At 45.9% G+C, this 54,144-nt stretch carries 48 protein-coding genes (1 of these 48 running past the window's edge); 6 read left to right on the top strand and 42 right to left on the bottom strand.

Annotation, left to right across the window (positions count from 1 at the left end; translation table 11 throughout):
* The 8 genes from IT774_RS01890 to IT774_RS01855 all read right to left on the bottom strand — a co-directional run.
* Positions 1–583 carry the 5' portion of a YkgJ family cysteine cluster protein gene (locus IT774_RS01890; protein ID WP_195811111.1) on the bottom strand. Its footprint begins 23 nt before the window's first position, so only the first 583 of its 606 coding nucleotides appear in the window; it begins with the start codon at positions 581–583; the stop codon falls past the left edge of the window.
* A 210-nt stretch (positions 584–793) separates the two neighbouring features.
* Positions 794–1,876 carry a dTDP-glucose 4,6-dehydratase gene (rfbB, locus tag IT774_RS01885; RefSeq protein ID WP_195811110.1) on the bottom strand — a complete coding sequence of 361 codons (1,083 nt, stop codon included), beginning with the start codon at positions 1,874–1,876 and terminating at the stop codon, positions 794–796.
* Between the two features lie 15 nt (positions 1,877–1,891).
* Positions 1,892–2,746 carry a dTDP-4-dehydrorhamnose reductase gene (gene rfbD / locus IT774_RS01880; RefSeq protein ID WP_195811109.1) on the bottom strand — a complete coding sequence of 285 codons (855 nt, stop codon included), beginning with the start codon at positions 2,744–2,746 and terminating at the stop codon, positions 1,892–1,894.
* Positions 2,747–2,755: 9 nt separating this feature from the next.
* Positions 2,756–3,301 (bottom strand): dTDP-4-dehydrorhamnose 3,5-epimerase, encoded by a 546-nt coding sequence (gene rfbC / locus IT774_RS01875; protein ID WP_195811108.1) that lies wholly within the window; start codon positions 3,299–3,301, stop codon positions 2,756–2,758.
* Between the two features lie 23 nt (positions 3,302–3,324).
* On the bottom strand, positions 3,325–4,203 hold the full coding sequence (gene rfbA, locus IT774_RS01870) for a glucose-1-phosphate thymidylyltransferase RfbA (RefSeq protein WP_195811107.1): 879 nt from the start codon (positions 4,201–4,203) through the stop codon (positions 3,325–3,327).
* Between the two features lie 209 nt (positions 4,204–4,412).
* Positions 4,413–6,092 (bottom strand): glycosyltransferase family 2 protein, encoded by a 1,680-nt coding sequence (locus IT774_RS01865; RefSeq protein ID WP_195811106.1) that lies wholly within the window; start codon positions 6,090–6,092, stop codon positions 4,413–4,415.
* A gap of 208 nt (positions 6,093–6,300) precedes the next feature.
* Positions 6,301–7,611 (bottom strand): hypothetical protein, encoded by a 1,311-nt coding sequence (locus IT774_RS01860; protein ID WP_195811105.1) that lies wholly within the window; start codon positions 7,609–7,611, stop codon positions 6,301–6,303.
* Between the two features lie 28 nt (positions 7,612–7,639).
* On the bottom strand, positions 7,640–8,359 hold the full coding sequence (locus IT774_RS01855; RefSeq protein WP_195811104.1) for a sulfotransferase family 2 domain-containing protein: 720 nt from the start codon (positions 8,357–8,359) through the stop codon (positions 7,640–7,642).
* Positions 8,360–8,498: 139 nt separating this feature from the next.
* Between IT774_RS01855 and IT774_RS01850 the strand changes: the two genes are divergently transcribed.
* Complete coding sequence (locus IT774_RS01850) at positions 8,499–11,288, top strand: glycosyltransferase (protein ID WP_195811103.1); 2,790 nt, start codon at positions 8,499–8,501, stop codon at positions 11,286–11,288.
* Between the two features lie 412 nt (positions 11,289–11,700).
* Here IT774_RS01850 and fcl read toward each other — a convergent pair whose 3' ends face one another.
* The 11 genes from fcl to IT774_RS01795 all read right to left on the bottom strand — a co-directional run bounded on the left by fcl (position 11,701) and on the right by IT774_RS01795 (position 29,594).
* Entirely contained in the window at positions 11,701–12,660 is a 960-nt protein-coding gene (gene fcl, locus IT774_RS01845; RefSeq protein WP_195811102.1) for a GDP-L-fucose synthase, read from the bottom strand.
* 3 nt (positions 12,661–12,663) lie between these two features.
* Positions 12,664–13,779, bottom strand: a complete 1,116-nt coding sequence (gene gmd / locus IT774_RS01840) for a GDP-mannose 4,6-dehydratase (protein WP_195811101.1) — start codon at positions 13,777–13,779, stop codon at positions 12,664–12,666.
* A 96-nt stretch (positions 13,780–13,875) separates the two neighbouring features.
* Positions 13,876–16,632, bottom strand: a complete 2,757-nt coding sequence (locus IT774_RS01835; RefSeq protein WP_195811100.1) for a glycosyltransferase — start codon at positions 16,630–16,632, stop codon at positions 13,876–13,878.
* A gap of 312 nt (positions 16,633–16,944) precedes the next feature.
* Positions 16,945–17,757 (bottom strand): glycosyltransferase, encoded by an 813-nt coding sequence (locus IT774_RS01830; protein ID WP_195811099.1) that lies wholly within the window; start codon positions 17,755–17,757, stop codon positions 16,945–16,947.
* Between the two features lie 1,190 nt (positions 17,758–18,947).
* A complete protein-coding gene (locus tag IT774_RS01825) occupies positions 18,948–19,946 on the bottom strand; it encodes a hypothetical protein (protein ID WP_195811098.1) in 999 nt (332 codons plus the stop codon).
* Positions 19,947–20,045: 99 nt separating this feature from the next.
* Entirely contained in the window at positions 20,046–24,011 is a 3,966-nt protein-coding gene (locus tag IT774_RS01820) for a glycosyltransferase (protein ID WP_195811097.1), read from the bottom strand.
* Between the two features lie 95 nt (positions 24,012–24,106).
* Positions 24,107–25,318, bottom strand: coding sequence for a UDP-N-acetyl-D-mannosamine dehydrogenase (gene wecC, locus IT774_RS01815; protein WP_195812176.1), 1,212 nt, complete (start codon positions 25,316–25,318; stop codon positions 24,107–24,109).
* A complete protein-coding gene (wecB, locus tag IT774_RS01810) occupies positions 25,314–26,444 on the bottom strand; it encodes a non-hydrolyzing UDP-N-acetylglucosamine 2-epimerase (protein WP_195811096.1) in 1,131 nt (376 codons plus the stop codon). The genes wecC and wecB overlap by 5 nt, the downstream gene beginning before the upstream one ends.
* Positions 26,441–26,770: a hypothetical protein gene (locus IT774_RS01805; protein ID WP_195811095.1), complete on the bottom strand. Its 330-nt coding sequence runs from the start codon at positions 26,768–26,770 to the stop codon at positions 26,441–26,443. The genes wecB and IT774_RS01805 overlap by 4 nt, the downstream gene beginning before the upstream one ends.
* Positions 26,771–26,867: 97 nt before the next feature.
* Positions 26,868–28,403 (bottom strand): hypothetical protein, encoded by a 1,536-nt coding sequence (locus IT774_RS01800; RefSeq protein ID WP_195811094.1) that lies wholly within the window; start codon positions 28,401–28,403, stop codon positions 26,868–26,870.
* A gap of 15 nt (positions 28,404–28,418) precedes the next feature.
* Positions 28,419–29,594 carry a hypothetical protein gene (locus IT774_RS01795; RefSeq protein WP_195811093.1) on the bottom strand — a complete coding sequence of 392 codons (1,176 nt, stop codon included), beginning with the start codon at positions 29,592–29,594 and terminating at the stop codon, positions 28,419–28,421.
* Between the two features lie 483 nt (positions 29,595–30,077).
* Here IT774_RS01795 and IT774_RS01790 point away from each other — a divergent pair, with 483 nt between their 5' ends.
* Positions 30,078–31,103 carry a hypothetical protein gene (locus IT774_RS01790; protein ID WP_195811092.1) on the top strand — a complete coding sequence of 342 codons (1,026 nt, stop codon included), beginning with the start codon at positions 30,078–30,080 and terminating at the stop codon, positions 31,101–31,103.
* A gap of 64 nt (positions 31,104–31,167) precedes the next feature.
* On the opposite strand, the gene rplQ is transcribed toward IT774_RS01790, so the two are convergent.
* The 23 genes from rplQ to IT774_RS01675 form a co-directional block, all read right to left on the bottom strand.
* Complete coding sequence (rplQ, locus tag IT774_RS01785; protein ID WP_195811091.1) at positions 31,168–31,566, bottom strand: 50S ribosomal protein L17; 399 nt, start codon at positions 31,564–31,566, stop codon at positions 31,168–31,170.
* 41 nt (positions 31,567–31,607) lie between these two features.
* The gene (locus tag IT774_RS01780; protein WP_195812175.1) at positions 31,608–32,597 is read right to left on the bottom strand and encodes a DNA-directed RNA polymerase subunit alpha; all 990 of its coding nucleotides are present in this window, start codon (positions 32,595–32,597) and stop codon (positions 31,608–31,610) included.
* 19 nt (positions 32,598–32,616) lie between these two features.
* Positions 32,617–33,237, bottom strand: coding sequence for a 30S ribosomal protein S4 (gene rpsD, locus IT774_RS01775; protein WP_195811090.1), 621 nt, complete (start codon positions 33,235–33,237; stop codon positions 32,617–32,619).
* 24 nt (positions 33,238–33,261) lie between these two features.
* Positions 33,262–33,654, bottom strand: a complete 393-nt coding sequence (rpsK, locus tag IT774_RS01770; protein WP_195811089.1) for a 30S ribosomal protein S11 — start codon at positions 33,652–33,654, stop codon at positions 33,262–33,264.
* Positions 33,655–33,670: 16 nt separating this feature from the next.
* Positions 33,671–34,027, bottom strand: coding sequence for a 30S ribosomal protein S13 (gene rpsM / locus IT774_RS01765; protein ID WP_195811088.1), 357 nt, complete (start codon positions 34,025–34,027; stop codon positions 33,671–33,673).
* 163 nt (positions 34,028–34,190) lie between these two features.
* Positions 34,191–34,304, bottom strand: a complete 114-nt coding sequence (gene rpmJ / locus IT774_RS01760) for a 50S ribosomal protein L36 (protein WP_195811087.1) — start codon at positions 34,302–34,304, stop codon at positions 34,191–34,193.
* 25 nt (positions 34,305–34,329) lie between these two features.
* Positions 34,330–35,649 (bottom strand): preprotein translocase subunit SecY, encoded by a 1,320-nt coding sequence (gene secY, locus IT774_RS01755; protein ID WP_195811086.1) that lies wholly within the window; start codon positions 35,647–35,649, stop codon positions 34,330–34,332.
* A gap of 5 nt (positions 35,650–35,654) precedes the next feature.
* Complete coding sequence (gene rplO / locus IT774_RS01750; RefSeq protein ID WP_195811085.1) at positions 35,655–36,089, bottom strand: 50S ribosomal protein L15; 435 nt, start codon at positions 36,087–36,089, stop codon at positions 35,655–35,657.
* Between the two features lie 3 nt (positions 36,090–36,092).
* Positions 36,093–36,272, bottom strand: a complete 180-nt coding sequence (rpmD, locus tag IT774_RS01745; protein WP_195811084.1) for a 50S ribosomal protein L30 — start codon at positions 36,270–36,272, stop codon at positions 36,093–36,095.
* Positions 36,273–36,278: 6 nt separating this feature from the next.
* Positions 36,279–36,779 carry a 30S ribosomal protein S5 gene (gene rpsE, locus IT774_RS01740; protein WP_195811083.1) on the bottom strand — a complete coding sequence of 167 codons (501 nt, stop codon included), beginning with the start codon at positions 36,777–36,779 and terminating at the stop codon, positions 36,279–36,281.
* Positions 36,780–36,788: 9 nt separating this feature from the next.
* Complete coding sequence (gene rplR / locus IT774_RS01735) at positions 36,789–37,142, bottom strand: 50S ribosomal protein L18 (RefSeq protein WP_195811082.1); 354 nt, start codon at positions 37,140–37,142, stop codon at positions 36,789–36,791.
* Between the two features lie 12 nt (positions 37,143–37,154).
* A complete protein-coding gene (rplF, locus tag IT774_RS01730; RefSeq protein WP_195811081.1) occupies positions 37,155–37,688 on the bottom strand; it encodes a 50S ribosomal protein L6 in 534 nt (177 codons plus the stop codon).
* A 14-nt stretch (positions 37,689–37,702) separates the two neighbouring features.
* Positions 37,703–38,095 carry a 30S ribosomal protein S8 gene (gene rpsH, locus IT774_RS01725; protein ID WP_195811080.1) on the bottom strand — a complete coding sequence of 131 codons (393 nt, stop codon included), beginning with the start codon at positions 38,093–38,095 and terminating at the stop codon, positions 37,703–37,705.
* A gap of 13 nt (positions 38,096–38,108) precedes the next feature.
* A complete protein-coding gene (rpsN, locus tag IT774_RS01720) occupies positions 38,109–38,414 on the bottom strand; it encodes a 30S ribosomal protein S14 (RefSeq protein WP_195811079.1) in 306 nt (101 codons plus the stop codon).
* Between the two features lie 13 nt (positions 38,415–38,427).
* Positions 38,428–38,967, bottom strand: a complete 540-nt coding sequence (gene rplE / locus IT774_RS01715; RefSeq protein WP_195811078.1) for a 50S ribosomal protein L5 — start codon at positions 38,965–38,967, stop codon at positions 38,428–38,430.
* A gap of 16 nt (positions 38,968–38,983) precedes the next feature.
* On the bottom strand, positions 38,984–39,298 hold the full coding sequence (gene rplX, locus IT774_RS01710; RefSeq protein ID WP_195811077.1) for a 50S ribosomal protein L24: 315 nt from the start codon (positions 39,296–39,298) through the stop codon (positions 38,984–38,986).
* A gap of 12 nt (positions 39,299–39,310) precedes the next feature.
* Entirely contained in the window at positions 39,311–39,679 is a 369-nt protein-coding gene (gene rplN, locus IT774_RS01705) for a 50S ribosomal protein L14 (RefSeq protein WP_108568760.1), read from the bottom strand.
* 195 nt (positions 39,680–39,874) lie between these two features.
* Entirely contained in the window at positions 39,875–41,971 is a 2,097-nt protein-coding gene (locus tag IT774_RS01700; protein ID WP_195811076.1) for a GAF domain-containing hybrid sensor histidine kinase/response regulator, read from the bottom strand.
* Positions 41,972–42,271: 300 nt separating this feature from the next.
* A complete protein-coding gene (locus tag IT774_RS01695) occupies positions 42,272–43,933 on the bottom strand; it encodes a S8 family serine peptidase (protein ID WP_195811075.1) in 1,662 nt (553 codons plus the stop codon).
* A 485-nt stretch (positions 43,934–44,418) separates the two neighbouring features.
* Positions 44,419–45,159 carry a 23S rRNA (guanosine(2251)-2'-O)-methyltransferase RlmB gene (gene rlmB / locus IT774_RS01690; RefSeq protein WP_195811074.1) on the bottom strand — a complete coding sequence of 247 codons (741 nt, stop codon included), beginning with the start codon at positions 45,157–45,159 and terminating at the stop codon, positions 44,419–44,421.
* Positions 45,160–47,484: a ribonuclease R gene (gene rnr / locus IT774_RS01685; RefSeq protein ID WP_195811073.1), complete on the bottom strand. Its 2,325-nt coding sequence runs from the start codon at positions 47,482–47,484 to the stop codon at positions 45,160–45,162. It abuts the gene before it with no gap.
* 189 nt (positions 47,485–47,673) lie between these two features.
* Complete coding sequence (locus IT774_RS01680) at positions 47,674–48,288, bottom strand: tetratricopeptide repeat protein (RefSeq protein WP_195811072.1); 615 nt, start codon at positions 48,286–48,288, stop codon at positions 47,674–47,676.
* Between the two features lie 121 nt (positions 48,289–48,409).
* On the bottom strand, positions 48,410–48,655 hold the full coding sequence (locus tag IT774_RS01675) for a TIGR02647 family protein (RefSeq protein ID WP_195811071.1): 246 nt from the start codon (positions 48,653–48,655) through the stop codon (positions 48,410–48,412).
* A 208-nt stretch (positions 48,656–48,863) separates the two neighbouring features.
* Between IT774_RS01675 and ubiD the strand changes: the two genes are divergently transcribed.
* From ubiD to IT774_RS01655, 4 genes are all read left to right on the top strand, one after another.
* Positions 48,864–50,333: a 4-hydroxy-3-polyprenylbenzoate decarboxylase gene (gene ubiD / locus IT774_RS01670; protein WP_195811070.1), complete on the top strand. Its 1,470-nt coding sequence runs from the start codon at positions 48,864–48,866 to the stop codon at positions 50,331–50,333.
* Positions 50,334–50,372: 39 nt separating this feature from the next.
* Positions 50,373–51,068, top strand: coding sequence for an NAD(P)H-flavin reductase (fre, locus tag IT774_RS01665; protein ID WP_195811069.1), 696 nt, complete (start codon positions 50,373–50,375; stop codon positions 51,066–51,068).
* 60 nt (positions 51,069–51,128) lie between these two features.
* Complete coding sequence (locus tag IT774_RS01660; RefSeq protein ID WP_195811068.1) at positions 51,129–52,487, top strand: M28 family metallopeptidase; 1,359 nt, start codon at positions 51,129–51,131, stop codon at positions 52,485–52,487.
* Between the two features lie 266 nt (positions 52,488–52,753).
* Positions 52,754–53,740, top strand: coding sequence for a substrate-binding periplasmic protein (locus IT774_RS01655; protein WP_232365072.1), 987 nt, complete (start codon positions 52,754–52,756; stop codon positions 53,738–53,740).
* The last annotated feature ends 404 nt before the right edge of the window (positions 53,741–54,144 follow it).

The raw sequence follows: 54,144 nt of genomic DNA, 5'->3' as shown, positions 1-54,144 counted from the left end.
TTTCAAGATCAGAATAATAGCCAGCTGTTAAAACATGCTCCAATGCTTTAGCTACGGCTAGGTTTATTGGTAAACGCTTAGTGCCCATGCGAAAATCCAGTTGCGTTAACCGAGACTGCCACTCAGCCATCATTGGTGGCCTTTGCTGAGTTGTAAAAATTAACGCTTCGGCATACTGCGTAGGCATCATCTCTTTGAGCCGGCTACAAATCGACAATGTTGCCATTCCGGTTTTAGTTGTATACCCCCCGACCCCAAACATACGACAAACGCCGGGGCGAAAGTCGTACACGGAACACCCGCCGCGACTTCCATCCAAAGCTGTGCGCTGAAAAAATTTGCAGGCAAAGCCTGACTCAGCTTGTAACGAAACTAATAGCTCCTCCGCATTCCCCTTATCGAATAAATGAAGCGCCAGTGGCAACATTTCTAATACCGTCACTTCTATATCTGGTTTATTACAACACGCGCCGCACTCCGCCGGACATGGCAACTGGCGTTCATTCTGAAACTTCGAAAATTGCTTGGAAATTGCACCGAAAACAACCTGGACTTGATTTGATAACTCACGCAACTTTTGCATGATGACTCCACAAAAGAAAAACTTTAACCAACAAAGCAAACTTCTCAGCTATCGGAAGGGACGTAAGGAACACGCAGGTAGCAATTGAATCGCGCGTATTATTCTGTTTTTTAGCGGTTAGGCAAGCTTTTAGTTCGGGGGTGTACATAATAAAAAGCCATCTTTCAAAGATGGCTTTTTAATCGGTTGAGGTTTTTCTCGTTTTGCTAGCTAATTTCCTGCCCCTAGCCTCTCCCCCTGATAGCTACCATCCTGTACCGCCTGCCACCAGCTTTCATTATTCAGATACCATTCGATGGTTTTGCGTATACCTGACTCAAAAGTTTCCTGGGGAGACCAACCAAGTTCCCGCTCAATTTTAGAAGCATCGATGGCATAGCGCATATCGTGGCCGGGCCGGTCCTGCACATAGGTGATTTGCTCGGCGTACGGTACTTCTTTGGGTTTTACTTCATCCAGAATCGAACATATGGTGTTCACAACTTCCAGATTCTGCTTTTCATTGTGCCCGCCGATATTATAGGTTTCGCCGATTTTGCCTTTTAAAGCCACCAGCACCAGGGCCCGGGCGTGATCTTCTACATATAACCAATCCCGGATCTGGTTGCCTTTACCGTACACGGGTAAGGGTTTGCCGGCCAATGCATTAAGAATCACCAAGGGAATCAGCTTTTCCGGAAAATGATAAGGTCCATAGTTGTTCGAGCAATTGGTGACAAGCGTAGGCAAATTATAGGTTCGCAACCATGAGCGCACCAATTGATCTGAAGACGCCTTAGAAGCTGAGTACGGCGAGCTTGGCGCATACGGGGTTGTTTCAGTAAACAGCGGTAATTCGGTACCTGAGTCCACTTCATCAGGATGGGGTAAATCACCATACACTTCGTCGGTGGAAATATGATGAAACTTAAAACTCTCACGTTTCTGGCCCGTTAGCCCACTCCAGTAAGCTCGTGCCTGTTCAAGTAATGTATAGGTACCCACCACATTGGTCTGAATAAACTCACCCGGACCATCGATTGAACGATCTACATGAGACTCTGCCGCCAGGTGCATAATAATATCAGGCTGGTATTGCTCTAAAACCGAACGAACGCCCTCGGCGTCACAAATGTCAATCTGCTCAAAGTGGTAACGGCTATCCGAATCCACACTATGCAACGACTCAAGATTGCCCGCATACGTTAGCTTATCAAGGTTAATAACGGTATGTGTGGTGTCATTAATAAGATGGCGCACCACTGCTGAGCCGATAAAGCCCGCGCCGCCAGTTACAAGAATGGTTTTGTTCATTAACTTTCTCGGTTGTTAAAGTGCATCAAGCATTTCGGCCAGTTGCGTTCGCCAATGACGCGGCGTAATTGCACTAAACGTTGCTCGGGTAGCGGTCTTGTCCAGCACACTATAATGAGGACGTTTGGCCGGCGTGGGATATTGCGAAGAGGGAATAGGCTTTATGGGGATAGCTGTTTCCAGCAACCCCTTTTGCACCGCGAGTTCCTGTATGGCGTGAGCAAAATCGTACCAACTGGCTACCCCTTCATCGGTCCAGTGGTAAACCCCCTGGGTCCGGTTCTGTGCAGCAAATACACAGGCTTCGGCCAGGCCGCGGGCCCATGTCGGCGTACCTATCTGATCATCGATAACCCCCAGTTGGGGTTTTGTGTCCATTAAGGTGAGCATGGTTTTTACAAAATTATTGCCATGTACCGAATAAACCCAGGCGGTACGTAGTAAACAGCTTTGTTGCGGTAAAAGTTCTAACAATGCTTTTTCCCCATCAGCCTTGGTTTTTCCGTAAACCCCCTGCGGCTCAATAGCGTCATCAGGGGTATAAGGTACACCTTTATGCCCATTGAACACATAGTCAGTGGATACGTGCACCATAAAAGCATCGGCGGCTTTACAGTAACGAGCCAGATTTTCGACCCCTTGTGTATTTATCAGGCGCGCGGCTTTGGGTTCGGACTCTGCTTTGTCTACCGCCGTATAGGCTGAGGCGTTAATAATCACCTGCGGGGCCAATGTATCGAGGGTAGATGACAGGCGATCATAATCGGTAAGATCGATATCTTTGCGACCTAAAAAAGACGCCGATTCAGGCAAAAGGTGCTGTAATTCTTGTGCCAGTTGGCCAGACTTTCCTATGACGACAATCTTCACACTTTCACCTTAAAACGTCGGGGCGTCGATGAAAGCCAGACCGGCTTCATCTTTTGCAGATAACGAAGGGGCTTTACCATCGACCAAAGGCCATTTGATCCCCAGCGCTGGATCATCATACTTCACTGAAATTTCAGACTCGGGGTGGTAATAGTCTGTACACTTGTACACAAACTCTGCTGAATCGCTGGTAACATAGAAGCCATGGGCAAATCCGGCGGGTACCCAAAGTTGCCGGTTATTTTCTGCTGAAAGCATCACCCCAACCCACTGACCGAACGTTGCCGATTGTTTACGCATGTCCACCGCCACATCAAATACTTCACCACTGGTGACGCGCACTAATTTGCCCTGTGTGTGTTCCAGCTGATAATGCAGGCCACGCAAAATTCCCTGGCGCGACTTAGAGTGATTGTCCTGTACAAATTCGACTTCGGCGCATTCCTTTTGAAACCAATCGGTGCGAAAGGTTTCCATGAAGAAACCACGCTCATCGCCAAAGACCTTTGGCTGGATGATTTTTACATCCGGAATGTCTGTTTTGATTACTTGCATACTTTACTACTAACCTGAATATATTATTTAACGCGATCGTTGATGACCTTAAGCAGATAGTCGCCATACCCGCTTTTTATTAAGGGGGCAGCGAGCTTTTCTAATTGGGCGGCATCGATATAGCCCATACGGTACGCCACCTCTTCGGGGCAACAAACTTTGAGTCCCTGGCGTTTTTCTATAGCAGCCACAAAGTTGGCCGCATCTAGCAGACTATCCAGGGTACCGGTATCCAGCCAGGCCGATCCGCGTCCCATCAACTCTACTTTCAAGGAGCCATCCTGCAGATACAGATTGTTCAGGTCGGTAATTTCCAGCTCGCCGCGGGAGGAGGGTTTTACTTCTTTGGCAAAATCGACGACCCGGTTGTCGTAATAATAAAGACCCGTGACGGCATAGTTAGATTTTGCTTTTTGAGGCTTTTCTTCAATCGACAGCGCATTCCAGTTATCATCAAAATCCACCACACCATAGCGCTCCGGATCATTGACGTGATAGCCGAAAACCGTCGCCCCATACTCCTGCTTAAACGCACTTTGTAACGACAGTTTAAGGTCATGCCCATAATAGATGTTGTCGCCCAGCACCAGCGTACAGCTGGCATTGCCGATAAACTCTTCGCCAATTAGAAATGCCTGCGCGAGTCCATCGGGGCTTTCTTGTACCGCATACTGAATATTCATCCCCAGCGCGGACCCATCTCCAATCAGTTCAATAAACCTGGATTGCTCTTGCGGAGTGGTGATGATCAGAATATCGCGAATACCTGACATCATCAGCGTGGATAAGGGGTAAAAGATCATCGGTTTGTCGTAAACCGGCATAAGCTGTTTGCTGACTACCGTAGTAAGAGGATGCAATCGCGTGCCAGAACCGCCTGCGAGGATTATTCCTTTTCTCATAGCTAAAGCTGAGCCTTCATAATTATCAATTGAAATAGAACATCTGCTTGTATGAAAAAGGCAATCAGACCTGACAAACAGCATTTAATAAGCTGGTAATGGTAAGCCTGCGCGTAGCGATACTCAATGCCTGGTTTGTGTTTTATCCACTGCATCCACCTGTCCGGTGTACAAACCAGGATACATTTAACAATTCATTGGCGTAGCCGCTAATATTCCTCTTTTGCTTTTATGGCAAAATTCTCCCGCTTTAGCGTCAGATTTGGATTGTAAGCCGGGTCGTGATCGATATAGTGACCCCAGGTGGTTTTTAGATAATTCAGCTCTTTATTAAAGCGTGCCGCCTTTTCAGGGGTGATATCCAAACCACGGGACACCGATTCATGATGAAACAGTTCAGCTTCGGCGCAGTAAAGATTACGCACCCCGGACTGCGCCACCCGCAGACAAAAATCCACATCATTAAAGGCGACGTGCAACTCTTTTTCGTTTAAGCCACCCACTTCTTCATACTTTGATTTTTTCACCAATAAGCAGGCAGCGGTAACCGCACTGTAATTTTGAGTCGCAAGCAATCGATTCATGTAGCCCGGATGGTAGCGAGGAAAATACTTATGCGCGTGCCCCGCCCCGCCGCCATAGCCTAAAACGACCCCGGCGTGTTGAATCCGGCCATCGGTATACAATAACTTAGCACCGACACAGCCAATGTCTTCACGTACCGCATGGGCTGCCATATATTCAAGCCAGTGAGGCGAGATAACTTCAATATCGTTATTCACCAGACCAACGATTTCGCCTTTGGCCTGTTTTACGGCAAAATTATTGATGGCTGAGTAGTTAAAAGGGTGCGGGTACTTCAGTAGTCTGATGCGGGGGTGCTGATTTAGCTGCTCAAAAAACTCCAGACTTGCAGGCTCGTCTGAATTGTTATCTACCAGCAGAATTTCGTAGTTCTGGTAAGTGGTTTTTTCTAAGATTGAATCAATACAGGCTTTAACCAACGCCTTGCCATTGTAGGTAGGGATAACCAGAGACACCAGTGGCCTGGATAACAGCGGCCACTGCACCGCCAACACTTTTCCGGTCAGATTTTCAGCCTGTAAGTGATGGCGGTCAATGGCGCTTTTCAGGTTATCAAGATTCGCTTTTCGTGTATGGCTATACGTAAAGGACAGTGGCTCATGGTTCACTGTAAAATCCGTACCGGACAAATAGGCATCCGCCAGGGCAGACTCAATATGATTTTCCTTAACAAAAAAAGTATTAAGCGTTGAATCTGACTTTAACAGTACTGCCGAAGCGATGTATCCGGTGGCGAGCAACAGATCGGGGTTCCAGTCTGGCAAAAACTCGTACGTTTGCAGCTTATTCTGATCATTTACCGTAAAGGCATCAAAATAGGTAATATCAGCGGCTGCGGTATTATTTAATGATGCTGTTAGCACGTCTTCGTAAATCATTACCCCGGCTTGCAGCACCAGTAAGGGGTAAGTCCCCATATCTATCGCGCTTCGCGACTCCACCGGCAACGCGGTATGTAACCCTTCCCGACAAACCGCGTGGTCGATATACACTGTATTGATATTGGTGTTTAAGCGGTTTAGCGACTTCACCGTCTCGGCATAGCCCTTATCACCAATCACCAATACATTAATCGTTTGCTGGCCGCTACCAGGTGAAGCAAGTCGCTCTTTTTGAGATAACAGATGAAGCTGATGCAGCCGGCGGATTTTTCTTAGCGGTGGAACTTCATAGGCAATACTGGACTGCCGAAGCTTATTGCCATACCACTCGCGAAGGTTGTGATAACGCCGTAACCTGGTTTTCGACTTTTCAGGCAACAGGCCGTAAGCACCTTTTACCGCTTTTAATAAGGAATCCTTCATATCACAATCTCTTAGAGCTTTTTACGCGTTAATTTTGCTTTTATACCCGCCATCAATTTAACCCAGGTCGGAATCACCTTTTTAAAAAAAATCTCGACCCGTGCCGGTTGAAGAAGGTATTGCTGCAGTGATTTTTCGAATGCTTTATCGCTGAGTATCGAACAAGGTTGGGATTGCCACTTGCCCAGAGCCGCTTCTAACCCGAGCATCATAAAGAATTGAAGTAATGGATATACTGCTTACATCTGAACGGCAACGAGTCTGCTAATTCCACCGCTTTATTACCATGTCCGCTTGCCCGTTTCTTAGCTATGTATACCAATACAGAATCGTTAAATTTAGGAGATTTCACTACAAACCTTGCATTGGTTTGTAAACACATGCAGTCAGGCTTTACTTGCTCGATAATACTGTTGTCGATGTTTCCGGCTGTGTGCACAAAGACCACTGTAGAATATAGCCGGCAAATATAATGAAACATTGTGTAAGACGAAGACGAGCCAAAAAGTAATAGAGTTTCGTCTAACACTGCCTCAGTATTGACCATAACAATGATTCGTCCAAAATTGTCGATGTTGTTGTCATAGACCACAGTTTTTTTATAGTTAAAGTTGCACAGAGAATCTTCTACATGTCGTTGCGGAGGAAAAAGCTTTGAGCCAAGGTCCCCACTCAGCCTTTTCTGTTGATAGCGATCTTTTTCGAACACCTCAAAGTGAGCAACTTGTTTTCCTGAAAGTTTACTGGCCACCAACTGAGAGGCACATCGAGCGCCGTGGAATGTCCAGTGAGTATCACACACTCTGAAAGATCTTTGTGGCAGAGACTTCAGCTCTTTTACTGGAAAAATAAAATCTAAAGAAGCGGGGACAAGCCGAACCAGATCATAAATCGGGGCCTTCGGTGACTCTTTATGAGGATAATACTCACTGAAGACCATCTCTTTAGAGGGCGCCACAAGCATGCATACAGGCAAGCTTGTTTGCGAAGAGTACTGCACTATTGAGGAGAAGTACGACTTCCATTCTGAACGTGCCGTCCTGGACAACCTTTTTTTCCCGGTGAATTGATCTACACTTTTATTGGAGTCATTATCCAGAAAAAGCCAGTTTTCCGACCCTTTGAGGACTTGAAACTTTCCCGCCACTGAGCCTTTTAGTAGCTCGGTAAACTTTCCGTTAGCTATCACACCAACCGAAAAGGCCGCATGGCTCAACTTGACTCGTTTGGAGAAGCCACATAAGAGTTGAGGGTGAGCGTCTGGTTCGTCACCCAGCACTTTACGAATAACATCAGGCCGTTGCTGAGTTAATGGAAGCGAAGAAATATTGTTTCCGTTTAATATAACCAAGGTGAGGTCTGCATAAGCTTCGCTCAGAAGCCAGCCCTGCAATAGTAAACCATCACGACGGAGTTCAGTGAGATCCACCGACATATCTTTTACAGGAAAATCCAGATGCCAGCGCCTGCCGTCGCAAAAATGCTCCACCCTTTCAGTCGTTATAGTGTAAACAGCCACTAAAAATCCTTATTGCTTATCAGCGACATCATAAATAATCGCCTACTATTTCGTATTCTTTAGGAAGATACGTTTCGAGGCGCCGGATTTTAGCAGGTATTGGCTGCGATTGGTCACTTCGTCTATTTATACGCAGCATCTTTAAATTAACTCCGACCATATCGGACAAGCGGTTTAAATCTTCTTCAAACGAGTGCTTTGAACCGACAAAAGAAAAGGTTTCGATCGGCACCGCAGAAAAATAACTTGAATATGTCCTGGTGAATTCGTTCAACACATTGGTTGTTATCATTTCATGCACAATACTTTCCTGAGAATCCAAATCTGCTTTAAGCCCCGAGTTTATCATTAGGTTATAGTGGGGATGCCTTTCCTTTAAAGAAAGCAGGTGCCCCACCAATGACCAGATTCTTTCAATTGGATCTCTAACCCATACCGCTCTTAGTGCATTTGGGAACATTTCTGTATGGTTAGGATGGGGCCGAAAATGCCCATGAAGTATCGTCGCCTTGCGAGGAACCCAAATATCCTGCCCAGAAGACATTTCGGCAGCTCCCGTATTAGCATACACACCGTAGACATGTCTTCGTCCAAGTGCCCGCTCAAATGCTACACGTAATGAGCTACCTGCAGTTTTCGGTATATGATGGGACAGTAAAGTGACCTTGGGGTGGGGAAAGGTTATCGAGCGTCTTGCTGGAGACACGAGCCTCTCTAAGTGCCATAGGGGATGAATTTTATAAGCCATACGTTAAATTTTCCTGCAACAAGCCCTATTACACCATATGCGGGTTTGTATTTGAAACGAGATATTGGACTAAATCAGGTGGACTTGCCCCCCGCTTCGCGAATACCATACATCGGATATTTAAGAGTAACGATGAATTATGTCTGACGCTGTCCCTCAAGAACTTCTAAAAGCCTTTGATCCTATTTGGTATTTGGCTACCTATCCAGATGTCGAAAAAGCAGGAATAGATCCGCTTTCCCACTTTGAAAAATTCGGTTGGAAAGAGGGGCGGTGGCCTTACTATCTCGAAGCTGTAATGCTTGATGAAAAGCTGTGGGGTAATCGCAATACCGAAGATTACTGTCAGCAACTGCAACGAATTGCAGAAAATACCCATGAAGAAAATAGAGGGCTTGCTTGTTGGTTCTTATGCCGTTGGTTCGCAAGCCATGGGGAATGGGACGCCGCTAAACCTTTTGTAGAGGGCATGCTAAACGATTCATATTTACCCCTCTTTATTCGCCATGAAGGCCCATTTTTATTGGCTTTCACTGTTTGCTTAAAAGCTCTGGGTCCCGAATCCGCAAAAGCGGTTTTAAATAATAGCCGATGGGCAGCCTCAGCAAACAAAACATTAGCGTTTTCGATGCTAACTCACGGAAAAGCTAAAATTGACTCCATTAATCAGATATTCGAACAACCTGGCTTACTCAGACTTGCAGACTCTGAGACACCCACGCTTGATTCCATAACGAGTAATGTTGAACAACGGGTGGGCGGCACTAATGCATTAAGCCCCACAGTATCTGTGATTATTCCTTGTTTTAACGCAGAAAAGACCATAGCTACCGCGTTATCTAGCCTGATAAACCAGACCTACCCAAAGCTCGAAATACTTGTGGTCGACGATGCATCTACGGACCACAGCTTTAAACGTGTGCAGGAATTTGTTACTCGGGACAAGCGTGTTCGTTACCTGCGGCTTTCGCAAAACAGTGGTGCCTATGCCGCTCGAAACTTAGCGCTAAAGTCGTGTCGTGGGGCATTCATTACCACCCATGATGCAGACGACTGGTCTCATCCGCAAAAAATTGAAAAACAAGTTGAGGCGCTGCAGAAAAACAGAAGAATCAAAGCCACGGTGTCACACTGGGTAAGAACCGACGAAGCACTGAACTTTGAAAGATGGCGGATGGAAGAAGGCTGGATCTACCGTAATGTCTCAAGCCTGATGTTTCGGCGCTCTGTTTTTCGCAAGCTAGGATATTGGGATACGGTCTCGGTCAATGCTGATACAGAATATTATCATCGTATTCAAAAAAAATTCGGCCACGGTGCCATTGAAGAGGTAATGCCAGGACTTCCCCTTGCCTTTGGTAGGGTGGATGCTGGTTCATTAACTCAAACCGGTGCGACCCACCTACGCACACAGTTTAATGGGATTAGAAAAGATTATCAGGATGCTGCGGCTAAATGGCACGCTAACGCGCGCCGTTTGTATATGCCGCAGTACGGTTTAAGGTTTTTCACTGCGCCACCTCTTATTTGCCGGGGTACAGTTGAAGCCAGAAGAGATAACTTGAAACGGATTCTTCAGGAAAAGGGGCTTTTCCACAGAGACTGGTATTTAAATGCTTACCCAGATATTGCCAAAGCAGGTGTAGATCCACTCACCCACTTTATCGCCCATGGAATAGATGAAGGCAGAGACCCGAATCCTTATCTGAGCACAAGTGGACTCGCGTACACGACCTCCAGTAACCACTTTGACGCTATCTCGCGCTGGGCCTCTCAACCGATAGATCCCGCTGCCCTTGTCTCAATTTCGGGACACACCGAAACTGATAGTAAGACAGGAATTCTCATGGTCGGGCATCTTGCTGGCAACACATTATTTGGCGCAGAGCGCAGCTTTTTAGACTGTGTAAAAATGCTGGCCAGCAAGAATTCAGATATTTCGGTAGTCCTTCCAGGTGGAGTCAATCATAGTTACATCAATGATCTCCTGCCTCACGTCAAAAAGATCTATTTTACTCCACTGCCCTGGTGGCGGAACGGACGGGCTGAAATCTGTGAGGTTACAGATCAGATATCGAATATTATCCAACAAACCGACGCAACTGTTGTTTATGTGAATACTCTCACGCTTTGGGAGCCTCATATTGCTGCCAGAACCCGTAAGTGCAAGTCGGTAATGCATGTCCGAGAGCTCCCTGCGCATGATAAAGATCTGTGTGAAAGACTGAACTCAACACCAGAGCAGATTAGGCTACACATAGACAGAAATACAGATTGGGTTATAGCGAACTCGCAGGTGACCGCTGATTATGTTGCCTTAGAAAACAAAGCCACTGTAATTTATAACTCTGTCGAGCGTAATAAGATTGAATCAGAAAGAGACAGCGAAACATCATTGCCTCTTTCTGTAGCAATGCTAAGCAGCAATACATTAAAAAAAGGCATTGCGGATTTATTTCATGTAGCTAAATTAGCGGCCGAGATGGACTTACCTGTCCGCTTTTCTGTGTATGGGCCTGACACGCCAGAGCTTCAAGCCAGGATGACCTCATACGCTTACAATAATCTTACTTATTGCGGCTATGTCGCCCGCCCCTATGAAGCATTAAAAAATGCAGATGTCATACTCAGTCTTTCACATTTTCAGGAATCATTTGGCCGTACGGTGGTAGAAGGCATGCTGGCAGGTTGCATCCCGGTTGGTTACGCATGGGGCGCCCTTCCTGAAGTTGTGGACTCGTCGGTTGGACATCTTGTGCCATTCGGTGACTACGAAGAAATTGTAAATACTCTGAAAAAATTGACCGAGGGTACTGACCAATTGGCCGAGTTAAAACAGTATGCAAAAAGCTTTGCTAGCGCCAGATTCAATGATAAGCAAATAGGTGATGCCCTTTACCAAACGCTTACTGAGGTAGCCAGCAAGTAAAGGGTTCCCTGGAATTAAACTCGTAACCTGGCTGTACTGTTTAATTTTCTAAACGTCGAGTATGAGCGCTGACTCTAACTCAGCGATTACGTTCCTGTGTGCAGGTTCAACAGCGGTGCGGTCCTTGAGCATGTATTGTCGACTTTTAACCGGCCTGACAACAGCAACTTCTACCTGACAACTTCTAGAATAGACAGGTGCCAGAATGAGCCATGAAAGATATTGCTAGTAAGGCCTTACCACACGGTCGAGCGACTGGAGCCAATAGACAGCTCCTGAAGCACATCAATACCGGCATGGTTAGCTAAATAAACGGCATATCACCCATTTATAATGCCATTGGACATATCAAGTATCCTAACTTTTATCTTATTCATATTTTTCAAAATGCCCAGTGAGAATACGTCAGCATTTAGCCTCTGAAACTATCCAGATTGTTAAGAAACCATTGGTAGGTGTGAGCCAGGCCCTGCTCCAAAGAAACAGAGTGCTGCCAGCCCAGTTTTTTTAAGCGTGTAACATCCATAAGTTTGCGCGGAGTGCCATCGGGCTTACTGGTATCCCAGACAATCGCTCCTTCGAATCCGGTCACTGCCGCAACTGTTTCAACCAATTCTTTTATAGTGCAGTCCTTACCAGTGCCTACATTGATATGGCTTAGCATAGGGTCGGTATTAGCGTCATAGGTAGATTTATCCAACTCCATCACATGAACGCTCGCCGCCGCCATATCGTCAACATGAAGAAATTCGCGTTTGGGTGTTCCACTTCCCCAGGCCACAACTTCATTATCTTTTCGCTGTGCCGCTTCGTGGAAGCGTCTGAGCAAAGCAGGAATAACGTGTGAGTTTTCGGGGTGGAAGTTGTCATTAGGGCCGTATAAATTTGTTGGCATCACCGAACGATAATCACGTTTAAACTGCCGGTTATAACTTTCACAAAGTTTAATACCGGCAATTTTTGCTATTGCATAGGGCTCGCTGGTGGGCTCAAGTTCCCCTGTTAACAACGCCGTTTCTTTCATCGGCTGTTCAGCGAGTTTGGGATAGATACAAGAAGAACCCAGAAAAAGTAGTTTTTGAACATTATTGCTATTTGCGGCGTGAATAATGTTTGATTCAATCATCAGGTTTTCGTAAATGAAATCAGCCGGATATTCATTATTAGCATGGATACCCCCGACTTTAGCCGCCGCCAGATATACTTCATCGATGTTGGCTTGAGCAAAAAAATCACTTACTTCCTGTTGAGAAAGCAGGTTCAGCTCCTCCCGACTACGGATGATAAGCTCTATGTCATCACGAGCAGTAAGCGCGCGAACGATGGCTGAGCCCACCATACCTTTATGGCCTGCTATATATACTCGTTTCACATTTTACTCCTTGGCGACCGCAACGCTATAACCATGATGTTTTAGTAATGCGTGACGCTTAGCTTTATCAAGATCTGAAGCCACCATTTCTGTACACATCTCTTCTACGGTTATCTCTGGTACCCAGCCAAGCTTTTCTTTCGCTTTTGTCGGGTCGCCCAGTAATGTTTCCACCTCGGCGGGTCTGAAGTAGCGGGGATCGACTTTCACAATCACATCACCCACCTGAACACCGGATGCGTCATTTCCCTCTATAGCGGTGACCCTCGCCTGTTCCTTGACCCCTTCGCCAATAAACTCCAGGGTAATGCCGGCTTCTTTTGCTGACATTGTTACAAACTCGCGGACAGATATTTGTTTGCTGGTGGCAATTACAAAATCTTCCGGATTCTCTTGTTGTAACATCATCCATTGCATACGCACATAGTCTTTAGCATGTCCCCAATCGCGCAGCACATCAAGGTTACCTAAAAACAGACAGCTCTCCAGCCCCTGAGCGATATTTGCAATGGCACGGGTAATTTTGCGTGTCACAAAGGTTTCGCCTCGACGGGGCGACTCATGATTAAAAAGAATACCGTTGCAGGCGTACATTCCATAAGACTCACGGTAGTTGATCGTGATCCAGTATGCGTACATCTTCGCTACCGCATACGGAGAACGTGGATAGAATGGCGTAGTTTCTTTTTGTGGCGTTTCCTGTACTAAACCATAAAGCTCCGAGGTAGACGCTTGATAGAACCTGGTTTTCTTTTCCAGCCCTAAAAAGCGAATAGCTTCAAGCATACGTAATGTTCCCATGGCATCTACATCTGCAGTGTACTCTGGGGCTTCAAATGATACCGCAACATGAGATTGGGCGCCCAGATTATAGACCTCATCGGGCTGTACTTCAGAAATAATCCGGGTGAGGTTGGACGAATCGGTAAGATCGCCATAATGCAAAAAGAATTTGGGATTTTCGTTGTGTGGATCTTCGTAAATATGATCAATACGCTCAGTATTGAACAGGGAGGCCCGCCGTTTGATACCGTGGACCTCGTAACCTTTTTCTAACAGAAACTCCGCCAGATAAGAGCCATCCTGGCCAGTAACGCCGGTGATAAGTGCCTTTTTCATTAACTTCGATCCACTATGTCGCTAAACTAATGTCAGAAAAAACGTGCTCACAAAAACAAATTTGAAGATTGGGTAAGTAACCTTTCGCTAGCCTACCTATAATCTTGAGATATGTGCGTTATAACTAAATTCTTCCCGTACCAAACGTAGCCCTTTTTCGACATAATTTTGATAAAGTTCTGTATCGCCGACGAGCCGATGAATTTGCTTTTCGACTTCAGTTACCTCAGCGTAAATAGCTGCGTCACCAAATAAAGGCCGGTACAAGCCGGGTAAGATAACCGGAACGCCTACAGCCATTGCTTCTAGTACCACACGGCCAAACGACTCAACCCAATCGGCGTGAGTATAATAGACAAACACGTCCAATTTGGATAAGAAGGCCTGAGGGGTAAGCTCACCAAATTCGTGCACCTGCCAGTTCTCGGGTATGTAGCCCACTACGCTTTGGACCGCACTCGCCCCACCCAAAACCGCTACCGTGACATTGTTACTTTCAGGATAAATTTTTAGCAAAGTGTCTCTATCGCCCGGCCATTTGTGCAGGCTATCTCGTGAGTGGCGACCGATAACAATATTTTGCTTTGCCGGGCTATGCTCACTGCGCGACCAGTCTTCCACATCAATCACATTAGGCCAGTCTTGTTGGCTCAGTGTAATCTGGCTAAGCTCCGCACTATGATGTGTTTCAAGTGCATTTCTTACTGCAGGCCCAATGGTGTACCAGGTTGGAGGGATATCAAACCATTTTTCTACATGCTGATTGGCTTTGGCTAACTCATAACGAAGCACCGCATTTTCACCGTAATCACTCATCGGTGGCTGGTTTATAATAACCGAGGTTTTTTGCGTGATGATTTCTGGAATGTATTTTTGTTTATGCTGCAATACCGGCGGGTAACGCACAATAAGGTGATTGCACTTTGCTTTCTCGCCAAAAACAATCATTTCTACTGATTTGCCATCCAGAAGCTCCCTCACCCTGGGGTTAATCTTTTTCCTGGGGTTGTAGTCATAACGGTATAGCTGAACCAGCCCTGTTCTTAATCCGGCGTTCTGGTGAGCCTTAATCTCTTCAATGCTGGAAAGCGTCGAGCCACCGTCCAACCGAAAATCGGAGGCAATAATGACATCAAAGCAACGATACCCATTACTGTCTTTCGTTTCTCTATCAGGGCGCATGGGTTCAGGTATAGCAAAGAACCGCTGTTCCTGTGGAAACGGGTAAAACACTGCACTGTCAGGCTGCTTATGATACTCAAGATACGTTTCGAAATAGTCTTTGCGCGCCCCCATGAAAAAGCCATGATAGCCGAATGCGGAGCTGCCTGTTAACGAATCGCTGGATTGCCGCTGAAACGAAAACGGTGGTGTGTCGAGATTTACCACACTTTCTGCACCAAAACATTTTTTTATTCTGCGGATAAATTCCGAGTCAGCACCAAAACGAACACTATCCCATGAGCCAAGACGCGCCAGCACAGGTTCCCGGCGGAACATAAATGAGGACATGTTATTAAAAATGTAATGTCCGAAATTACCCCGGCGATAAAATGTCATGTCAGGATTAGAGCGTGCCTGCAGACTGATATTCCCCATTACCTCTTCATGCTCGATAAGGTGGCGGGCCTGAACCTCCAATTTTTGACTATGCGACCAGTCGTCTGCATCGTTACACGTAACAAATTCCCCCTTTGCTTCACGCAATGCATAATTTCTCGCTACATACGGGCCCCCATTACGTGGCACCTTTACCAGTTTTATTCTTGAGTCCTGCTCGGCAAATTCAGCTACTACTGCTCGAGTGTCGTCGGTACTACAGTCGTCGGCTACCAACACCTCTATATTCTGCCAGCTTTGTTGAAGCAAAGAGCTCAGCGCCACACCGATAGTCCCCTGAGCATTGTATGCAGGCACAATTACTGTGATAAGGGGTTGCTGGGAAATCGGGATTTTGGCTGCAGTAGCGCTGTGAGTATAAAGACCAACGTAGGGTTCTTCGCCATTTTTACACTCAATACCTATCGGAGCTAAACCAGCAGCTTTGTATATCTGATTAACATGCGCTAATTTGTCAGATAGCGAGCCAGAGACGTTAGCCCATGCCAGTGCTATGTCGGGGTTAGTAATATCTTTTACGGGGCGACTTTCCAAAAGGGCCTTAGCTTCCTCTACCTGACCCAGGTTTAGCAGCGCTTCAATGCGCATAATCAAATAGGCATCGTCAGATTTTAACTCGTATACATCTGACGCCTCGCAGTAATCAAGATAAACAAGTGCTTCACGGGTAGATTCCGCTGTTCCCTGATTTAAGAAGTACAGTGTCAGTTCCTGGGCTGCGAGCAAAGAGCGCAACTTCGTGCCCTCTTTAAAAAGCGTTTTTAGTTCTGCAAGACCAGACTCTTCAAACCCATTGTTTAGTATGTTTCTTCTAATGAGATCGACTGTTCTGTTCGCAGATTTAATTCCTGTGAGAGGATTTTCTGATGAGAATGCTTGCCCTGACAATGAATTTCGGCCTTGAGTCAACCGCCCTTCCCTTTCACCGTGTAAGATGTAATGAAGCAACGGGTTCATGCTAATCTCACTCACATCATCATGTTCTTCAAGATACCAGCGAGTGTTAAAAATTTCGGATGGATTTCTGCCTTCTGAAGCACCGTGAACCACGTAGTGTTTCTCGGGATGCTTTCGCCACTGAGAGTGACCGGCTATATCCGGGTATTGTGTAAGGTACCACCGCTTATCAAACTTCCCGCTGCTTTTAATAGTCTTGACTATTGCATTAAGCGAGGCATTTTCTGGGCTGGAAACGACGTTACGAAGTCTTTTGCCTAACTTTTTGATTAACATTGAAACTTACCGATATTTTGATTAGCGAACCGAATATAGCACGCGGAAAGGATGAGTAAAAATTGATGGGCTACACCCGGGCCGCATAATACATTAATCCACTTAACCTAGCCAGAAGTACAAACGTAGCCGTTAGATTATCATCCAAAATTAATTTATGAATAAATACAGACGTTTACATTGAATTATAGGACAGTTAAGTAACCATACAGCCTCTTCAACAGATACAACTGAACCCTTCTGCGGTAATGTATAGCGGATATTATAATACAATTAATTAGGTGGCGGAGGATTATGCTTCTGAAGCAAATTTCATTTATCTAATAATTCAAAATCAAAGTGCTTACCAACCTCTTCCGGCGTAGCTGCTTCCATCTTCGCTATTTTTCTGTCATGAACGCCTACGGTATCAGCTGAAGAATGAATAAGTCTTATAAAAGAAGGGGACCTGGAATCCAATAATGTTACAGATTTTTGATCAACTATTGTATGACGACCATCAGCATAAATAGACCCTGAAGAAAAGGCTTTATTTCTCTTATCGTAGTAGCTTATTTTAGCTAATCCAATAGCAATTTTTGGGTAATAGTAGCGCTTAAATTCAGAAAAACGCTTTTCACTATCAGAGTAAATACCTGCATATCCCAGACCGAGAGATATAATTCTATCGATATTTTCCTTTTCCAGGTAACCACTCAAACGAATAAAAAAATCACTAGCAAGTGCGTCGTCGTCGTCCAGGCGTACAGACGCATATAAAACATCATCGTTCAGCGCTTTCACTTCACGCCTTATACACTTTTCGTAATTTTTTTCATCCTCATTGAGTTCAACCACCTTGACCCAGGGCCGACTGTCACAAAAGCTATCCAACGCGCGCTTTTCTTCTTCAGGAAGCTCATCCGATGTCATTATAACAACCGTCACATTGTTCATGCTTTGCTGGCGGTCCAAGCTTGAAAGTGTGACTGTCTCAAACAGCTTACGCCTCGCCCTTAACCTTTCCGGCTTGAATACACTCTTTTTATAACCTTCAAAATCATCTTCCCGACCGACAATCCAGTTATTTTTACGCGACTTCAGGACAACACTATAACGGATAAATACAAATATATGCTTTCTCACTCTCAATACACCTCGTTTAAACCTGTTGATGCTTGGATATAAAAAATAATCATTGAACGAAAAACTAAAATAATATCTTAGTGAATATAAGGTCGCTCGAAAGATTTCTAGGTGCCAAATGATAACAGAATAAATTTTCTTTCTGTACTTTTCAAACTATCTAATGAATATCCTATTGCAGTGATATCGTGGTCATACCTCTACATTGGATAAGCGCTATTCCTTATATGAGGTTATTCACCATATATTGACCCTTTTTCGTACTTAGCTGGTGACATATAATTCAAAAAGCTATGTAGTCAGACGCGGTTGATTTTTACATCAAAAACTCACTCTCACAGACTATACCGAAGTACTAAACTACTTGTTAGACCAAACAGTACCTTCCGATATTGTGCATTTGAATAAAGAATATCAGGAAGCGGCTGGAATCCAATAGCGCGGGGATGTAATTTACCGTCGACATAGAATGACAAGACAAGCCTTGTTCGATAAGTCAGCGTCACTGGCAATGGTGGAAGCTATCATAGCTTAGCATAAGAGAAGTCGCATTATTGCTTTTAGCACACCAGCCGGCGAAACTCTGGACGAGCTCAGATACGTATCAAAGAAATACTGTACCGTAGAGCTTACTGTCGATATTTTCGGTCGGCAAAGAGGCGGCGTTATCAAAGAATGTTTTTTAATGAATTACTGCTCCTGCTTAAACTCCGACGCAGGAACAGGGGACTTACGCCTAGCAAAAAATCAACAGAAATCTTAAAATCATTAAATTTGTTGATTATTTCAGTAAAAAAGATTTGCTTCATATTCTGTAAAAGGGCGAAGACGACAAAAAATATACCGATCTGTAAACAGGTAACAGCACACTAAAAGCTATGTTGATAAAAAGTGCTAGAAGGAAAATATGACTAAGCTGATCATATTACAAGAACCACATAATAAATGTAGGTTACCTTTGCTGACGTTAAATATTAGATTCTACATCAACCAATAGCTAGCATGCCCTGAAGTTTATACTATTTCTAAGTCATATTTAATTTTAAAATAAACCCAAAAAGCACTAATTCATGTAGGTTAGGTTTCATACAATAGTTAGAACATTTTTACCTTTCCACACCTTAACATAGACAAAGTTTCAGCAACTTACAAGTTGACAAAATCTAAAAAAACATATTAATTTATTAAACTTATCCTTTTAGGCTATTTTTATTACTGAAGTCTAGTGATTTAGTTAAATCGGAATCGAAGTCAAAACCTGTAGAACTGTTTAACGGACTATCTAATTTTCCAGTAGATGGTTCTGAAGATAATTTAGGATTATCAACAGGGATGCCAATACCTAAAGAGTTTTGAATGCCTTCTAATTTAGCAATTAATTTTTCGCTGTCGGACTTCGACGCTAAATTTTTAAGACTAACCGATAGCTTTCTTAGCTCATTGAATAAAATATCTGTTTGTTCGTCATTTAGCATCTGCTTTTGAACTAGTTTTTTTAGTATAAAAGCAGCTCGACTATTGTTCAATCCTTTTATTTTTTCAGTATCTAAGGCGTTTTTTTTGTAGACATAAAAATCAGCGAAAGAGCTTTCGTTTGGAAGCGAAGGGTTAAATGGATAAAAGTTGGGCTCAATATGAACAAGTGTCCAATCGGGAAAGCGCTCTTTGATATCATCTTCAAATTTTCTAAACCGCACATACTCAGCATCTTCATTCACTCCGCGCATATAATTAGATTGTGAATTACTGTAGATAACCACATACCGAGAGGATAGATTGAAAAGATGATTTAAATAAAGTGAATAGATCTTGTCATTTGAGAGATGGTAAATGACATCGAGAGATAAAGCTAATTCAGAAACTTGGAAAGCTTTAGGGTCAAAAAGACTAGGCTCGTAATAGAAAAACGACTTAGAATTGTCCCCATCAAACTTCTTGATACAATTATTTATTGTCGTTCTACTTATATCGAAACCTATATAAGATGGATAATCTATTAGACTTAATTGAGCGCCGTCACCACAGCCTAATTCACAAGCAGTGTCGATTGACTTTTCTTTCAACAAAGTATTTATAAAGTCAGCCTTGAATTTCGCTAAACGATTATAGGAGCCTGAACCACTATTATGACCAGAACTGTAACGTCTTTCCCAATAGCTAGCTACATCAAAGTTATACTTATCAGACATTTTATCTCTCTTAGAAAACTATTATTTATAAACTCAAAAGAGGCATTAATTTAAACAGGTCAGCGCAAAATCACAAACGTATTTTAATAGAGAAAACGATTAAAAAATGTGTTTATTAAATTCTAAAAATACTGTTTCTTCATAATAAGAGTCCGTTATAAAAGACCTTGCTTTTATACGATAATCCCTCAAGTCAGCCGGTGACATAAGAAGAAAGCTTTCTACTTTTTCAACAGCTTCTTCAATGTCTTCAATTACCCATTCTTTTTTATATGTTGCTTCCGCACCCTCCCAGGGCCAGATAATAGGAATACAACCCGCCATTACCCCATCAGCTAGAGCATAGTGAAAAGATTCATTATCACTAGGCGAAAGTATAAAACTTATTTTCCGATACCAAATTTCTACGTCATTACCCCACTCATCGAAAAATACATGCCCTTTTAAATTAGGATTTTCATCAATCCTTTTATAGTTTTCCTGATAATACTCCAATTCATGTTTGCGTCCTGGAGCGCTCATAAATGGAAGATCTTCTGGTCTGTGACCTTTACAGTAAAGATCAACTTTCAATCCTTTTGAATTAAGTGCTGAAACCAAATCGAGAGCCCTATCGAAACGCTTCGAGGTAGGCACGATTCCAACCATACCGAGCCGCGTCCTCACTTCGCTTTTAGAATCAAAGAATCTATTCTCTCCAACCCAATTTGGTACATAGTGTACTTTTTTTCGATCCAATCCAAACATTTGAATTGCCTTATTGAGAATCACCGGCGATACAAATATCCAACTATCCACATTATCAGCTTTTACTGCATAACCAAATTGAGCTGCTTTTCTTCTAATCTCTTGAGCATGCAAACGAGCTATTAATTTTTTGCCTGATTTTTTATTATCAGCATGCCAAACTAGGTTAGCTAACCCCCACTCGCAAAGTATAACTTCAGCCCAGTCAGAATAATACTCACTGATATCTAGATTCACGCCGCGCCCCCATTCCCAGGGATCAATACATACTTCAGCGCCTTGGGTCCTTAAGTATGATATATAGGAATAAATAAACTTAAGGTCGTGGCCCGATACAGCTATCTTCTTTCTAACTCGGGGACTATCGCTGACGACTTCTAATTCATCGCGAAGTTTACGCTGTAATGCAGTGAACGTATAAGATTCACTAATTTTATAAGAAAGTTTATTAAGGGATTCCAATGATTCTTTTTTTAGAGACTCAAATGACTCTAGTAGATATGTTAAATCACTGAGACTATCTATCAAGAAGGGGTAGTCTTGGCCTAGAAATTGTTTATTTATATTTGATCGATATGCGATACATGGCTTACCTAAAGCTGCTGTCTCCACAAGCTTTGTTGATAACTCGAGTGTTGAATCTTCTAAGATCGGATCTCTATAGCACCAAACCAGATCCATTCTACTCATAAGTTCGACAGCCCCTTCTCTTGATAGGCTATCATATAAAGTTATGTAATCTTGCTGTAGAAGTTGTTTTACCTTTTGGACGAAAAGGCTTCCTATCTCGCCTTTTCCAAAAATTTTACCGGTCGCTATATGTAGCCTGATATGCCTACCTTTTTTAATCTGACGCTCTATTTCCTCGATTAACTCTATTACACCCCATCTTAGCTGAACTTTTCCTGCATATCCGATATTAATTACTTTATTATTAGCTATATTATTATTTTTAAATTTTATAAACTCATCAGGTATAGAGGGAGGAAGGATGAAGCCATCAGCTTTATAACCTAAGATTTCTTCAATTTTTCTTTTTATATCAGGAGTCTGATATAAAACTTTCCGCGCATTCAAAACAATCTCTTTAACTTTAGCTACTTTTTCGTCTACCAAAGAAAAACCTGAATCATTAATTTCATAAAAATCAGTAAGATAAGGGTAGTGCATACCTGTAAAATCTTTTCTTTTTGAAATTTCAAAACTAAAATCAACCCCACGGGTTATTAATGCTGTTAACTTAGGTAGATGAGCATTGAGCAACGATAGTGCCTCAGTCGCAGAATAAATATCAAAAGGGGCAATACAACCTATATCTTTAGGTTGAATTATAGTTAGTTGATTTAAACGCTTGATATTTGATACCACTTTTTCATTTTTGATATTATCTTTTAAAAGAAGTATCGCGGGGCTATTAGAAGATACTATATTCGTTATTGAAGTTAACCAAATTGAGGATCCGTCGAGTACATTCGGACTAATATCGCCATATATGATGACTCTAGATTTTAAAGTTTTATCGTTTTTAATTTTATTTTTATGAATAAAGTCAAAAACTTTTTGATGTTGGATGTTTAAATCTGTGTTTAATTTTTTATCTCTACATTCTTTGACGATATCAGCTTTATATATTTCTACTTTTTCATTATTTATATTCAAAAAAGAAAATACTACGCTTTCAACGTCATTCGAAAGATTGAAAGTGACTAAGCCTTTGCGATTATTGATTTCAGGAAGATACCTAAAATAACCGTGCTTCTTCGATAGGTAAGAATCTCTATCTTTAGGAGCAAATTCTTTTCCATTTTTATCAAGATAGCGAATTATTAGAATAACTGATTTTTCTGTTATGGCTTTTTTTGGATAAATAACAACGGAAATAGCTTTTGTGGACTTAACTTTCACCCGTGACCATTGGGTCCTTCGAACACCAGAAAAGCATGTTTCAAAATTTACGTTAAGGGTTTTTGAGTAAGGCAGATTTTGATACTCAAAACTTTGTTCACTAGGCTCTACACTCCGGTCAGTATATTTTACTAGAAAGTTGCTGTTGTTATTTTTTTTAAGCTCATAAACTAGCGTTCCAATTTTACTCGAGAAAAGCAACTCTGACTTTTCGTATTGGGGATTTATAGTTAAAGTATATTCAATCGTCTCCTTTAATCTAATAGCGTCACCCGCTTGGAAACATTGAGCGTCGTCATAGTTTTCAGTACATTCAAGTAACGGCGGGAGATTTGATACGACTAATCGCTGGTTAAATGAGAGCGCTTCAGCAATTTTTAGTGGTGGAACAACTTCACACACCCGCAATTTCTTGCGCGGAATAACTATCGTATCAACTAGAGAGTAGTAATCGCCTACTTTTTCGTGAGGAACCCGTCCCACTTGAATCAACCAGGGAAGATTACTACTGATATTACTGGTATATTTATCACCCAGAACGCTGTTTAACGGCTGACTATCACCAACTAGCAGCAATTTTATTTTGTTGCCGTGATCAATTAGCTGCTGGCAGGCTGCAATCAAAGTATCCAGACCTTCATAAGCATTTATGCTGCCGATAAATCCGATCACCTTTTCATCTGGCTGTATGCCAAGGCTAGCTTTAAGTGCTGTATTAACCCCATTCAACACAGGTAATTTACTTACACCGTTTGGCAGTAAGTAAACCTTTTGTTTATCTACACCACGCTTGGCAAGCTCAGTTCTCATGGTCTCGCTAAGGGTGAAAACTGCATTCGCCTGCTGCGCTACAAAGGTATCCCGTTCAATTTGTCGTTTATAGCTGTTAGTTCCCTCATATTCGGGTTCTCGCGCAATACGAGACATTTCCCAGAACCCCCGAACTTCATTGAAAAACGGTATGCCCAGTTGTTTTGCTGCGATAAGTGCAGGCAGACCTATTTTGAAATCACTGGCAGCGATGACGAACTCAGGTCGATATACATAAAATAACTCTTTAAAATATTCGGCCGATTTTTTTAAATGCGCTTCTGCTTTCGTCGCGATAAAATCTTTGTCATTACCGGAGTGGATATACCTTACGCCATCAACAATTTCTTCAGCGCCGATAGTCGTGTCTTTATCCAGCTCCCATGGCCGGCCCGGCCTGACCATGCATAGCGTTTCGTAACCATGTTCATTCAGCGCTTTTGCGACGCCTTGAGTGCGCACCGCATAGCCATTACTGGCATAGCTGGCACCATGGCTTACGATGTAGGCAATCCGGTTCTTGATGCCACGAGTGACCGGTTTTTCTAGCACGCTGGAAAGCTCTTTTGTTAATTTCACTAAAGCGTCTTGTTTAATAGCCATAACTTTTACAAATATTCAGAAAGATTGAGGGCGGGATGAGGTACATTGCAATGGTAATAAAACAAGCCCTGCCGTATGACAGGGCTGATGGTTGTTTATTTAAACAGACCGGCAAAATCAATGGTTTTGTTACTAACCGCGTGTGATTTGAATTCTTTATGAGCGACCAGATAAACCAGTAAATCTGCATTATCGGCTTCTTCTTCTGAAACGCACTTCAGGCCTTTAAATGCCTCGATATTAGGTTCTACAGCCACTACATTGCCGTATTCATTCAACTGCTGGGTGATATAAAGAGCCGGTGATTCGCGTAAATCGTCAATGTCAGGCTTAAACGCTAAGCCCATACAAGCAATCAAGGGTGCCCTTCCCTGCTCATTTTTAAATTGCAGAGCCGCGTTTTTGACCTTTTCAATGACCCATTCTGATTTGTAATCATTGGTACGACGGGCCTGCTCCACCATTTTTGCTTTGCCATTGGCAGAGTTCACAATAAACCAGGGATCTACAGAGATGCAATGACCGCCCACACCACAACCTGGCTGCAACACATTCACCCGGGGATGGTGGTTAGCCAGCTTTATTAGCTCATAAACATCGATGCCTTCGTCATCGCACAACATTGATAATTCATTGGCAAAAGCGATATTTACATCACGAAATGCATTTTCTGTCAGCTTTGCCATTTCAGCTGTTTTGGAGGTGGTTTCCAGCACTTCACCATCAACAAAGGTGCGATAGAAATCAGCCGCAGCTCTTGTTGATTTATCATCAATACCACCGACTACGCGGTCGTTTTCGATAAGCTCGCGCATGATATGACCGGGCAATACACGCTCTGGTGAATGTGCGACATGAATTTCAGATAAGTCGACACCTGCCGCTTTTAATTCTTCGGCCATCATTACTGTGGTTCCCACCGGCGAGGTAGACTCAAGCAGAACCAAATTTCCGGGCTTAACATAAGGGGCAATAGCCTTTGTAGCACTTTTCACATAATCAAGATTAGGTACCGGCGAGTTAGTCACCGGGTTAAGCTGATCGTGATGAAAAGGCGTGGGTACCGCTACCAAAAAAACGTCTGCTTCAGTAGGCTCAAGGTGAGCTGATAGCATGCCGCTGTTGACCGCCGAGTGAACAAAGGTATCCAGTTCAGGTTCTACAATATGGATTTTGCCTTGATTGATTGTGTCAATTGCGCTCTTGTTTACATCTACACCATGCACGCGAAAACCACGGTTTGCCAGCAATGCTGCGGTCGGTAAACCGATATAGCCCATACCGACCACACAGACTGTTTTATTAATTTCCACTTGAATTCTCCATTAGAACATCAATAATTCTTTTGCATGCTTTGCCGTCGCCGTACGGATTGTGGGCAAAACTCATTTCTTTATAAGCAGAATCATCAGTGAGTAGTGTTGCCAGGTTTTGAGTGATTACATCCACATTGGTACCAACCAGCTTAACAGTTCCTGCATCAACCGCTTCCGGGCGTTCTGTTGTGTCCCGCATCACCAGTACCGGTTTGCCCAAAGAGGGGGCTTCTTCCTGAATCCCCCCGGAGTCGGTAAGTATGATGTAGGCTCTGTTCATCAGATAGACAAAGGGAAGATAATCCTGTGGCTCGATAAGGGTTATGTTGTCAATGCCTTTAAGTAATCGATTTACCGGCTCCTGGACATTTGGATTCAAATGGACTGGGTATACAATCTGACAATCGGGAAATTGCTCTGCTGTATTGGCCAAGGCCTGGCAAATACGCTCGAAGCCTCCTCCAAAACTTTCCCGGCGGTGCCCGGTAACCAAAATAAGTTTATTGTCCGGCTGAATGAAGCTGAATCGGTCTGCCATTTCTGCATTCACTGCCTCATCACTTTCGAACCTGGCGCTTACCTTTAATAAGGCATCAATAACCGTATTACCGGTTACCGTGATATTAGCCTCTGGCACCGCTTCATCGAGCAGATTCTGGCGGGAGGTATCTGTAGGCGCAAAATGGTAGGTGGTAATAGCACCTGTCAATTTTCGATTCGCCTCTTCTGGCCAGGGTGAATAGATATTTCCTGTTCTTAATCCAGCTTCCACATGGCCCACAGCAATTTGCTGATAGTACGCAGCCAGGCTTGTGGCAAACGTCGTGGCTGTATCACCGTGTACTAACACCACATCAGGCTGGAACTCAGCCAACACGGGTTTTATCCCCTGCAAAATGTTTGTGGTTACATCGGTAAGATCCTGACCTGGTTTCATGATATCCAGGTCATACTCAGGTTTTAAACTGAAAAGCTCCAGCACCTGATCTAACATTTCACGGTGTTGAGCTGTCACGCATACTCTGGCATCTATACCATCGGTCTTTGCCAGTTCAATCGCCAGAGGTGCCATTTTTATCGCTTCTGGCCGCGTGCCAAATACAGTTAATATTTTCATTTCTTTTCGCTATCCATTTTCTCAAAACGCAAGTTTTGCAGTTCGGTATAATACTTTTCAACCAGTGCCTGTGTTTGGGTCAGTTGCGCTTCCAATGCGCTTTTATCAATATCAGCACTTACGGGTAAAGGAGGTATCATTTGTGCCTGTTCGGTTTCATTATTTGTTTCAGCCTGACGTTTTTCACACAACCAAATGCTCGCCTTTACCAGGTGCATTCCTAATTTAACACCCGCATGCTCGTAGGCGGCTTGCGCTTCTTCATATTTGCCACTGGCAAATAATTTGTTAGCACGTTTCGTATAAGATTCTGAGCTTGTATTCATAATAATTCCTGGCTACCGGCCGTTTAGATGTTCGGAGTGCTGGCTTGAGTACACTGATGCGCAGCGTTTTTAAACCTAACTCTTGTGTTCAGTACCATTATCTCGCTACCTTCACTATGGCTGCCCCTCTGCCCGTATGAAACTCTTTGTGTTCAACGTGTATTTTGCGACGTGCAGCCTCTTCCTTCCAACCGGCTAATACTTCTTGCTCACTATTTCGTTTGCTGTCGTCAAGGAAAAAAGTCAGTGTGTGATTTTTAAAGCAATCCAGTAACAGCGGAAATGCCGCATAGCGAACATCTGCGTCAGAAGGGGCCACATCCGGTCCATCAACAATCACAAGAATATCTAGCACTTTGTCTGTGAGACTTTGGCTAAGTTCGTTCAGCTTTTGCCTGCAGTCATAAAATGTACCTGAAGATGCTTCACACAGACGATATTCGGTTGTAGCAAGTGGCGTACAGTAAAGCTCTACGTACTCATCAAGGTTATTACTGCCTAACAAACTGTGCGTTTTATTCAAAATAGCTTCAGACTGTTCAAAAGCAACGATTTTGCTTGTTGAATGACTCTTCGCCTTTACTGTCCCAGCAGCTACCAAAGTGCTAATACCGCTGCCGAATTCAATAATCAGATCAAAATTTTCGTCATGCATCAATGACGCGAGCTGTAACAGATTACCTGCGCTCATTGTATAGGGAGAATGCGGCAACAGTGAATCGCTGAGACCAGTGAGCTTCTGCAGCTCAATCGCAGCGAGTGATGTTTCTTCGATGTCACGGGTGCACTTGGTCACATGTTGCCCAAGTGCATTGGCGATTTCCACACTTTCCGACCTTTGTTTTTGCAGCAATGACGATAGTTTTGCTTCAATTTGAAACAATGACGCTTGTTCGCTTAATGCGCTTTTGAGTTCACTGTTTTCTGCTGTCAGTGAGCTAACCTTGGATTCAAGTTCCTGTGCTTGTTTCTTACGACTGGCAAACCAGGAATACACTTCTTTATATTTGTTTTGTTGTTCTTCAACCTGGCTTTGCAAATCAATGATCAGGGCTTTATCTGCACTATATGTAAATCTCAGCAACGGAATGTCCGGATCATTGTTAACCGTTTCGGTTAAAACAAATGCGAATTGCTCTAGCTTATCGATAAGTAGGGACGCCGGAGTAGCATCTTCATATAAAGGTTTTACCCCAAGACGAAGATAAATCTCACTGAAGCAGTTTAACTGATTTTTCTTTTGTAGCTTTTCGACTACCTCTCCTGCAATACAGGGCAAATCGATAATGAGCACGTTGCCACGACCGTCAAGCCTGGCAGCATCTAAAACATCCTCGACACTGACAACATCAATATCCCGCGCCTCTTCTGTTTCGATACCGGGAAATATATCGTTAAGGCCGGTAGGTTGTTTTATCGAAGAAAAATCACCAAAGCTTTGCTGAAGCAATGGCTGCTGCTTCCCATCCAGGGTTATTAATTTTTTAATTACCTGTAGGTTGTCAAAAGCATGCCATTTAGCTGTGTTTATGATCTCTGACCGCGCTTCCACTAAAATAACGTCGTTAAATTTGGCAAAGTCAACCGCAGGCTCGAGCAGTTCACCCGCCCCTAGCCATAATAACTTGTTCATTGCTAATGTTTCCATTTATGAGTGGGCGACAGGAGCAGATGAAATCGTGCGACCTTCTTTTCTGCCAAACTTGATGTAATGAATAAGTGGATTAATATTTTCTTTTGCCACATCAGAATAACGCTTCAGATAGTCACGTCCATTGAAGCGCTGGGATGGGTAACGTCCCTCTTCAGCACCACTCGTTAAATAGTGTTCAGCAGGGTCGAGCCCAGCCTCAGCGACATCTGTATAGGTCTTCAGATACCAGTCTGCATCAAATAAATCACTGGTTTTTAGCAAATTAAGATCTAATAAATATTCCTGCTTTTTAGAAGATTTGCTACCGAATGACTTGAGAAGCTTGTCTATCTTTACAGACAGCTTTATAAGGCTGGACTGTTTTAGCACACGAGCCTGTGCTAACTCCGTTCTTATCTCATTAGCTGAGTTTTGATTTTCGGTTAGTTTTCTTTTCGCCTGTTTAAGCTCATTTTTTAATGACTTGATCGATGTCTTTTTTTCGTTATTCCATTGCTGCAATGAGGTATGTTTGTCATACAGCTTCTCATACGCCTCCAGCACACCTTGTAGTTGTGCAGTAACAACTTGGTTTTCTTCAGAAAGGTGGGATATATCAGTTTCGGTCTGGCTGTACTGATCCAGAATAATGCTGGCATCGATGGCGAATACGCTTTTATCTTCAGGAATTGAAAATGAGGCAACCAATTGTTGGTTGAGCTTAGAAAGCGAAGAAGAGCTTTCTATCATATGCAAAGCTACAACGCGCTCAAGCCTGCTACAATGGTTCTCATCTGAAATACTTTGCAATGATATCAAATTAGCATTGAACTCTTTCTTTAACTGCCCTGTATAGATAGATGAGTCAGCGACCAACTTTATCTGCTGGCGTTTTTGCGTCTGGACCCTAAGTAAACCTTCAACAGTTTGTTTAATAACGTCAAGCGCATTAGAAGGTTCTGAATGGAGCAATGTTGCTAATTGGCGCTCCATTGAGCTTACAACTACAATAACTTTTGCATTTGGGTATTGATCACAAAAAGATAGTAGTGCTTCCGGGGATACCGGTATACTGACATGAGCAGTATTTTTTCCGGCAGCTTCTTCCAGGGTTTCCACCCAGGCAACCGAAGACTGCTCTTTAAATGACTGCCAGTACTTCGACTCGTCCACTGAACATACTACTAACATTTTCAACTCCACTAATTACGCGTTAGCCCCAGCCAATGCCAGGAGGGGGATCCTACCAGAAAATAGAAGCGACTATAATAACCCTTCGCTGAAGTATAAAGAATGCTAGCTTTAATACCTCAGATGTGAAAAAAGATAAGACGCCAAGCGCAAACCACTACTTCGGTGATTTAGGTTGCAGTACTATAGCTTTGCGTTAAATGGTTTCAAAGCGAGGGTTATCTGAATAGTGCTAAATTTTATGCGATTTTTAACAACATGAAAAGCGCTCCATATCACTAATATCGGGAACCTATATAACTGATCTGCGGTACTAACTCAGTTCCTGGTAACTTCCTACCCAAAAAATAGAGCCTCTTTAGCGTCTGGCGCACACTCCATCAAACGCTGCCTGGATGAGTAAAACAAAGCAAAGCGTGCCTACTTAAATTCCTTAAAATTTTGTACAATCAATTCATTTAGTTATTTGCTTGAGTTGTCAAAATGAAAAAAGTTCTTTTACACATAGGGACAGGGAAGACGGGTAGCAGTTCAATACAAAAAACCTTATCACGCAATCGCGCTACATTGAAAAGTTTGGGTATCAGTTACCCTAAGTATGGGCATCCCACTAACCATGAAGAGCTCAATATTCCCATAAAAGGCGATAAAGGGCCCCGCGCCATCAGAGAACGGTTCAAGCGAGAAGAAGAAGATTTTGAGTCATATCGACAACGATTGCTCGAGGAGTTTCTCGGCCACCTGAATAGTAACCCTGACTCTATTATTTCTGCAGAACACCTGTACACGTTGAATCAGGAGCGTATTAACTTTCTCAAGCAGCAATTTGAAAGATGTGGGATAGAACGCGTGAAGGTAGTTATCTATTTGCGCGAGCCCGTTTCACTTTACAAGTCGCAGCTTCAACAAAAACTTAAAGCCTCATCGCAGACTATCACTCCCGGTAAATGGAAATATCGATTCTCTGCAGTAATAGAACGCTGGATGAATAGTTTTGAAGATGTAGAGGTGAGGGAGTTTGATCGGGGTGAACTTTTTAACCAGGATGTAATGGATGACTTTCTTCAGATAAGCGCTCGCTTCTTCGAGCAGCCAACACTTGCTAATATTAAAAAAAGTAAGTCGACCAATGAATCTTATTCTTTAGAACAGATGTATCTTCTCCAACAATTTAGGAAGACCCTATTGTCAGACAAAGAAGATGTCTTTATGGCATCTTCAGGTGCGCTTATGCGCAACTTCCATACAATGGGAGATGAATCATTGACTCCTGCCGTATTAAAGGATGAAGTTGCTGAGGTGATCCGCTACCAAACAACTGGTGAAGTTACCAGACTTCGTGAAATGCTGGGAAACCAGTTATTCAAAAATTTTGAACCTGTAACAGCAAAACCCAAATATAATTTTGAGAATGTAAGCAGCGTACTCGATCTTTTCCAAACAACCGAAAATACCGAATACGAAACTCTTCAGTTGGCGATAAAAATAATCGAACGGAACCTGAATTAATATTCTACAAAACAAAAAAACCCGGCCGAAGCCGGGTTTCTTATAAGAATTTGCTTAATTAAGCTTATTCTTCTGTCGCGTCTGCTTCTTCAGAAACTTCTTCAACAGGGCGGTCTACTAGCTCAACAAACGCCATTGGGGCGCTGTCGCCTGCACGGTAACCACATTTAAGAATGCGTGTGTAACCGCCTGGGCGGGCCTCATAACGAGGACCTAAGTCATTGAACAGTTTACCTACCACTTCTTTATCACCAGTGCGTGCAAAGGCCAGACGGCGGTTTGCTACACTGTCTTGCTTAGCAAGTGTGATTAGTGGCTCAATTACGCGACGTAATTCTTTCGCTTTGGGTAACGTCGTTTTGATCACTTCGTGCTTGACCAAAGAGCCGGCCATGTTTTTGAACATGGCTTGACGATGGCTGCTGTTGCGATTCAACTGACGACCACTCTTACGATGGCGCATAGTTTTATCCTTCTCTACAAATCAGTTTGATAAAAACCTGATTAATCTTTGTCAGCGATGCTCTCTGGTGGCCAGTTTTCAAGGCGCATGCCCAGAGATAGACCACGAGAGGCTAACACGTCTTTGATTTCAGTTAGCGATTTCTTACCAAGGTTTGGCGTTTTCAGAAGCTCAACCTCAGTACGCTGAACCAGGTCACCAATATACTGGATAGCTTCCGCTTTCAAACAGTTTGCAGAACGTACTGTCAGCTCCAGGTCATCTACAGGACGAAGTAGAATCGGATCGAACTCCGGCTTCTCTTCTTTCTGTACAGGCTCTGATACATCACGCAGGTCAACAAAGGCATCCAGTTGTTCAGCCAGAATAGTGGCAGAACGGCGGATCGCTTCTTCAGGATCCAGGGTACCGTTGGTTTCCATGTCAATGATTAGCTTGTCTAAGTCTGTGCGTTGTTCAACACGGGCAGACTCTACAGTGTATGCAATACGTTCAACTGGGCTGAATGAAGCATCGACTAACAAACGACCAATTGGACGATCATCATCTTCTGAGGAGCGACGGGTAGAAGCCGGAACATAACCACGGCCCATTTCTACTTTGATGCGCATGCTGATTTCAGCTTCGCCAGTCAAGGTACAAATGAGGTGATCAGGATTCGTAATTTCTACATCACCATCATGCTGAATATCACCAGCAACAACAGGGCCAGCGCCAGACTTCACTATGGTCAGCGTAGCTTCGTCTTTACCTTCAAGACGAACCGCTAAACCCTTCAGATTTAGCAGGATTTCGATAACGTCTTCTTGAACACCTTCTTTGGTGCTGTACTCGTGTAAAACGCCATCGATTTCTACCTCGGTAACCGCGCACCCTGGCATGGATGACAACAGGATACGACGCAGGGCGTTACCCAGAGTGTGGCCAAAGCCGCGCTCCAGCGGTTCCAAAGTTACTTTGGCACGAGTAGATGAAACGTTTTCGATCTCAACTAATCTCGGTTTTAGGAATTCAGTCACAGAACCCACAATGCTTCCTCTTTAGTTAGCTTTACTTAGAGTAAAGTTCGACGATCAACTGTTCGTTAATTTCAGCAGACAGGTCAGTTCTTTCAGGAACGCGTTTAAACGTGCCTTCCATTTTGGTGCTGTCTACTTCAATCCAGGTTGGCTTCTCACGTTGGTCAGCCAGTTCCAAAGCAGCCACGATACGTGCTTGCTTTTTAGCTTTTTCACGAACAGAAACCACGTCTTCGGCAGAAACGTTATATGATGGAATGTTCACGCAACGACCATTTACCATGATTGCTTTGTGGCTAACCAGCTGACGTGCTTCAGCACGAGTACTGGCGAATCCCATCCGGTATACTACGTTATCCAGACGCTGCTCAAGAAGTTGCAACAGGTTTTCACCGGTGTTGCCTTTGATCCGCGCAGCATCTTTGTAGTAGTTGCGGAATTGTTTTTCCAGAACGCCATACATACGACGAACTTTTTGCTTTTCACGCAGCTGTACACCGTAGTCAGACAAACGGCCACGACGGGCACCGTGCTGACCAGGCGCAGTATCGATCTTACACTTAGAATCGATTGCGCGAACGCCGCTCTTCAGGAACAGGTCAGTTCCTTCGCGACGGCTAAGTTTGAGTTTTGGACCCAAATATCTTGCCATGTTCTTTCTCCAACTGTCCGTCGATTAAACGCGACGTTTTTTCGGTGGACGACAACCGTTGTGAGGAATAGGGGTCACATCGGTAATGTTTGTGATCTTGTAACCTGTTGCGTTAAGGGCACGGATGGCAGACTCACGGCCTGGACCTGGACCTTTAACGAATACTTCTAGGTTTTTCAGACCGTATTCTTGTGCTGCAACTCCAGCACGCTCTGCCGCTACCTGTGCAGCAAATGGTGTTGATTTACGTGAACCACGGAAACCAGAACCACCTGATGTTGCCCAAGATAGTGCATTACCAGAACGGTCAGTAATAGTCACAATTGTGTTGTTGAAAGACGCATGGATATGAGCCATACCGTCTGCAACCTGACGTTTAGCGCGCTTACGCGTTGTACGATTTGGTGCTTTTGCCATAACTTATACTCCCCGCTTACTTCTTGATTGGCTTACGAGGACCTTTACGGGTGCGCGCATTAGTTTTAGTGCGCTGACCACGTAGAGGCAAGCTACGACGGTGGCGAATACCACGGAAGCAACCCAGGTCCATCAGACGTTTGATGCTCATCGATACTTCACGACGCAGATCACCTTCAACGGTGAACTTTGCCACTTCTTCACGAAGCTTCTCTACAGTCGCTTCGTCTAGTTCTTTAATCTTTGTTGATTCTGCAACACCAGCATTTTCACAAATCGCTTTAGCGCGAGTTGATCCAACACCGTAAATCGCTTGAAGCGCGATTACAGTATGCTTGTGCTCAGGAATGTTAATGCCAGCGATACGGGCCATTAACAGCACTCCTCTAGTATTTTATGTCGACAGCCTAAAAAGCCCGATAGGATACTTATCCATCGACAAAATTGCAACATAAGGTTCATTTAACCGCAATAGACTAAGCTGAACCAGATTGGTTCAGCTTAAAATCAATGGGTCAAATGTACCGCGTATTTGATTAACCCTGCCTTTGCTTATGCTTAGGCTCTGTACAAATCACCCGCACAACACTGTTGCGCTTGATGACTTTACAGTTACGGCAAATCTTCTTTACTGATGCACGAACTTTCATTACATCACTCCGTAGTTCACTAATCTTAGCGGCCGTAGCCTTTCAGATTAGCTTTCTTCAGAACAGACTCATACTGACTTGACATCAAATGGGTCTGCACCTGCGCCATAAAGTCCATGATGACTACCACAATAATCAGAAGCGACGTCCCACCGAAGTAGAACGGCACATTCCAGGCAATCAACATAAATTCAGGCACTAAACAAATAAAGGTTATGTACAGTGCGCCAGCCAGTGTCAGGCGAGTCATTACCTTATCGATATAACGTGATGTTTGTTCCCCAGGGCGAATGCCGGGGATAAACGCACCAGACTTCTTCAGGTTTTCTGCTGTATCGCGAGGGTTAAACACCAACGCGGTATAGAAGAAGCAGAAGAAGATAATTGCTGCTGCATACAACATCACATACAACGGCTGACCAGGCGAAAGCATTAATGCTACGTCCTGAAGCCAGGCAGTTGATTCATTCTGACCAAACCATCCTGCGATAGTTCCTGGAAACAGAATAATACTGGAAGCAAAGATTGGTGGGATAACCCCAGCCATATTAACCTTCAGTGGTAAATGGGTACTTTGTGCAGCAAATACCTTACGGCCTTGCTGACGTTTCGCATAGTTTACCACAATCCGACGCTGTGCGCGTTCCACGAACACCACCAGATAAATCAAGCCAATAACAATGGCGCCAATCAATAACAGGAACAACAGATTAATGTCACCCTGTCTTGCTTGTTCCGCAGTCTGACCTATCGCTGTTGGCAGACCGGCAACAATACCAGCAAATATCAATATTGAAATACCGTTACCGATACCTCGTTCAGTAATTTGCTCACCCAGCCACATCAGAAACATAGTTCCTGTGACCAAGCTCACTACCGCTGTAAAGTAGAATCCGAAGCCAGGACTTATCACCAATCCATTAATCAGGTTTGGCAGGTTGGTCGCTATTCCAATAGATTGGAAGGTAGCCAGGATCAGCGTTAGATAACGCGTATACTGACTAATTTTACGACGACCCGCCTCGCCTTCTTTTTTAAGCTCCATCATCGGTGGATGAACCACCGTGAGCAACTGCATAATAATGGATGCAGTAATGTATGGCATAATGCCCAAAGCCAGAACGGATGCACGCTCAAGAGCACCACCGGAGAACATGTTGAACATTTCAACGATGGTACCTTTTTGCTGCTCAAAAAGGTCAGCCAGAACCGCAGGATCTATTCCCGGAATAGGGACATAAGACCCTAACCGGAATACTACGATCGCACCGAGTACGAACAGCAATCTTGCCTTAAGCTCACTTAAGCCGCTTTTAGCGCCCGAATCCAATCCTGGTTTAGCCATCTAGCTTATTCCTCTACTTTACCGCCGGCAGTTTCAATCGCTTCACGCGCGCCTTTAGTAACCTTCAACCCGCTAACCGTGACAGCACGTGATACTTCACCGCTCTTGACGACTTTAACAAACTGGATGTGCTTTTTAATAAGCCCAGCAGCTTTTAATGTCTCAACAGAAGCAGTATCACCTTCTACCTTGGCGATTTCATTCAAAGTTACTTGATCAGTAACCATGCCCTTACGGGACGTGAAACCAAATTTAGGCAGACGGCGCTGAATTGGCATCTGACCACCTTCAAATCCTGGCTTCACAGAACCACCTGAACGGCTCTTCTGTCCTTTGTGACCACGGCCACCAGTTTTACCAAGACCTGAACCGATACCACGGCCAACACGCTTAGCTGTGTTTTTCGCTCCAGGTGCAGGAGAAATTTCATTCAAACGCATGTCTTACTCCTCCACAACCTCAACCATGTAATGTACACGGTTGATCATGCCACGAACAGCTGGGGTGTCTTCCAACTCGCGAACATGGTTGATTTTACGAAGACCTAGGCCTTTCAGCGTAGCTCGGTGCTTTGGCAAGCGGCCAATCGCACTTTTAGTTTGCTTTACTTTAATCGTTGCCATGTCTGCTTACCCCAAAATCTCTTCTACTGACAACCCACGCTTGGCAGCGACGCCTGCCGGAGAGTTCATCTCTGTCAGTGCGTTGATCGTTGCGCGAACAACGTTCATTGGGTTAGTCGAGCCGTAACATTTTGAAAGTACGTTTTGTACACCAGCTACTTCAAGTACTGCACGCATCGCACCACCGGCAATGATACCGGTACCTTCAGATGCTGGCTGCATGTAAACTTTCGAGCCAGAGTGACGACCTTTAATAGGGTGTTGCAACGTGTGACCTTTAAGGTCAACAGTCACCATGTTACGGCGAGCCTTTTCCATTGCTTTTTGGATAGCGGCTGGCACTTCACGTGCTTTACCGTAACCAAAACCAACGCGGCCATTGCCGTCACCCACTACCGTCAATGCAGTGAAACTGAAGATTCGACCACCTTTAACCACTTTAGATACGCGGTTTACGGCAATCAATTTTTCTAACAGTTCACCATTTTGAACATCTTGTTTAGCCATTATAAACTCCTAGAACTGAAGGCCAGCTTCGCGAGCTGCATCAGCTAATGCTTTAACACGACCGTGGTACTGGAAACCGCTGCGATCGAAAGCCACTTCTTTAATGCCTTTCTCAAGTGCGCGCTCTGCGATGACCTTACCCACAATGGCCGCTGCTTCAGCATTGCCAGTTGATTTCAGATCTTTTGCAAGATCTTGTTCAACAGTAGAAGCTGCCGCCAATACTTCAGAACCGCTAGGTGCGATTAGCTGAGCATAAATGTGGCGAGGTGTACGGTTTACAACCAAGCGATGCGCGGCCAGTTCACGAATTTTTGCGCGTGCGCGAGTAGCGCGACGCGAGCGAGCTGCTCTTTTATCCATCGTATCACCCACCTACTTTTTCTTAGCTTCTTTACGACGTACATGTTCGTCTGCATAGCGAACACCTTTACCTTTATAAGGCTCTGGTGGACGATACGCGCGAATGTTCGCCGCAACCTGTCCTACCTGCTGCTTATCGGCGCCTTTGACGACGATTTCAGTTTGGCTAGGAGTTTCAACCGTAATGCCTTCAGGCATTTCGTATACAACAGGGTGAGAGAAACCCAGAGTCAGGTTGAGTTTGCTACCTTGTGCCTGCGCACGGTAACCAACACCATTTAACTGTAGTTTTTTCTCAAAACCTTGTGTAACACCTTGAATCATAGTGTTCAGAAGCGCACGTACAGTACCTGCTTGTGCCCAGGCGTTAGCAAAACCTTCGCGAGGTAGTGCTTTCAACTGGTTGTCTTCCTGAACAACTTCAACAGCATTGTTGAAGCTATTTACCAAAGTGCCATTCTTACCTTTAATGGTAACGTCCTGACCAGAGATAGATACTTCTACACCTGATACAACGTCGACCGGGGCTTTTGCTACTCGTGACATATCAACTCCTCCGATTACGCAACATAACCGATGATCTCACCGCCCATGCCTGCTTTACGCGCAGCACGATCAGTCATCACACCTTTAGAAGTCGACACGATAGCTACGCCTAGACCACCCATTACCTTTGGCAGCTCATCTTTTTTCTTATAGATGCGCAGACCAGGACGGCTAACACGTTCAATTGTGTCAATTACTTGCTTGCCTTCGAAGTACTTTAAAGTTACTTCCAAAACAGGCTTAACGTCACCAGATGCAGCGAAGTCAGTGATATAACCTTCAGCTTTCAACACGCCACAAATAGCAACGCGTACTTTTGAAGAAGGCATAGTCACAGAAACTTTCTGTGCCATTTGGCCGTTACGGATGCGGGTAAACATATCCGCGATAGGATCTTGCATGCTCATTATCAGCTACTCCTTACCAGCTGGCTTTTTTCAAGCCAGGGACTTCACCGCGCATCGCTGCTTCACGCAGCTTGATACGGCTAAGACCGAATTTGCGTAGGTAACCATGTGGACGACCAGTGATACGACAACGGTTATGTTGACGTACTTTGGCTGAATCACGTGGCAGTTGTTGTAGCTTCAGAACAGCGTCCCAGCGCTCTTCTTCAGAAGCGTTAACATCGCTGATAGTTGCTTTAAGTGCGGCACGTTTTTCAGCGTACTTAGCTACAAGCTTAGCGCGCTTTGCTTCACGAGCCTTCATTGATTCTTTTGCCATAACCCTACACCCCTTACTTTTTGAATGGGAAGTTGAACGCGTCCAGCAGAGCACGTGCTTCTTCATTAGATTCCGCACTGGTAGTGATAGTAATGTCCATACCACGTACCTTATCAACTTTATCAAAGTCGATTTCAGGGAAAATAATTTGTTCACGCACGCCCATGCTGTAGTTACCACGACCGTCGAATGATTTAGGATTCAGACCACGGAAGTCGCGGATACGCGGGATAGCGATTGAAATCAAACGCTCTAAGAATTCCCACATACGCTCGCCACGTAGGGTTACTTTACAGCCAATCGGATAACCTTCACGGATTTTGAAGCCCGCTACTGATTTTCTGGCAACTGTGACAATAGGCTTCTGACCAGCGATAGACGCCATGTCAGACTGAGCATTCTCAAGTACCTTTTTGTCAGCAACTGCTTCACCAAGACCCATGTTCAAGGTGATTTTTTCAATCCGAGGGACTTGCATGACGCTTTTGTATCCGAACTGCTTAGCAAGTTCAGCTACTACTGTTTCTTTATAGAAATCATGCAGTTTCGCCATCGTACTCTCCAATTAATTAAACAAGTTCGCCGTTAGACTTGAAGAAACGAACTTTCTTCTCATCTTCAAAACGGAAACCAACGCGATCTGCTTTGCCCGTTGCCGGGTTAACAATCGCTACATTAGAAACGTGAATAGATGCTTCCTTTTCAATAATACCGCCAGGCTGACCCGCTTGAGGGTTAGGCTTTTGGTGTTTCTTGGTCAGGTTTACACCTTCTACAACTAAACGGTTATCAGCAATAAGCACTTTCAGGACTTTGCCTGTTTTGCCTTTGTCTTTACCCGCTAATACGACTACTTCATCATCACGACGAATTTTGTTAGCCATTATCGTGACTCCTTATAGTACCTCTGGGGCCAATGAGATGATTTTCATGAAGTTATCACTTCTCAACTCACGGGTTACCGGTCCAAAGATACGCGTACCAATTGGTTGCTTGTTGGTATTCAACAATACAGCCGCGTTATTATCGAAACGGATGGTAGAACCATCTGCACGACGAACGCCTTTTCTAGTACGCACCACCACTGCGTTCAGTACGTCACCTTTTTTTACTTTACCGCGAGGAATTGCTTCCTTGACGGTAACTTTGATGATGTCACCGATACCTGCATAACGGCGATGCGAGCCACCAAGAACCTTAATACACTGAACCCTGCGAGCGCCGCTGTTATCTGCAACGTCCAGGTTAGTTTGCATTTGGATCATGTTAGTGCTCCGCTAATAAATGAAAACTCTTTCGAGTCGATTACGCTGCTAAAAACAACAAACTTTGTTGTTTTTATGTACATACCCCCATAAAAAGGGCGCGAAATGATAACAGATAAGATAGGTCAGCGATAGGCTAAATTTGAATTATTTTTAGACGATCGTGGATGCCGCCCTTAATGGCGTTAAAGGGCATTAAACTCCGTTATCTTCAGCCTGATAGGCGCCGATAAGATAACGTCTGATACATTTTCCAAGCTGTTCTACACTCACCGGTTTGGTCAGATAGTCGTTCATCCCGGCCAGTACACATTTTTCCCGCTCGCCGGCTAAAGCATTGGCTGTCAGTGCAATAATCGGCACCGTCAGCGCATCTCCGCCCAGTTTGCGAATAGCAGCAGTTGCTTCGTAGCCGTCCATAATGGGCATCTGACAGTCCATCAGAATAAGATCATACACTTGTTCTGAGGCCTGGCTGCGGATAAATTGCTCCACGGCTTCGCTGCCATTTTGAACAAGATCGGCGCCAATGCCAAGCTCTTTCAGCTGTTCTGAGATAACTAGTTGATTTATCTCGTTATCCTCTACAACCAATAGGCGTCGTCCAGCCACCATTTCGGCGGTTAACTGATTAGCATCATCAAAATAACCATCCTGAGTGGCCGGGGTGATATCTTGAGAGGCTTGCTGCAGCTGTAAGGCCACGATAAAGGTCGCGCCCTCCCCCGGCTTGCTTTTCACCCGAATGCCGCCGCCCATGTGCTCGGCAATCTGCGCCACAATCGACAACCCTAAACCAGTGCCCCCAAAACGACGGGTGGTGGCGCTGTCGCCTTGCTGAAACGGCGAAAATATGGCGGCCTGACGTTCTGGTTCGATGCCTATGCCGGAGTCCTGCACAATCAGCTGCACCAGAAATTTACCATTGCTTTGCTCCAGCGCACGGGTTTTCACACTCACCTGGCCCTGGGCCGTGAATTTTACCGCGTTATTAATCAGGTTGGTCAGAATCTGTTTCACCCTGACCGGATCGGCCATAAACAAGTGTTCGTCGGTGGCCTGGGTGTCTACCATCAGCTCTATGCCTTTATCCAGGGCAATATGCTCAAACACCCGTTGCTGTTCATGGATCAGGGCGCTGATATCCACCGGAACCTGTTCCAGACTGATTTGGCCCGAATCGATTTTTGAGAAATCCAGAATATCGTTAATAAGCCCTAACAAGGTATTGGCACTGCTGCGCGCTACCTTGCAATATTCCTGCTGCTGGGTATCCATGGTGGTTTTAGACAAGGCATCCAGCATTCCCATCACCCCGTTAATGGGGGTGCGGATCTCATGGCTCATGTTTGCCAGAAATATACTGCGCGACTGCAGTGCCTGCTCGGCCACCCGTTTTTTTTGTTCCAGCTCTTTGGCGGCAATGACCCGATTGGTAATATCCTGGGTGGCGCCGATGACTTTATCGGCCTGGCCGTTGCGATAAGTTGCTTTACTTTGGGCCTGGACCCAGAACCGGCGGCCGGTAAAACTCTCGACCTCTATTTCAAGCGAAAATTCTTCGCCGGTTTCCATCATCTTGAAAAAGCGTTCTCTGGCTTCTTCACGTTTGTGGTCATCGACAATAAATTTAAACGCCTGATCGGTGGAAACCTTATAACCTGGTGGTAAGTCGTACATCTGGCGCAAAGGCTCTGACCAGAACATCTCATCCTGAACCACGTCATATTCCCAGGACCCCACCCCCGCCAGTTGCGCCATCTGGTCAAATAACTGACTCTGATGCGCCAGTTGTTGCTGCTGTACCTGCAAGCCATCAATAAACTGTTTGCGAGAAAATTCGGCGCCAACCCACTCGGCCAGCAGCATCATCTCATCCTGAGCTAAAAGGGAAAATGGCTGGGTGGGTGTGTGACCAAAAAATGCAATGGTGCCGTATTGCCGGGCATCCACCATCAAAGGAACCGCGATATATCGCCCAAACCCCAGCTGCTTAAAACAAGGATGCTGCGGACCCGGGTACTCCTGGGTATTGTGGTAGGCCACCACTTCGCGCCGGTTGATGGTCTCCAGACAATAGCTTTGTTCTAAGGGCAGTAAATCACCTTTGGTAAACGGGCCTCGCGGGGAAAACACCGCCAGCACCTCAAAAGCGTCGATATGTTTGCGGGTGATAACCCCCAGATCCATATCCAGTGCGTCACAGCCTATTTCTAACAACCGGTCTATTTTTTCGTCAAACGACTGTAAGACATCAGAAGATACTTCGTTTAATTTTTTTAAGATATCCATGGCGTCTCTGTATAGTGACATCAGTCGGGGCGTACTAAAGGCCCTTTGTCTGAACTGGCAAACCAGTCCTGAGTGTAGTAAATAGTTTGCCATCTCAAAATGGTACTTTGCATAACACGGTGTTGAAAAGCAATAGCATAATGAAGGCGCGCTACTGACCGCTGTCATTACTCTATTGCTTTTTTAGCGGCTTCGCTACCAAACTCTGTGTTTCTGCATTTATTATTTTATGCAGTACTGCTTGCGGTTTCCCCACAAAAAAGGCCGCATAAAGCGGCCTTACAGGTTTAGCGATTGATCTTACTCGTACGAGTAATTCATGGTCACACCAGAATAGGTGCTGTAAGCACGAATGCCGATATGCCAGGTTCCTTCAGAAGGATTGGTAAACGTACAAATCTCGCTGTTCCCATTTTTATAGGGGCGACAGTCGTAGCTAAAGGTTGAAGGCTGAGCGCCAAAGCGAACATACAAATCAGCATCGCCAGATCCACCTGAGGTCTCAATTGTCATAGAACTGACCCCGGCTGGGATATCCCAGGTGTACCGTTTCCAGTTACCGGTGGTGGCAGAAATGTTGTTCACTTCACCGGATACCGGATCCACACCGCCTGGAGGTGGTGGTGGTGGTGGTGGTGGTGTACCGCCACTACAGCCATTAGCATTCAGGTAATCTACCGCATCCGATACCTTAACAATACCGTGTCCGTAATAGTTATCACGGCCCGCAGCACCCCGATCCTGTGCTGTCGCATTTAGCGCTGAACGAATCTCTGTATTGCTACATTGCGGGAAATAACTCCACACCAGCGCGGCTGCACCTGCCACATGGGGAGTGGCCATTGACGTGCCGCTCAACGTCGCATAAGTATTGGTTGGGTAGGTAGAGTAAACTGACGAGCCAGGGGCCGCAATTTCTACCTGAGAGTTATATTGTGAATAGCTGGCATGGTTTGAATTGGAGTCAACCGCTGCCACCGATACCACGGCATCATACGAAGCCGGATAGGATTTCACACTATTGCCGTCGTTACCGGCAGCGGCCACCAGTAAGATTCCATCATCTTCGAAGCCCTGCATAGCAGCTGCTTCTGCGGACGAAGAGCCACCGCCACCCAGGCTCATATTCACAACATTTGAACCCGCATCTTTACACTGCTGAATGCCATCAATGATGTCAGAGGCATAGGTCCAGTTACCATTGTCGTCAAAGATTTTCACAATGTGCATATCTACGCCAGGATAAACCCCAACTACACCCTGGGTATTATCGTAGGCTGCAATCGTACCTGCAACGTGGGTGCCGTGGCCGTTACCATCGTTATACCAGTTTCCTACTGAGCCATTATTCGCTACGCCAGACACACCGCCATTGCTGTCGGGCAAGTCCGGATGTCCAAGATTGTAACCAGTATCAATAATACAAACGGTGCGGGCACCGGTATCACTTTGGGCAAACTGACTGGCCTGAACCATATCAATACCGTATGGCGTCGTTTGGGCCATCAGACGGCGACGTGGATCGGCAGAGATGCTCGCGATGTTAGGGTTTTTACGCAGCTTATTAAGCTGCCCCTTGTTCATGGAAGCGGCCACCATTTTGTGCTTACCTAAAACTTTATGAGTTTTGGCACCCACTGAGCGAAGGATGTTTTTTGCAGCAATAGCATCAAAAGCCTGGTCCGCAGCATTACCATTGGGACCCTTATTTTGCTTTTGCTGGCCTTTTAAGGCCGCAGGACCGGTGTTTTTGAAGGTAACGATGTAACGGTCTTCATCATTTGCCAGTACCAGGCGATCGCTTAATACATTTTTTAGCAGTCCGGCCGGAGCCGACTGTTGTGTTTCCTTGGTGACCTCTACCGGGCCATTTGTCATTGCGGCACTTACTGACATGCTTAGTGTTGTTATTGATGCTAATAGTGCTGCTTTACCGCAAAATGTGCGTTGTTTCTTCAACATTTGTTATTTCCTGTCTTCGTTGTGTTTTATCGGCTTCCTTTCTCCCTCGCTCTTCATTGTAGCGTTACTGTCGGGGTTACTATTAAGATAAGCAGCGCAGTTTGTTTTTCGTTATTCGGGAAAAGAGGCGCTTTCCTTATCCTCTACCCGCGAGACTAAAAACCATCTACTGAATATCTGATACGGGCAAAAAACCCGAATGCCTCATACTACAAACTCACTTACATGAGTCTGTATGAGTTGCTATTCCATGTTATCTAAATTGATACCTAAAATAACTGGATGAGCCAGGGTTCATCAACTATTTCCGGCACCTAACTAGATAACACGCTTATCAACTCACGCTGAATTATTGAATTGTCACTCACATCAAAATATCAGCGTTGTACTAACCTAATGAGATTTGTACAGAAATAAAACAATTTGAAAAGATTAAGATAGGAGGCCTCTGTCAACATTTGTTCACTAACAGAGGCAATAGCAGATTATTGCTGGCGTTGACGGACCACTTCGTATAAACAAACGCCCGTCGCCACAGAAACATTCAGGCTGGAAACAGAGCCGGCCATGGGTAATTTAACCAGCTCATCGCAGGTTTCCCGGGTGAGGCGACGCATACCCTTGCCTTCAGCCCCCATTACCAGTGCCATAGGACCATCCAGGCGGGTATCATACAAGGTTTGGGTCGTTTCCCCGGCCGTGCCGATAATCCACACGCCGGCTTCCTGCAATGTTTTTAAGGTTCTGGCCAGATTGGTGACCTGTACCAACGGCATGGTTTCGGCAGCGCCACAGGCAACCTTGCTGACCGTGCCACTTAAGCTGGCAGATTTGTCTTTGGGTACTATTACCGCATCCACCCCGGCCGCATCGGCCGTACGCAAACACGCACCAAGATTGTGCGGATCGGTAACGCCATCCAGCACCAGCAAAAACGGCTTATCGGCGCGTTCCACGATTACCGCCAGATCATTTTCGTCCAGCGCGCGGGCCGGTTTCGCCCTGGCTACCACACCCTGATGCTGACTGCCGCCCACTTTTTCGTCCAGAACTTTACGATGACAAAACTGAACGCTGACACCAAAGCGACGCGCCTGATTAATAATCTCGCCGAGCCGCTCATCGGTCCGGCCCTTTAACACCATCAGTTCCAGTATGCGTTCTGGTTCACGTTCTAATACCGCCTGCAAGGCATGCAGGCCAAATAACCATTCTTGCTGGGCCATTTATTTTTTCTTACCTCTTGCTGGTGCCGGTTTACCGGTTTTTTTACTATCTGTTCGTGACCTGCCTTTGGGCTTGTCTTTTGGCTTGTCTTTGCGTGACCCACGGCCGGATTCCCGAACCTTTACCTTTTTACCGCTACGATTACGCAGCATGGCAGCATCCAGTACCAAATCAATTTTACGCTCATCCAGATTAACCGCCGCGACTTTTACCATTATGGTATCGCCCAAACGGAACTGACGAGCGCCGGTTTCGCCAATCAGCATTTGTTTGACATCATCATAGCGATAGTAGTCGTCTTCAAGCGAGGTAATGTGCACCAGGCCATCGATGTGGTATTCGGTCAGGCGCACAAACAAGCCAAAGTTGGTGACAGAGCTCACCACACCTTCGAACGTATCGCCGACATGATCCTGCATAAACTCACATTTTAACCAGTCGGCCACATCCCGGGTGGCATCATCGGCGCGGCGTTCCGTCATGGAACACTGCTCACCCAGCTGCGACACCTCTTCTTCGGTGTAGCTTTTTGCCCCCGACACTTTTTCGCGGTACGGCGCTTTGGCCAGAATACCTTTAATCGCGCGATGCACGACTAAGTCTGGATAGCGACGAATGGGCGAGGTGAAATGCGCATACTGCCCCAAGGCCAGACCAAAGTGGCCGATATTTTCGCCATCGTAAATTGCCTGCTTCATCGAGCGCAGCAACATGGTCTGAATCAGTTCCTGGTCGGGCCGATTGCGGGTTTTTAATACCACATCGGTAAAGTCAGCCGGGGTGGCATCTTCGGTAATGCGATGGGGCACACCCACTTCGCTCAGGTAAGAGGTAAAGGAGGTAAGGCGGTCGGCATCAGGCTTATCATGTACCCTGAATAAGGTAGACGCATCATGCTCTTCGAGCATCTGGGCAGCACTGACGTTGGCCATGATCATGCACTCTTCGATCATTTTGTGGGCATCATTACGCACCACCGGCACAATATTTTCAATTTTGCGCTGGGCATTGAAAACAAATTTGCTTTCCTGAGTTTCAAACTCAATGGCGCCGCGTCCGGCCCGGGCTTTTTTCAGTGTCCGGTACAGGGCATGTAGATTGCGCAGATGCGGAACCTGCTCTTCATAGCGCTGATTCAGATCTTTATCACCCTGAAGAATTTTCCAAACCTTGTTGTAGGTCAGACGGGCATGGGAATTCATCACCGCTTCGTAAAACTGAAAGCTATCCAGTTTACCTTCTGCCGTGATAGTCATCTCACACACCATGCACAGCCGATCAACCTGCGGATTCAGCGAGCACAGGCCATTGGATAGCGCTTCGGGAAGCATCGGGATAACCTGTTCAGGGAAATATACTGAGTTGCCCCGGTTTATCGCTTCGCTGTCCAGGGCCGTACCCGGACGGACATAATGACTGACATCGGCAATGGCGACCCACAACTGAAAACCACCCTCTTCGAGCGGTTCACAGAATACCGCATCATCAAAATCACGGGCATCTTCACCATCGATGGTTACCAGCGGCAGCTGACGTAAATCTATGCGATCGTGCTTGGCGTCTTCGGGCACCGCTTCGGTTAACCGGCTAATGGAGCGATCGACCCCTTCAGGCCACTGGTGGGGAATATCGAACGAGCGCAGCGCCATTTCAATTTCCATGCCCGGGGCCATATGCTCGCCCAGAATTTCGGTGATTTTGCCTACCGGACTTACCCGGCGACGGGGGCGTTGGGTGAGTTCAACCACTACCACCTGCCCCATCCGGGCACCATTAACCTGCTCTGGCGGAATCACAATTTCATGATTGATGCGGCTGTCATCCGGCACCACTACAGCCATATTCTGTTCGGTGAAAAAGCGCCCGACAATGGGCTCCGAGCGCGGCTCAACCACCGCGACTATGTAGGCTTCTTTGCGACCTTTACGATCGGTACCACTGACCCGGGCATCGACAACGTCATCATGCAAAAATAATTGCATCTGGCCGCCACTGATATACATATCGCCACTGCGATCTTCAGGCCGGAAAAAACCAAAGCCATCCCGGTGGCCAATGATTTTACCACGGATAAGGTCTGCCTTATCCATGATGGCGTAGCGCTTATTTTTGGTAAATTGCAGTTGACCTTCACGCTCCATGGCTCGTAAACGGCGCTGGATGCCGATACGGTTATCTTCTTCCGTGGCGTCCACTGCTGCGCATACTTCCAGAAAAGACATTGGTTTACCATGGGCCTGTATTATCGATAACAGATATTCACGGCTGGCTACCGGGTTTTCGTATTTTTCCTGTTCGCGCTTGTAATGGGGATCGTCACTCATGCAGTTGGTCTTTTACCTGTGGTTAATTTATACAAATGTTTCATAACGCCAGTATAACAGCTACTAACTGTAAAATATGGTTATATTAACAGCAGACAACATTTGTGCGTCTAAGTAATTTTCATATTGCTGGTTTTTACTGCACAGAAAAATGCTTAGATCGGTTTTTTCAGGTAAAAACCCCGGCGCTTAAAGTGGCTGGCGGGCGCTACGCACTGCTTTGGGATGCATTAGCGATTCAAGGGCCTGCAGATATCCGGCAATTTTTCGGTGGGTGGACTTATCGGCCGTAATCGCATGGTATAACCAGCGATAGGCATCTTCGTAGTCATACGGGCTGCCATGTCCGTCAATAAACAACTCGGCCAGCTGCATTTGGGCCCGCAGATTGCCCAGGGCCGAGGCCTCACGCAAATACACTACCGCACGGGCCTTATCCTGCTGGACCAGGGTGGCATTTTTATAATAGCGTCCCAGTTGTTCCAGCGCTGCCGGCAACCCTTGTTGGGCCGCTTCGCGCATTAAGCGGATGCCGCGGGTCGGATCAGCGTCTATACATACCCCCCAGGCCAGCATATCGCCCCACAAAAACTGAAAAGCGGGTTCCTGGAGCACCTCTGCGTGCGCTTCGATGTCCTGGACCAGCTGACACCGGTCCGCGACCACTTTATCCAGGTGAGTATTGGTGTTGATTAAGCCGATAAGCTGATCCTGCGTATACAACTGTACCGCTTTAAGCTGTTCAGCCTGGGCGTTGACCGCCGGTAATAAGCATAGACTCAAAAATAACCACAGACGCTTCATCGTTGTGTTTCCTGCTATTGATACATTAATACATTACCCTCAAATTATCGGCCGGGCGATGAAAAACTATAGCAGCAAAGCTATGGTTTGCTGTGATTTGTCTATGGCTACCGGGAATACCTCAATTCAGCGTTCGCAACAAGGCGCTATATACCTTGCGGGCGTGATCCGCCACATCAATACCTAAATCGGTCAGATACCCCCCATCAGACTGGGTAATCAAACCTTTGGTATGTAGATTTTGCGCTGCCTGCACCACCGACTGACTGGCATCATGGTGGATTTTGAGGCCCTGCATCAGGCTGTCGGAAGGAAACTTAAGCAATAGATTCAGCTCTTCGGTCATCGATTTATCAAATGTACCCATGGCGCGCTCCTGTTACGGGAAAACAAAGTGGGGTAAGCAACATTTTTTTGTCACGTTGTGTCTATATGACACGCTATCTTTGCTGCTGTCCAGAAAAAACTTTGTGGTCGACCTGATGAAGGCGTGCCCGGGCTGTCATTGCTGTGCTTACCCGGCTTAATGCTATACTGGCGCCATAATTATTGATGACAGAGTTCACAGGTTACCTATGAAGTATAAAGACTTACGCGATTTCATCGACAAGCTTGAGGCGCGTGGTGAATTAAAGCGTATCACCCGCGAGATTGATACGGACCTGGAAATGACGGAGATTGCGGATCGGACATTGCGGGCAAAAGGCCCGGCGTTGTTGTTCGAAAACCCTAAAGGCAGCACGATTCCGGTACTGGCTAATTTGTTCGGTACCCCTGAACGAGTGGCGCTGGGCATGGGCCAGGACAGCATGCAGGCATTGCGAGAAGTGGGCAAATTACTGGCCTATCTGAAAGAGCCTGAACCACCCAAAGGCCTCAAAGACCTGTGGCAAAAACTCCCGGTATTTCGGCAGGTGCTTAATATGCCGGTTAAAGAAGTGCGCAGGGCACCCTGTCAGGAAGTGGTTTTACAGGGCGATGAGGTCGATCTGACCACCCTGCCCATCCAGCGTTGCTGGCCAGGGGATGCGGCGCCACTGGTAACCTGGGGCCTGACCATTACCCGGGGGCCTCATAAAAAACGCCAGAACCTGGGGATTTACCGGCAACAGCTTATTGGCAAAAATAAACTGATCATGCGCTGGTTATCCCATCGTGGCGGCGCCCTGGATTTTCGCGAATGGTGTGAAACCCACCCTGGCGAACCCTACCCGGTGTCGGTGGCGCTGGGCGCGGACCCGGCCACCATATTAGGTGCGGTAACTCCGGTGCCCGATACCTTAAGCGAATATGCCTTTGCCGGTTTGCTGCGGGGCGATAAAACTGAGGTGACCCAGTCATTAAGTAATGATTTGCAGGTACCTGCCAGCGCCGAGATTGTACTGGAAGGCTATATTGCTCAGGATGAAACCGCCCCCGAAGGGCCCTATGGCGATCATACCGGTTATTACAATGAGGTGGATACCTTCCCGGTGATGACCGTGACTCATATCACCCACCGCAAAAATCCCATTTATCATTCCACCTATACCGGTCGGCCGCCTGATGAACCCGCGATTTTAGGGGTAGCTTTAAATGAGGTTTTTGTGCCTATTCTGCAAAAGCAGTTTCCCGAAATTGTTGATTTTTATCTGCCCCCGGAAGGCTGCTCGTACCGGATGGCCGTAGTCACCATGAAGAAGCAGTATCCGGGGCACGCTAAACGCGTGATGATGGGCGTGTGGTCATTTTTGCGCCAGTTTATGTATACCAAATTTGTCATTGTGTGTGACGATGATGTCGATGCACGTGACTGGAATGATGTTATCTGGGCCATCACCACAAGGATGGATCCGGCGCGCGACACCGTCCTGGTAAAAAACACCCCGATAGATTATCTGGATTTTGCTTCGCCCGTGTCGGGGCTAGGATCAAAAATGGGGATGGATGCCACCAACAAAATGCCCGGTGAAACCGATCGGGAATGGGGCACGCCCATTGTGATGGATGAAGCCGTGAAACAGCGTGTGGATGACATCTGGGATGAGCTTGGTATCATGGACTAGCGCTCCGTTTTTAGCGATTTAATGTAAAGAAGAGAATCAATGTCACAAATTCAATGTCAGGTCGACTCCATCACGCCGCTGGCCGGTGCTGTATACCAGGTTATTCTTACCCCGGCGCAGCCTGTGTCCTTTTATGCCGGTCAGTATATTCTGGTGCATATGGGTGAAAATGATAAGCGACCTTTTTCCATCGCCAATGCCGCGTTTGATAACCATAAAATTGAGCTGCATATCGGCGCAGATGAAAATAACGCTTATGCCACTGAAGTGCTGGAGCGGATGCGCCATGACGGCAGTATCGCGATAAGCGGTGGCCACGGCGAGGCGTACCTGCAATCCAATGGCCAGCCTATTATTCTAATTGCCGGCGGTACCGGGTTCTCCTACACCTGGTCTATTTTACAGCAGGCGTTAAAAGATCATCCGCATACCCCGGTAAGCTTGTACTGGGGTGGCAAAAACACAAATGATTTATATTTGTACGATGAGCTTAGCAAACTAGCCGATGAGCACGACCAGTTTAACTTCATCCCTGTGGTAGAATTTGCCGAAGATGACTGGTCTGGCAGAACCGGCTGGGTGCACCACGCCGTCGTTGCCGACTACCCTTCGCTTAGCGATGTGCAGGTGTATATTGCCGGCCGGTTTGAAATGGCGAAAGCAGCCAGAGACGATTTTAGCGCCCGGGCGCTTCCCCAGACTCAGTTGTTTGGTGATGCCTACGCGTTTATTTAGGTCACGCCAGTACAAAATAATCATTAAGGCGTGACAACCACAAGCTGAGAAGGAGCTTTTATGTTTGCACGCCTTGCTGTTTTAACAGCCCTTGCCACCGCTTCTGCAGGAAGCCTTGCCGCCCCCGACACCAACGAATTACATGCCATCCCCAAAGCCGTGTCTGCTGATCGAATTGAGCAGGACATTCGGAAACTAGTGAGCTTTGGAACCCGCCATACCTTATCTGAAACCGAATCGGATACCCGTGGTATTGGCGCCGCCCGGCGCTGGATAAAACAAGAATTTGAAGCTATTTCGGCGCAGTGTGGCGGGTGTCTGGAAGTGATGTTTGTCGGCGATACTGTGAGTGGTGAAAAGCGTATTCCCGAGCCAACGGATGTCATCAGCGTGGTGGCCATTCAGCGTGGCTCCACCGATCCCAACCGTTATGTGCTGATGTCCGGAGATATCGACTCCCGGGTCTCGGATGTGATGGACGCCACCTCCGACGCTCCCGGGGCGAATGACAATGCCTCTGGGGTCGCCGGCACCCTGGAAGCCGCCCGGGTATTATCTCAGTATCAGTTTAATGGCAGCATTGTGTACGCCGCGCTGGCCGGTGAAGAACAGGGGTTATTTGGTGGCAAGATTCTGGCTGCCAAAGCCAAAGACGAAGGCTGGCGTTTAAAAGCGGTGCTGAACAATGACATGATTGGCAATATCGAGGGGGTGAACGGGGTCATCAACAACACCACGGCCCGTTTGTTTGCCGAAGGCACGCGGGTCACCGAAACCGCGGACGAAGCCCGCACCCGCCGTTTTACCGGGGGTGAAGTTGACTCGCCCTCCCGGAATTTAGCGCGTTATATTGATAAACTTGCCGACGAGTATATTCCTAATCTGGATACCATGGTGATATACCGGCTTGATCGCTTTGGTCGGGGCGGCCATCACCGCCCGTTAAATGACTTAGGCTATCCTGGGATCCGCATTATGGAAACCAACGAAAATTATGTCCGCCAGCATCAGGACTTACGTACCGAAGATGGGGTCGAATATGGCGATACCATCGAGGGCGTGGACTTTGATTATGCAGCGAAACTGACGTCACTCAATGCGGTGAGTCTGGCAGCGATGGCCTGGGCGCCGGCGCCACCGGCTGATGTCACTATAAAAGGTGCCGTTTCACCGGATACCACCTTAAGCTGGGCGCAGGCCGATAAACAGCAAAATCCGAACCTGGCAGGGTATAAAATTTACTGGCGTTATACCGATGCCCCGCAATGGCAATACAGCAAATTTGTAGGTAATGTGACTAGCGCCACATTGGAAAATGTGGTTATTGATAACTACTTTTTCGGAGTAGCCAGTGTTAGTAAAGAGGGCTTTGAAAGCCCGGTGGTCTTTCCTGGCGCTGCCGGTAGCTTTGGTGAGTAACCCTCTCATGTAATATGCTTTTTTATTACCGTGACCGCCTGCCCATAGCGGCAAGCGGTCACGGGTGAGATTTACTGCCCCCCATGCATGCTCCGTCTTTCGCCCCCCTTTAGCTGTTCGCTTCCTGGGCCCGATGTCCCGCTATTATTATACCGCCGTGCCATGAACCGGTCTGTTGCAGACCTTTGCTATTTGCCCTTAAAAGCCGCTACACTGAACAATAGAATAAAAATACACCTGTCCATTTGTTTATCAAGGAATTGCCTTTGCGCGTTTTATCTTTTGTTGCGGTTATTTTATTAGTGCTGAGTCCAGCGCCAACCCTGGCGGAGTCCAGGCTGGGCGCCAGCCAGTTGCCTACGTATGTGGATGACGAAGGTGAACCGGCACGGCTGAACAATCTGGTACTCGAGGCCTTTAAGCGTATGGGTGAACCGTTAACTCTGGAAATGATGCGTCCGGCCTTTTTAGGCAGTGCCATTTTAAGCGGCAAGCTTGATGGTGATTATGCATCTATTGACCTGAACACCCAAAAAAGCAATATGCGTTATTCCAAACCGTACTTGCCGCTGTATTTGTATGCAGTGAGCAAAAATGATTCGGTTAAAGAGGTGGCTTTAATACCGCATTTGCAAGACCGCCGGGTGGCCATTGATAACCGTTTTGCCAATACCGACACCATTCGTTTGATCAAAGATGTGAAATGGGGTCGTAACCCTTCCACCTATGATGCGTTCAAGCAACTTGCCGACAACCGGGCCTATTATCTGGTCACCAGCCGTCTGCTGATAGATGAGTTTAACCGGCTGCTGCGTAACGAAAACGAAGAGATGGTGTATCTGTCGGCTCGCCCCCTGGTCACCGCGGGGTTTCGGCTGGCGCTGCGCGAGGATGTTGATAACGTCGACAGTCGTTTGCAGCAATTTAATCAAACCATCGAAATCATGCAGCAGGATGGCAGCTACAACCGTTTGCTGGGCATGACCTGGCTGACCAAAGATATTAATGGCGATGGCAGCGCCGACTACATCAGCAGTGCTCAGGTAATGCATCAGGCGCTGGCGCCCAGGGTATTGGAGCATGCTCTGGCGCTGGATACGACCAGTGCCGACAACAGCTCGGTATATGTGATTGATGGTACCACCTACACCACGATTGAAGCCGCATTTGAGGCATTACAAAGTGCCACCGTGGGCGCACGGCCAAGCTTGCTGGATACCGATATCTACGAGCGTATTTTACAGCGCTGGTGATCTCGCCCCGGGGTAACGAATAAGCAAAGAGCCTGGTGGCGTAGTAACATGATCGCGTTACGCCGCTGCGCTGAGCAGTTCGGACGACCCTGTCCTCTTTGCGGCCTGATCATCGGTGATGATTATTATTTATATGCCTGCGTCTGGCAATATGACTGGTCACAGTACGATTGCTTCGCAATACTAAACTTAACCGGTACCTGCCGATACGCTTATTCTGCAGCGCGGACGTAGCGCAACGCCCTGTAGTTACAGATAGCCACCATTGCTTATTCGTAGGGGGCATCCACATACTCTTCCTTAGACTCACACTCTTTCAGGCGCATACTCTCTCAGGCTCTCTCTCAGGTTCAATCTCCAACTAAATGCGGTGGTCATCAGGCTCCAATCCCACGCCCGCGATG

This window comes from Salinimonas marina (genome assembly GCF_015644725.1).
GTDB lineage: Bacteria > Pseudomonadota > Gammaproteobacteria > Enterobacterales > Alteromonadaceae > Alteromonas.
The sequence above is the reverse complement of the archived record's forward strand: the minus strand, read 5'-3'. Positions and strand labels throughout refer to the sequence as shown.

Coding starts and splice junctions, on each gene's coding strand:
- rfbB (WP_195811110.1), bottom strand. CDS start 1,876: ATGAACAAAACCATTCTTGTAACTGGCGGCGCGGGCTTTATCGGCTCA.
- rfbC (WP_195811108.1), bottom strand. CDS start 3,301: ATGCAAGTAATCAAAACAGACATTCCGGATGTAAAAATCATCCAGCCA.
- rfbA (WP_195811107.1), bottom strand. CDS start 4,203: ATGAGAAAAGGAATAATCCTCGCAGGCGGTTCTGGCACGCGATTGCAT.
- IT774_RS01865 (WP_195811106.1), bottom strand. CDS start 6,092: ATGAAGGATTCCTTATTAAAAGCGGTAAAAGGTGCTTACGGCCTGTTG.
- IT774_RS01855 (WP_195811104.1), bottom strand. CDS start 8,359: ATGGCTTATAAAATTCATCCCCTATGGCACTTAGAGAGGCTCGTGTCT.
- IT774_RS01850 (WP_195811103.1), top strand. CDS start 8,499: ATGTCTGACGCTGTCCCTCAAGAACTTCTAAAAGCCTTTGATCCTATT.
- gmd (WP_195811101.1), bottom strand. CDS start 13,779: ATGAAAAAGGCACTTATCACCGGCGTTACTGGCCAGGATGGCTCTTAT.
- IT774_RS01835 (WP_195811100.1), bottom strand. CDS start 16,632: ATGTTAATCAAAAAGTTAGGCAAAAGACTTCGTAACGTCGTTTCCAGC.
- IT774_RS01825 (WP_195811098.1), bottom strand. CDS start 19,946: ATGTCTGATAAGTATAACTTTGATGTAGCTAGCTATTGGGAAAGACGT.
- IT774_RS01820 (WP_195811097.1), bottom strand. CDS start 24,011: ATGGCTATTAAACAAGACGCTTTAGTGAAATTAACAAAAGAGCTTTCC.
- wecB (WP_195811096.1), bottom strand. CDS start 26,444: ATGAAAATATTAACTGTATTTGGCACGCGGCCAGAAGCGATAAAAATG.
- IT774_RS01805 (WP_195811095.1), bottom strand. CDS start 26,770: ATGAATACAAGCTCAGAATCTTATACGAAACGTGCTAACAAATTATTT.
- IT774_RS01800 (WP_195811094.1), bottom strand. CDS start 28,403: ATGAACAAGTTATTATGGCTAGGGGCGGGTGAACTGCTCGAGCCTGCG.
- IT774_RS01795 (WP_195811093.1), bottom strand. CDS start 29,594: ATGTTAGTAGTATGTTCAGTGGACGAGTCGAAGTACTGGCAGTCATTT.
- IT774_RS01790 (WP_195811092.1), top strand. CDS start 30,078: ATGAAAAAAGTTCTTTTACACATAGGGACAGGGAAGACGGGTAGCAGT.
- rplQ (WP_195811091.1), bottom strand. CDS start 31,566: ATGCGCCATCGTAAGAGTGGTCGTCAGTTGAATCGCAACAGCAGCCAT.
- rpsD (WP_195811090.1), bottom strand. CDS start 33,237: ATGGCAAGATATTTGGGTCCAAAACTCAAACTTAGCCGTCGCGAAGGA.
- rpsK (WP_195811089.1), bottom strand. CDS start 33,654: ATGGCAAAAGCACCAAATCGTACAACGCGTAAGCGCGCTAAACGTCAG.
- rpsM (WP_195811088.1), bottom strand. CDS start 34,027: ATGGCCCGTATCGCTGGCATTAACATTCCTGAGCACAAGCATACTGTA.
- rpmJ (WP_195811087.1), bottom strand. CDS start 34,304: ATGAAAGTTCGTGCATCAGTAAAGAAGATTTGCCGTAACTGTAAAGTC.
- secY (WP_195811086.1), bottom strand. CDS start 35,649: ATGGCTAAACCAGGATTGGATTCGGGCGCTAAAAGCGGCTTAAGTGAG.
- rplO (WP_195811085.1), bottom strand. CDS start 36,089: ATGCGTTTGAATGAAATTTCTCCTGCACCTGGAGCGAAAAACACAGCT.
- rpmD (WP_195811084.1), bottom strand. CDS start 36,272: ATGGCAACGATTAAAGTAAAGCAAACTAAAAGTGCGATTGGCCGCTTG.
- rpsE (WP_195811083.1), bottom strand. CDS start 36,779: ATGGCTAAACAAGATGTTCAAAATGGTGAACTGTTAGAAAAATTGATT.
- rplR (WP_195811082.1), bottom strand. CDS start 37,142: ATGGATAAAAGAGCAGCTCGCTCGCGTCGCGCTACTCGCGCACGCGCA.
- rplF (WP_195811081.1), bottom strand. CDS start 37,688: ATGTCACGAGTAGCAAAAGCCCCGGTCGACGTTGTATCAGGTGTAGAA.
- rpsH (WP_195811080.1), bottom strand. CDS start 38,095: ATGAGCATGCAAGATCCTATCGCGGATATGTTTACCCGCATCCGTAAC.
- rpsN (WP_195811079.1), bottom strand. CDS start 38,414: ATGGCAAAAGAATCAATGAAGGCTCGTGAAGCAAAGCGCGCTAAGCTT.
- rplE (WP_195811078.1), bottom strand. CDS start 38,967: ATGGCGAAACTGCATGATTTCTATAAAGAAACAGTAGTAGCTGAACTT.
- rplX (WP_195811077.1), bottom strand. CDS start 39,298: ATGGCTAACAAAATTCGTCGTGATGATGAAGTAGTCGTATTAGCGGGT.
- rplN (WP_108568760.1), bottom strand. CDS start 39,679: ATGATCCAAATGCAAACTAACCTGGACGTTGCAGATAACAGCGGCGCT.
- IT774_RS01700 (WP_195811076.1), bottom strand. CDS start 41,971: ATGGATATCTTAAAAAAATTAAACGAAGTATCTTCTGATGTCTTACAG.
- IT774_RS01695 (WP_195811075.1), bottom strand. CDS start 43,933: ATGTTGAAGAAACAACGCACATTTTGCGGTAAAGCAGCACTATTAGCA.
- rlmB (WP_195811074.1), bottom strand. CDS start 45,159: ATGGCCCAGCAAGAATGGTTATTTGGCCTGCATGCCTTGCAGGCGGTA.
- rnr (WP_195811073.1), bottom strand. CDS start 47,484: ATGAGTGACGATCCCCATTACAAGCGCGAACAGGAAAAATACGAAAAC.
- IT774_RS01680 (WP_195811072.1), bottom strand. CDS start 48,288: ATGAAGCGTCTGTGGTTATTTTTGAGTCTATGCTTATTACCGGCGGTC.
- IT774_RS01675 (WP_195811071.1), bottom strand. CDS start 48,655: ATGGGTACATTTGATAAATCGATGACCGAAGAGCTGAATCTATTGCTT.
- ubiD (WP_195811070.1), top strand. CDS start 48,864: ATGAAGTATAAAGACTTACGCGATTTCATCGACAAGCTTGAGGCGCGT.
- fre (WP_195811069.1), top strand. CDS start 50,373: ATGTCACAAATTCAATGTCAGGTCGACTCCATCACGCCGCTGGCCGGT.
- IT774_RS01660 (WP_195811068.1), top strand. CDS start 51,129: ATGTTTGCACGCCTTGCTGTTTTAACAGCCCTTGCCACCGCTTCTGCA.